At 66.0% G+C, this 57,044-nt stretch carries 46 protein-coding genes and 1 tRNA gene (2 of these 47 cut by a window edge); 30 read left to right on the top strand and 17 right to left on the bottom strand.

Annotated elements, in window-relative coordinates; genetic code table 11:
- Nucleotides 1-476 carry the 5' portion of a DUF502 domain-containing protein gene (locus tag ACYQ4T_RS22915; protein WP_459858917.1) on the bottom strand. Its footprint begins 247 nt before the window's first position, so only the first 476 of its 723 coding nucleotides appear in the window; it begins with the start codon at nt 474-476; its stop codon lies beyond the left edge, outside the window.
- Nucleotides 477-623: 147 nt separating this feature from the next.
- On the opposite strand from ACYQ4T_RS22915, the gene ACYQ4T_RS22920 reads away from it, so the two are divergent.
- Entirely contained in the window at nt 624-1,145 is a 522-nt protein-coding gene (locus ACYQ4T_RS22920; protein ID WP_459858918.1) for a PAS domain-containing protein, read from the top strand.
- Between the two features lie 18 nt (nt 1,146-1,163).
- Nucleotides 1,164-2,033 (top strand): tetratricopeptide repeat protein, encoded by an 870-nt coding sequence (locus tag ACYQ4T_RS22925; protein WP_459858919.1) that lies wholly within the window; start codon nt 1,164-1,166, stop codon nt 2,031-2,033.
- A gap of 17 nt (nt 2,034-2,050) precedes the next feature.
- On the opposite strand, the gene ACYQ4T_RS22930 is transcribed toward ACYQ4T_RS22925, so the two are convergent.
- Together ACYQ4T_RS22930 and ACYQ4T_RS22935 are read right to left on the bottom strand one after the other, a co-directional pair.
- On the bottom strand, nt 2,051-2,650 hold the full coding sequence (locus ACYQ4T_RS22930) for a CC0125/CC1285 family lipoprotein (RefSeq protein WP_459858920.1): 600 nt from the start codon (nt 2,648-2,650) through the stop codon (nt 2,051-2,053).
- 89 nt (nt 2,651-2,739) lie between these two features.
- Nucleotides 2,740-3,924 carry a D-alanyl-D-alanine carboxypeptidase family protein gene (locus ACYQ4T_RS22935; protein ID WP_459858921.1) on the bottom strand — a complete coding sequence of 395 codons (1,185 nt, stop codon included), beginning with the start codon at nt 3,922-3,924 and terminating at the stop codon, nt 2,740-2,742.
- Nucleotides 3,925-4,044: 120 nt separating this feature from the next.
- On the opposite strand from ACYQ4T_RS22935, the gene ACYQ4T_RS22940 reads away from it, so the two are divergent.
- The 3 genes from ACYQ4T_RS22940 to ACYQ4T_RS22950 all read left to right on the top strand — a co-directional run bounded on the left by ACYQ4T_RS22940 (nt 4,045) and on the right by ACYQ4T_RS22950 (nt 9,147).
- Nucleotides 4,045-7,038, top strand: a complete 2,994-nt coding sequence (locus ACYQ4T_RS22940) for a tetratricopeptide repeat protein (protein ID WP_459858922.1) — start codon at nt 4,045-4,047, stop codon at nt 7,036-7,038.
- Nucleotides 7,039-7,138: 100 nt separating this feature from the next.
- On the top strand, nt 7,139-8,545 hold the full coding sequence (locus ACYQ4T_RS22945) for an aminotransferase (RefSeq protein ID WP_459858923.1): 1,407 nt from the start codon (nt 7,139-7,141) through the stop codon (nt 8,543-8,545).
- Between the two features lie 26 nt (nt 8,546-8,571).
- Nucleotides 8,572-9,147, top strand: coding sequence for a biotin transporter BioY (locus ACYQ4T_RS22950; protein ID WP_459858924.1), 576 nt, complete (start codon nt 8,572-8,574; stop codon nt 9,145-9,147).
- Nucleotides 9,148-9,201: 54 nt separating this feature from the next.
- On the opposite strand, the gene pbpC is transcribed toward ACYQ4T_RS22950, so the two are convergent.
- On the bottom strand, nt 9,202-11,292 hold the full coding sequence (gene pbpC / locus ACYQ4T_RS22955) for a penicillin-binding protein 1C (RefSeq protein WP_459858925.1): 2,091 nt from the start codon (nt 11,290-11,292) through the stop codon (nt 9,202-9,204).
- Complete coding sequence (locus tag ACYQ4T_RS22960) at nt 11,289-16,517, bottom strand: alpha-2-macroglobulin family protein (RefSeq protein ID WP_459858926.1); 5,229 nt, start codon at nt 16,515-16,517, stop codon at nt 11,289-11,291. The genes pbpC and ACYQ4T_RS22960 overlap by 4 nt, the downstream gene beginning before the upstream one ends.
- Nucleotides 16,518-16,774: 257 nt before the next feature.
- On the opposite strand from ACYQ4T_RS22960, the gene ACYQ4T_RS22965 reads away from it, so the two are divergent.
- Together ACYQ4T_RS22965 and ACYQ4T_RS22970 are read left to right on the top strand one after the other, a co-directional pair.
- Nucleotides 16,775-17,986: a mitochondrial fission ELM1 family protein gene (locus tag ACYQ4T_RS22965; RefSeq protein ID WP_459858927.1), complete on the top strand. Its 1,212-nt coding sequence runs from the start codon at nt 16,775-16,777 to the stop codon at nt 17,984-17,986.
- 3 nt (nt 17,987-17,989) lie between these two features.
- Nucleotides 17,990-19,285, top strand: coding sequence for a CDP-alcohol phosphatidyltransferase family protein (locus tag ACYQ4T_RS22970; protein ID WP_459858928.1), 1,296 nt, complete (start codon nt 17,990-17,992; stop codon nt 19,283-19,285).
- Nucleotides 19,286-19,730: 445 nt separating this feature from the next.
- Here ACYQ4T_RS22970 and ACYQ4T_RS22975 read toward each other — a convergent pair whose 3' ends face one another.
- Nucleotides 19,731-20,609, bottom strand: coding sequence for a hypothetical protein (locus ACYQ4T_RS22975; protein ID WP_459858929.1), 879 nt, complete (start codon nt 20,607-20,609; stop codon nt 19,731-19,733).
- 109 nt (nt 20,610-20,718) lie between these two features.
- Nucleotides 20,719-21,612 carry a glycosyltransferase family protein gene (locus tag ACYQ4T_RS22980; RefSeq protein ID WP_459858930.1) on the bottom strand — a complete coding sequence of 298 codons (894 nt, stop codon included), beginning with the start codon at nt 21,610-21,612 and terminating at the stop codon, nt 20,719-20,721.
- A 249-nt stretch (nt 21,613-21,861) separates the two neighbouring features.
- Between ACYQ4T_RS22980 and ACYQ4T_RS22985 the strand changes: the two genes are divergently transcribed.
- Nucleotides 21,862-23,625: an ABC transporter ATP-binding protein gene (locus tag ACYQ4T_RS22985; protein ID WP_459858931.1), complete on the top strand. Its 1,764-nt coding sequence runs from the start codon at nt 21,862-21,864 to the stop codon at nt 23,623-23,625.
- Here the strand turns inward: ACYQ4T_RS22985 and ACYQ4T_RS22990 are convergent.
- Genes ACYQ4T_RS22990 through ACYQ4T_RS23000 form a run of 3 tightly spaced genes read right to left on the bottom strand, consistent with a single transcriptional unit; the run spans nt 23,594 to nt 28,009 of the window.
- Nucleotides 23,594-25,318 carry an ABC transporter ATP-binding protein gene (locus tag ACYQ4T_RS22990; protein ID WP_459858932.1) on the bottom strand — a complete coding sequence of 575 codons (1,725 nt, stop codon included), beginning with the start codon at nt 25,316-25,318 and terminating at the stop codon, nt 23,594-23,596. The two genes, ACYQ4T_RS22985 and ACYQ4T_RS22990, sit on opposite strands and share 32 nt — an antisense overlap.
- Nucleotides 25,315-25,995: a hypothetical protein gene (locus tag ACYQ4T_RS22995; RefSeq protein ID WP_459858933.1), complete on the bottom strand. Its 681-nt coding sequence runs from the start codon at nt 25,993-25,995 to the stop codon at nt 25,315-25,317. The genes ACYQ4T_RS22990 and ACYQ4T_RS22995 overlap by 4 nt, the downstream gene beginning before the upstream one ends.
- A 7-nt stretch (nt 25,996-26,002) precedes the next feature.
- Nucleotides 26,003-28,009: a hypothetical protein gene (locus tag ACYQ4T_RS23000; protein WP_459858934.1), complete on the bottom strand. Its 2,007-nt coding sequence runs from the start codon at nt 28,007-28,009 to the stop codon at nt 26,003-26,005.
- Nucleotides 28,010-28,191: 182 nt separating this feature from the next.
- Here ACYQ4T_RS23000 and ACYQ4T_RS23005 point away from each other — a divergent pair, with 182 nt between their 5' ends.
- The 5 genes from ACYQ4T_RS23005 (at nt 28,192) to ACYQ4T_RS23025 (ending at nt 33,760) form a co-directional block, all read left to right on the top strand.
- Nucleotides 28,192-29,934, top strand: coding sequence for a fatty acyl-AMP ligase (locus ACYQ4T_RS23005; RefSeq protein WP_459858935.1), 1,743 nt, complete (start codon nt 28,192-28,194; stop codon nt 29,932-29,934).
- 4 nt (nt 29,935-29,938) lie between these two features.
- Nucleotides 29,939-30,883 (top strand): NAD-dependent epimerase/dehydratase family protein, encoded by a 945-nt coding sequence (locus ACYQ4T_RS23010; protein ID WP_459858936.1) that lies wholly within the window; start codon nt 29,939-29,941, stop codon nt 30,881-30,883.
- A 209-nt stretch (nt 30,884-31,092) separates the two neighbouring features.
- Nucleotides 31,093-31,347: an acyl carrier protein gene (locus ACYQ4T_RS23015; RefSeq protein ID WP_459858937.1), complete on the top strand. Its 255-nt coding sequence runs from the start codon at nt 31,093-31,095 to the stop codon at nt 31,345-31,347.
- Between the two features lie 2 nt (nt 31,348-31,349).
- Nucleotides 31,350-32,582: a serine palmitoyltransferase gene (gene spt, locus ACYQ4T_RS23020; RefSeq protein WP_459858938.1), complete on the top strand. Its 1,233-nt coding sequence runs from the start codon at nt 31,350-31,352 to the stop codon at nt 32,580-32,582.
- A gap of 128 nt (nt 32,583-32,710) precedes the next feature.
- Nucleotides 32,711-33,760, top strand: a complete 1,050-nt coding sequence (locus ACYQ4T_RS23025) for a fatty acid desaturase (protein WP_459858939.1) — start codon at nt 32,711-32,713, stop codon at nt 33,758-33,760.
- Here ACYQ4T_RS23025 and ACYQ4T_RS23030 read toward each other — a convergent pair whose 3' ends face one another.
- From ACYQ4T_RS23030 to ACYQ4T_RS23040, 3 genes are read right to left on the bottom strand one after another with little or no spacing between them, the layout of a single operon-like run.
- The gene (locus ACYQ4T_RS23030; RefSeq protein WP_459858940.1) at nt 33,761-34,663 is read right to left on the bottom strand and encodes a hypothetical protein; all 903 of its coding nucleotides are present in this window, start codon (nt 34,661-34,663) and stop codon (nt 33,761-33,763) included.
- 6 nt (nt 34,664-34,669) lie between these two features.
- On the bottom strand, nt 34,670-35,632 hold the full coding sequence (locus ACYQ4T_RS23035) for a diacylglycerol/lipid kinase family protein (protein ID WP_459859208.1): 963 nt from the start codon (nt 35,630-35,632) through the stop codon (nt 34,670-34,672).
- Nucleotides 35,632-36,795: a CDP-alcohol phosphatidyltransferase family protein gene (locus ACYQ4T_RS23040; protein ID WP_459858941.1), complete on the bottom strand. Its 1,164-nt coding sequence runs from the start codon at nt 36,793-36,795 to the stop codon at nt 35,632-35,634. The genes ACYQ4T_RS23035 and ACYQ4T_RS23040 overlap by 1 nt, the downstream gene beginning before the upstream one ends.
- A gap of 161 nt (nt 36,796-36,956) precedes the next feature.
- Between ACYQ4T_RS23040 and ACYQ4T_RS23045 the strand changes: the two genes are divergently transcribed.
- The 7 genes from ACYQ4T_RS23045 (at nt 36,957) to ACYQ4T_RS23075 (ending at nt 44,204) form a co-directional block, all read left to right on the top strand.
- On the top strand, nt 36,957-37,919 hold the full coding sequence (locus ACYQ4T_RS23045) for a metallophosphoesterase family protein (protein WP_459858942.1): 963 nt from the start codon (nt 36,957-36,959) through the stop codon (nt 37,917-37,919).
- Nucleotides 37,919-39,109: an LPS export ABC transporter permease LptF gene (gene lptF, locus ACYQ4T_RS23050; RefSeq protein ID WP_459858943.1), complete on the top strand. Its 1,191-nt coding sequence runs from the start codon at nt 37,919-37,921 to the stop codon at nt 39,107-39,109. The genes ACYQ4T_RS23045 and lptF overlap by 1 nt, the downstream gene beginning before the upstream one ends.
- Nucleotides 39,106-40,188 carry an LptF/LptG family permease gene (locus ACYQ4T_RS23055; protein WP_459858944.1) on the top strand — a complete coding sequence of 361 codons (1,083 nt, stop codon included), beginning with the start codon at nt 39,106-39,108 and terminating at the stop codon, nt 40,186-40,188. The genes lptF and ACYQ4T_RS23055 overlap by 4 nt, the downstream gene beginning before the upstream one ends.
- Nucleotides 40,189-40,192: 4 nt before the next feature.
- Nucleotides 40,193-41,404: a CDP-alcohol phosphatidyltransferase family protein gene (locus ACYQ4T_RS23060; protein WP_459858945.1), complete on the top strand. Its 1,212-nt coding sequence runs from the start codon at nt 40,193-40,195 to the stop codon at nt 41,402-41,404.
- Nucleotides 41,405-41,516: 112 nt separating this feature from the next.
- Nucleotides 41,517-42,290: a sterol desaturase family protein gene (locus tag ACYQ4T_RS23065; protein ID WP_459858946.1), complete on the top strand. Its 774-nt coding sequence runs from the start codon at nt 41,517-41,519 to the stop codon at nt 42,288-42,290.
- 7 nt (nt 42,291-42,297) lie between these two features.
- Nucleotides 42,298-43,440 carry a dATP pyrophosphohydrolase gene (locus tag ACYQ4T_RS23070; RefSeq protein ID WP_459858947.1) on the top strand — a complete coding sequence of 381 codons (1,143 nt, stop codon included), beginning with the start codon at nt 42,298-42,300 and terminating at the stop codon, nt 43,438-43,440.
- On the top strand, nt 43,437-44,204 hold the full coding sequence (locus ACYQ4T_RS23075) for a nucleotidyltransferase family protein (protein ID WP_459858948.1): 768 nt from the start codon (nt 43,437-43,439) through the stop codon (nt 44,202-44,204). The genes ACYQ4T_RS23070 and ACYQ4T_RS23075 overlap by 4 nt, the downstream gene beginning before the upstream one ends.
- A 4-nt stretch (nt 44,205-44,208) precedes the next feature.
- Here the strand turns inward: ACYQ4T_RS23075 and ACYQ4T_RS23080 are convergent, their stop codons facing one another.
- Complete coding sequence (locus ACYQ4T_RS23080) at nt 44,209-44,937, bottom strand: phosphocholine cytidylyltransferase family protein (protein ID WP_459858949.1); 729 nt, start codon at nt 44,935-44,937, stop codon at nt 44,209-44,211.
- A 140-nt stretch (nt 44,938-45,077) separates the two neighbouring features.
- Nucleotides 45,078-46,187: a LacI family DNA-binding transcriptional regulator gene (locus ACYQ4T_RS23085; RefSeq protein ID WP_459858950.1), complete on the bottom strand. Its 1,110-nt coding sequence runs from the start codon at nt 46,185-46,187 to the stop codon at nt 45,078-45,080.
- A 226-nt stretch (nt 46,188-46,413) separates the two neighbouring features.
- Between ACYQ4T_RS23085 and ACYQ4T_RS23090 the strand changes: the two genes are divergently transcribed.
- From ACYQ4T_RS23090 to ACYQ4T_RS23120, 7 genes are all read left to right on the top strand, one after another.
- Nucleotides 46,414-47,553 carry a sugar ABC transporter substrate-binding protein gene (locus ACYQ4T_RS23090; RefSeq protein ID WP_459858951.1) on the top strand — a complete coding sequence of 380 codons (1,140 nt, stop codon included), beginning with the start codon at nt 46,414-46,416 and terminating at the stop codon, nt 47,551-47,553.
- A gap of 105 nt (nt 47,554-47,658) precedes the next feature.
- Nucleotides 47,659-49,227: a sugar ABC transporter ATP-binding protein gene (locus ACYQ4T_RS23095; protein WP_459858952.1), complete on the top strand. Its 1,569-nt coding sequence runs from the start codon at nt 47,659-47,661 to the stop codon at nt 49,225-49,227.
- Nucleotides 49,224-50,237, top strand: a complete 1,014-nt coding sequence (locus ACYQ4T_RS23100) for an ABC transporter permease (protein ID WP_459858953.1) — start codon at nt 49,224-49,226, stop codon at nt 50,235-50,237. Before ACYQ4T_RS23095 ends, ACYQ4T_RS23100 begins: the two co-directional genes overlap by 4 nt.
- Nucleotides 50,238-50,244: 7 nt before the next feature.
- The gene (locus ACYQ4T_RS23105) at nt 50,245-51,216 is read left to right on the top strand and encodes an ABC transporter permease (protein WP_459858954.1); all 972 of its coding nucleotides are present in this window, start codon (nt 50,245-50,247) and stop codon (nt 51,214-51,216) included.
- Between the two features lie 104 nt (nt 51,217-51,320).
- A tRNA-Asn gene (locus ACYQ4T_RS23110) sits at nt 51,321-51,396 on the top strand.
- 138 nt (nt 51,397-51,534) lie between these two features.
- Nucleotides 51,535-52,752 (top strand): aminotransferase-like domain-containing protein, encoded by a 1,218-nt coding sequence (locus ACYQ4T_RS23115; protein WP_459858955.1) that lies wholly within the window; start codon nt 51,535-51,537, stop codon nt 52,750-52,752.
- Nucleotide 52,753: 1 nt separating this feature from the next.
- Nucleotides 52,754-53,410, top strand: coding sequence for an RraA family protein (locus tag ACYQ4T_RS23120; RefSeq protein WP_459858956.1), 657 nt, complete (start codon nt 52,754-52,756; stop codon nt 53,408-53,410).
- Between the two features lie 90 nt (nt 53,411-53,500).
- Here ACYQ4T_RS23120 and speB read toward each other — a convergent pair whose 3' ends face one another.
- Nucleotides 53,501-54,304 (bottom strand): agmatinase, encoded by an 804-nt coding sequence (gene speB, locus ACYQ4T_RS23125; protein ID WP_459858958.1) that lies wholly within the window; start codon nt 54,302-54,304, stop codon nt 53,501-53,503.
- Between the two features lie 101 nt (nt 54,305-54,405).
- Here speB and ACYQ4T_RS23130 point away from each other — a divergent pair, with 101 nt between their 5' ends.
- The 3 genes from ACYQ4T_RS23130 to ACYQ4T_RS23140 all read left to right on the top strand — a co-directional run bounded on the left by ACYQ4T_RS23130 (nt 54,406) and on the right by ACYQ4T_RS23140 (nt 56,841).
- On the top strand, nt 54,406-55,290 hold the full coding sequence (locus ACYQ4T_RS23130; protein ID WP_459858959.1) for a LysR substrate-binding domain-containing protein: 885 nt from the start codon (nt 54,406-54,408) through the stop codon (nt 55,288-55,290).
- Nucleotides 55,291-55,293: 3 nt separating this feature from the next.
- Nucleotides 55,294-55,893 (top strand): cation transporter, encoded by a 600-nt coding sequence (locus tag ACYQ4T_RS23135; protein WP_459858960.1) that lies wholly within the window; start codon nt 55,294-55,296, stop codon nt 55,891-55,893.
- Nucleotides 55,894-55,956: 63 nt separating this feature from the next.
- Nucleotides 55,957-56,841, top strand: coding sequence for an arginase family protein (locus ACYQ4T_RS23140; RefSeq protein WP_459858961.1), 885 nt, complete (start codon nt 55,957-55,959; stop codon nt 56,839-56,841).
- Here the strand turns inward: ACYQ4T_RS23140 and ACYQ4T_RS23145 are convergent.
- A protein-coding gene (locus ACYQ4T_RS23145; RefSeq protein ID WP_459858962.1) for an antibiotic biosynthesis monooxygenase family protein crosses the window boundary here: on the bottom strand, nt 56,838-57,044 show its final stretch. 456 nt of this gene lie beyond the right edge of the window; the window shows 207 of its 663 coding nt (coding positions 457-663); its start codon lies beyond the right edge, outside the window — the gene reads right to left on this strand; the stop codon is at nt 56,838-56,840. The two genes, ACYQ4T_RS23140 and ACYQ4T_RS23145, sit on opposite strands and share 4 nt — an antisense overlap.

Here is a 57,044-nt window from a genome sequence, read left to right on the forward strand (position 1 = left end):
GTGGTGCCGGTGATGAAGCCGACGGTCCAGCTGCCCTTGCGCGGATATTCGACCAGCGCACATTCCCGGAAGGCCTGGGCTCGGTTGGCGAGCGCCGTCTCGGTTACCTGCTTGATCAGGTTGTAGATGGTGCGGACGATCGGCAGCCGGTTGACCACCGCCTCCATCAGTTGCCGGATCAGCCGCCCGAGCAGCCCGGCGGTGATCGCCCCGATCAGCGTGATGCCAACCAACGCGATGATGAGGCCGATCCCCGGGATGCTGAAGGGCAGATAGGTCTCGGGGTTGTATTCCGGGGGCAGCAGCGAAAAGACGCCTTCATCGACCCAGGTGATAAATCGCCAGGCGATGTAGACCGTGAGGCAGACCGGCGCCGTCGCCAGGATGCCGGCCAGGAAGTAGTTTCTCAGCCGCGCCCCGAAGCCGATGCGCGGGCCGCCGGGGCGACGTGGATCATGCGCGAAGACCTTGCCCATTCCAGCTCCTGAACCACGCCCCGAATCCGACTCGCGAATCCGAGCCGGAAGATAGGCCCGGCCATGAAACATCACTGGTCATCCCGGCGCAACTTAGCCAATAATTCCCAATAACTCCTGTCGAGGTTGGATTTCGGCGCGTTTCGGATGGCAGAGCACGAATGGATGGAAGGCGTGGTCTGCTTCGTGGACCGCGCCGAAATCAAGTCCGACATGATCGCCGCGGTCCAAGCCAAGTGGAACGCGGTGCGGGGCACGCGCGAGTGTCCGAGCCGCCACGACATCGATCCGATCGAGTTCCAGCCCTGGCTCCCCTATCTCTCCCTGGTGGAGCTTCATGCCGGCAAGGACCCGGAGAGTTTCCGCGTCCGCTACCGCCTGGTCGGCACCGAGGTGGCGCGCTTCGCCAACCATGACTTCAGCAACACCTGGCTGGAGGAGACCGGCTGGGCGCCGGAGATCATCGCGGTCAACCTGGCGCTCTACCGGCGGGTCTGGGAGACGCGGAAGCCGGCCTTCGGCCTCTCCTTGGTCGATTGGGACAAGCGCCAAAAATACAGTTTCGAATGGGGTTTGTTTCCGCTATCTGAGGACGGTCATGACATCAACGGTTGCCTCAGCGTGGACGACTTCACCGGCATTGCCGGGCGGACCCATATGCTGCGCTGAGCGCGCGAAAGGATCCTTATGCGTCTGATTCTCGCGGCCTTCTCCGCCGCGGTTCTCCTGCTCGCCGCGCAGGCGGTTCATGCCCAGGACGACGAGAGCGATCCCGGCACCGACGCCTTCAACCAGGGCGATTACGGTGCCGCGTTCCAGGCCTGGGAGGCGAAGGCGAACCAGGGCGATCCGGATGCGATGACCAAACTCGGATCACTGTACGAAATCGGCTACGGCACCAAGCGAGACTTCGGCAAGGCCGCCGAATGGTACGAGAAGGCGGCGCAATTGGGCTTCGTGGTGGCGCAGCACAATCTTGCCAATCTCTACTATGACGGCCGCGGCGTCTCGCGCGACAAGAAGCAGGCGGCGCGCTGGTACACCGCCGCCGCCCAGGGCGGCCACGCCAAATCGCAGTTCTATCTGGCGCAGATGTATTTCGACGGCGACGGCATCGACGAGAACAAGGAAGCTGGATTCTCATGGCTGCAGAAAGCCTCCGACCAAGGTTCGCCGGAGGCGCAGTACGACCTTGGCCGCCGGCTGATCTTCGGCGACGATATCGCGGAGGATCCGGCCAAGGGCACCGACCTGGTGCTAAAGTCGGCCGAGCAGCGCTACGTCAAGGCGCAGATCCTGATCGCCGACTGCTACTGGAAGGGCCGCGGCGTCGCCAAGAACCAGATCGAGGCCTATGTCTGGGCGGCGCAGGCCAAGGACGCCGCCAAGGGCCGTGACGTGAAGCGCGCCAACGATCTCTACGAGGATGTCAAATCCGGCATGAACGGCGACCAGATCAAGGCCGCCGAGATCGAGCTGATGGCGGTCAGCCCGAAGAAGAAAAAGAAGAACGATGCCGGCGATGGCGAGGGCGACGACAAGGACAACACGGACTGATCGCGGCGCGGCAGCGCTTAATAGACCGCGCCTGCCCTGGTCGCCTGCAGCTTCGCCAACGTCTCCGCGGTCGACAGCAGGCCATCGACCTTCGGGTCATATTCCGGATAGAGCGTCACCGTCAGGGTGATCTCTGCACGCGCGGTCGCAGTGCGCACTTGCTGCTGGATGTAGGGATAGCCGCCGCCGTAAAGGAACGGCCGGTGCCGATATCCGGGCCAGAACGGATCGTCGTATGGATCCCAGAACGGATCGTAGAACGGGCTCGGGCGATAGTAAGTACGCCGCTGCACCTCGACGTCGCTGTTCCGTCGCTCGTTGTCGATCTTGAAAGCCGCCTGCCCGCGCTCCTGCGCGATCTGCGCCGCGCGCCACAGCGCTAGGTCATGGGCCTTGTCGAGCTCCATCTGGGTCCGGGCGTCTTCGCGCGGATTGGACACGGAGACCTGGACCGCGTCGCCGCGATAGGTCACTTCCACGCGATCAGGGCCAAGCTCCTTCGAGGTATAGCCGAAGTCGCCGCTGGTCCCCAGCGCCACCATGGCGGGCTTGGGCGGCGCCGGTGTCGCGCAGGCGGCCAGGGAAATCAGCAAGACTGCGGTCAGAACACGCAGCATGGTTCAGGTCCTGATGCTCACCACCAGATAATTGGGCATTGGGCAGGCCCGGCGCCAGTGCGACCTTAGGCCCTATGGCCGCCGGGTGATCAACGCCACAGGGCCTTGGGGTCGTTCAGCACCACCGGGTTGAGGGCGAGGCAGTACTGGCCGCGGTGCCAGATCATCCGGCAGGTCCGCCCAGCGTCATCCGAGCTCAGCCCCACCATCAAGGCGGCATAGCGCTTCGAGCCCTCGACCTGGCGCAGCACGACGGTGGGGCGGCCTTTGAGGTCACCCTTCATCTTCTGCTTCATGTCGCTGATGGTCTGCTGCGCCTTCTTCTGGTCCGCATAGGCGCCGAAGATGATGCCCCAGCCCGGCAGCTTGCTCGGCCCTGCGTTGCCGTCGCCGTCGACCGAATCCGTGGCGGCGCATTCCGAGCCGTTCAACACGACCGGGGGCGTGCCGCTGTCCAGCGCCGCCGGGATCATCGCGATATTGGAGAAGGTCGATGGCACCGTCTCGCCACCGGCAAAGCCACTGTCGAGCAGCTTCTTGATCTTGGCGGCGCGGTCGTTGCGATCATGGGCGCCGAGCAGCACCGCCACCAGCCGGCGCTCGCCGCGCAATGCCGAGCCGATGACGTTATAACCCGAGCCGCAGGTGAAACCGGTCTTCATGCCGTCGGCACCGGGATAGCCGGTCAGCAAAGCGTTGACCGTCGGCAGGGTCCGCCCCGCCACCGTCGCCTGGCGATCGCCGAACAGCGCATAGCGGTCGGGGAAATCATGGATCACGTGCAACGCCAGCACCGCCATGTCGCGCGCGGTGGTGACCTGGCCGTCGTTGGGCAGGCCGGTCGCGTTCTGGTAGCGGGTCCCGACCATGCCCAGCTTCTGCGCGGCGGCATTCATCCGCCCGACGAAGCCGCTCTCGCTGCCGCCGATCTGTTCGGCCAGGGCAACCGCGGCGTCGTTGGCCGAGGTGACCAGCATCGCCGAAAGCGCCTGCTTCACGGTCAGCTTCTGGCCCTTCTTCAGGCCGAATTTGGTCGGCGGCTGACTGGCGGCCTCGGCGGAAACGGTGATTTGCGTATCCATCGACAGACGGCCGGCCTTGACCTCGTCAAACACGACGAAGGCGGTCATCAATTTCGTTAAGGAAGCCGGATACCAGGCCGCATTGGCCCGGTTGGCGACCAGAATCTGGCCGGTCTCGGCATCGACCACCAGGCCGGCCGGCTTGGTCCCGTCAGCTTGCGCACAGGTGACCGGCGTTCCTAACCCCGCCATCCCGCAAACTGCGAGAATAAATGCAAGAATCGCTTTGCGCATAGGCCCTTCGGTGGTCAAATCCCCGCCAGAGATACTAAGAGTTCGTCGCAGGGAAGTCTTATGGGTTCGGGGAGAAACTTGCGCAAGCATGTGTGCGCGTCGGCATTATTGCTGACCGCCCTGGTCGGAGCAATCCGACTCGGCATTGCGCCGGCTGCGGCCGACTACCAACAGGGTGTGGCCGCCTATCAGGCGGGCGATTTCCGCGGCGCATATGAGGCCTGGCAACCGCTGGCCCAGGAGGGCGACGCCACCGCCCAGAACGCTCTCGGCGCCCTCTATGACCATGGGCTCGGCGTCCCTCAAGACGATGTGAAGGCGGCTTATTGGTACGAAAAGGCCGCGAAGCAGGATTTGCCGCTGGCGATGCGGAATCTCGGCACGCTCTACGCCAACGGCAACGGCGTTCCGCGCGACGATGACCAGGCGCGGTTCTGGCTGCAGAAGGCGGCCGATGCGGGCGATGAGCAGGCGGCTAAGCGTCTCGCCGCCCTCACACGGTCGGTGCCGGCGGCGCCGGTCGCGTCGGAATCGGGCGCCGCCACCAGCTTCCCGTCAGAGACGCCGTCGCAATCCGCCGTTCAGCCGATGCAGGCGGAAGCCCCACCGCCGACTGCGCCGGCGGATGCCGGCGCGGCTTCGACCGAAGCCAGTGCACCACCGCCCTCCGGCGTTGCGCCCGGGAGCTTCGAACAGGCGACCGAAGTTCCGCCGGCCGTCGAGACCGCGCCGACGACCGAAGCCATGGCACCGGCAACGGAAGCACCGGCGGGCGAGGCCCCACTCGCTGAGCCATCGGCAGCGGCGGCGGCGCCTGAGCCGTCGCCCACGCCGGAGGCGCCCGCGGTTGCGGCGACCGAAGTCCCGGCACCCGCTCCCATGGTCGCGACCAATGAGAGTGGCCTGCCGAAATCGACCGTGGCGCAACCGGAATCGAACAAGAGCAAGAAGGCGACGCCATCGCCCACGCCGGCTCCTGTCACGACGACCGAAACGCCCGTCCCTGCGGCACCGAGCTCCGACCCGATGACTCCGGCGTCGCCGACCACCGAGGCGATGACGACCAAGACCGAGCCCTTGAAACTCGCGCCCACGCCGACGCCTCCCGCGGAGACCACCCCGGCGGCGACAGAAGCGGCGGTGGCGGAAGCCGCGCCGCCCGCGACCGAGGCGACACCGGCTGCTGCGGAAACGACGCTGCCCGCGACCACCACGCCGGCCTCATCCGCGCCAGCCGAAACAGGCACCGAAGTCGCCGCCGCCGCGCCGGAGCCCGAAGCCTCCCCCGCCCCCGCGGCAGAGACGGCGCCGGCGACGACCGAGCCTGCGCCGATGAGCGAACCCGCGAGCACCGAGCCCGCCGCTCCCGCCGTGCCGACGACACCACCGGTGCAGACGGCCGCAGTCGTCGCGCCGCAGCCCACGGTTCCGAACTGGCTGCTTGGCGAGTGGCAGGGGCCGACCCAAGGCTGTCCGCCGAGCGGCGGCGTGACGTTCGAGGATGCGCAGGCGATCGTCTATTCCAAGGGCAAGATCGAGACGACCTTCCCGGTCGCCTATCGCGTCGAGCCGGGCAGCGTCACCGTATCGACCGTCGGCCCCGACGGCATCACGCAGGACTTCGTCTATCAGAAGACCGGCGCGAACAGCATGATCATCGTCCAGATTCCGCAGAACATGTCGCGCGCGGTGTTGGGTGTCGCGCACCGCCGCTGCGGCGTGGCGAAGACCCAAGAGGCGCAGATGATGGCGCCCGCCGCCGTCTATCCGGGATCGACGCCGGAGGTCAGCGACAACCAGCTGACACCCAAGCAATCGGCGGAGCGCTACGCCGAGGCGTCAGCGATTGCCGGCGCGCCGGCCGCGGCCGTCACCGAATTGCCGAAGACCACCAAGCCCGCGGCGGTGCCCGAGGTCGAGCCGGCGATCACGCCGACGCCTGAACCCGAAGCGGCACCCACGGCGACGACCGAACCGATCATTCCCGAGTTGAAGCCCGAAGAATCCGCCCCGATGCAGGCGCCGGCGGAGCAAACCGCCGAAGCCCCGGTCGCGGAAGCGACGCCGGCGCCCGCGCCGACGCCTGAAGCCGCGCCCGCCGAAGCGCCGCCGGCCGACGCTTCGACAACGGAGACACTGACTGACATTCCGCCGGAAGTGACGACGCCGGCCGCCGCCGCATCGGAAGCGACCACGGCGGAAGCACCGACCGAGCCTGCCCTGCCGAAGTCGACGGTACCGGCGAGCGTCGAAGACAAGGCGAAGAAGGCCGAAGAGGAAAAGGCCGCGGCCGAAGCCGCAACAGCGGCGACGGCGGCGACACCCGAACCTCTCCCCACACCCGAACCCGCACCCGCCAGCACGGAGACCGCCGCAGCGGAACCCGCGCCGACACCGGAACCGGCACCTGCTCCGGTCGCCGAGAGCACGGCAGAACCAACACCCGCGCCAGCCACCCCGGAACCCGCGATCCCGGAATCGACGGCGACGGAGCCCGCGACTCCCGAGGCGACGGCAGAACCCACGGTCACCGAACCGACCGCGACCGAGCCGACAACGCCCGCGCCAACCCAGGAGGCCGCGGTGACCCCGCCCTCGCCGGCATTGGCGGCGACGCAACAGGAACTCGCCGAAGAGGCCTTGGCTTCCGGCGACGTCGACAAGGCTCTGTCGATCTGGGAGCCGCTGGCAAAAGGCGGCGACACCGGCGTCGCGGTCAATGTCGCCGGCATGTATGAGTTCGGCAGCAAGCCGATGCCGCAAGACTACGCCAAGGCCGCCGAGTGGTACGCCATGGCCGCCGAGCACGGCGATCCTTATGCGCAATACAAGATGGGGCGGGCCTATACCCGCGGCACCGGCGTGCCGCTCGATCGCGTGCAGGCCTACAAGTGGCTCACCATCGCCATGCAGTCGCTCTCCAACGCCAAGGAAGGCAAGACCGGCAAGGCCAGCCGCATCGAAATCGAGACCGGTCTCAACGACATCGTAGGCGCGATGTCCCAGGAGGAAGTGACCAAGGCCTCGCAGCTCGTGAAGCAATACAACGAGCAGCACCAGATCGCGGAGTGAGGCTCGACAGCGCGAGGGGGCGGCTGTTAGCCTCAGATTGAGGCAGCGCGCCCGCACGCAACCGCGATCGCTCAAAACGCACTCACGCCGCAGGCCCATCATGGACACGCACAACTTCGGTTTCGACTTCAACGCGCTCGCCGAGAAAGACCGCGATCACATGATCCATCCCTGGGTCGATCTCGGCCTCACCAGGACGCGCGAACCCCTGATCGTGGTCGAGGGCGAAGGCGCCACCGTCACTGACGCCAAGGGCCATCGCATGATCGACGGCATCGGCGGCATGTGGTGCGTCAACGTCGGCTACGGCCGCAACGAGATCGCCGAAGCGATTGCCGAGCAGGCCCGCCGGCTCTGCTATTTCTCGCCCTTCGGCATCATCGCGACGCCGCCTTCGATCGAGTTCGCGGCCCGGCTGGCGCAGTACGCGCCCGGCGACCTGAAGCATGTCTTCTTCACCACCGGCGGCTCGACCGCGGTGGATTCAGCGCTGCGCTTCGTCTCGTTCCGTAACAACTTCCTCGGGCTACCGAAGAAGAAGCACATCATCACCCGCGAGTTCGCCTATCACGGCAGCACGCTGCTCTCGGCCTCGGTCTCCGGCAAGCCGGCCGATCGCGGCAACATGGATCTCATCACCGACATCATCCACCACCTGCCGGTGCCCAACCCCTATCGCCGCCCGGAAGGCATGACGCTCGAGCAGTTCTGCGACGAGAAGGTCGCCGATCTCGAGAAGAAGATCCTCGAGCTCGGGCCGGAGAATGTCGCCTGCTTCATCGCCGAGCCGCTGCTGGCCTCCGGTGGCGTGATCGTGCCGCCGCCCGGCTATCAGCGCCGGACCTGGGAGATCTGCCGCAAATACGATGTGCTCTACATCTCCGACGAGGTCGTCACCGGCTTCGGCCGGCTCGGCCATGTCTTCGCCTCGAAGCCGGTGTTCGACATCGAGCCCGACATCATCACCTGCGCCAAGGGCCTGACGTCAGGCTACGTTCCCTTGGGTGCGATGCTGGTCTCCGATCGGCTCTTCGCCGAGCTCACCGAGACCGCGGGCAAGGGCCAGTTCTTCGCCAACGGCTATACCTACTCGGCGCATCCGGTGGCCTGTGCCGCGGGCCTCGCCAACCTCGACATCATCGAGCGCGAGGACATCTGCGGCCGGGTGCGCGAGAACGGCCCCTATTTCCAGAAGCGGATGGCCGAGCTCATGGAGCTCGACATCGTCGGCGATGTGCGCGGCAGCCATTTCATGGTCTGCGTCGAAACCACCGCCGACAAGAAGCAGAAGCTGGCCCCGCCGGTGCAATGGGACGTCGCCTGGCGCATCTTCGAGAAATGCCGCCCCAAGGGCCTGATGGTGCGCCCTCTGAGCCATCTGATCATCCTCTCGCCGCCGCTGGTCATCACCCGCGCCCAGATCGACGAGACCGTCGAGGTCCTGAAACAGGGCATCAAGGAAGTCTTCGACGACTTGACTCGCGAAGGATTACGGACGAAGGCTTGAGCCATCTTTGTTATGGAGAAGAACCTATGAGCATCGAGAACCCCGTCGCCCGCAACCAGGCCTATGTGCCGCTTCGGCTCGCCGGCCGGCCGCTGGCCTTGAAAGCCGGCGTGCTGGTGCTCGGCATTGCCTTCCTCACCGCCTCCTCCTGGGTCCAGGTCCCGATGTGGCCGGTGCCGATGACCATGCAGACCTTCGCCGTCCTGATGGTCGGTGCGCTTTGCGGCTGGCGCCTGGGCGTCGCGACCGTGGTCGCCTGGCTGGCCCTCGCGGTGCAGTTCCCCCTGCTCTCCGAGTTCAAGACCCTGCCGATGGTCGCCACCACCTCGGGCTATCTCGCCGCCTTCGTGATCATGGCCGGCTTCGTGGGTTACATGGCCGAGCGCGGCTATACGGCCCGGCCGATCCCGGCCTTCCTGGTCCTGCTGGTCGCCGAGGTGATCTGCTTTGCCCTCGGCGTCGCCTATCTCGGCGCGGTGATCGGCTATGACAGCGCCGTGCAATACGGCCTGATGCCGTTTCTGTTCGGCGACTTCGTGAAGCTGCTGCTCGCGGTGGCCCTGCTCACCGGACTGCGCCGGATGCTGCCGTCGCAGCTCTGACGCCGCGCGTCGGCTGATACAAAGCCCCGCCGGGTCTCGGACCCGGCGGGGTTGCTATTTGAGCCAGACCTCGGCGCTGGCGCTGCGGCCCAATCCGTCGATCACCGTGACCCGCGCAGCACCCTTCCCGTCCGGATCCCATTCCGCCTGACGCCGGAACGGCGCTGAGTCGATCGGCTTGCCGTTCACCAGCCAGCGCAGCGGCAGCGCCCCGCCCCGCGCCGTCAGCACCAGGCTGGTCCACCCTGAATCCGAATGGGCGAGATCCAAGGTCGCGCCGTCGACCGGACTCTGGATCGCCGGACCGGCCAGGGTCAGCGGCGCCGCCCCGCTCTCCGCGCCCGGCTGCGGATCGAAGCGGCGCAGGTTGACGGGCAGGTCGTTGGTGCTGCCGATGATCGCGCCCTCCGGCGGCACCGAGGCCGCACTCTCGCCATGCGGCAGCTGGTCGAATACCTGGAACAGGATCGGCGCCGCGGCCTCGCGGCCCATCCGCCCAGCCGAGAAGGCACCGTCCGGCCGCCCGACCCAGATGCCGACGGTGAAGCGCGCGTTGTAGCCGACCGCCCAGGCATCGCGGAATCCGTAGGAGGTGCCGGTCTTGTAGGCGACCGTGCTGGCGTTCCGACGGTTGGTGGCGGCGAGCCAGCGTTCCGGCGGCGGCGTCTCATCAAGGATCCGAGTCACGTACCAGGCGGCCAGCGGCGACATCAAGGAATGCCCCTCGCCGATCTTCTCGTCGGCACGATAGAGCAGCGGCCGCGCGATCCCGCCCTCGGCCATGGCGGCGTAGAGCGTCACCATCCGCTCAAGGCTGGTGCCGACGCCACCCAGCGCGATCGGCAAACCCGGCTGCGCATGCTTGTCAGGCAGGATCAGCGCGCCGCCGGCATCGCGCAGGCGCTGCGCGAAGCGCGCCGGCCCGACGCGATCCAGCAAGGCGACCGCCGGCAGGTTGAGCGAGAGCTGCAGGGCCTCCCGCGCCGTCACCTCGCCGCGATAGAGATGGTCGAAGTTGGAGGGCGCGTAGTCACCGAAGCGCATCGGGACATCCTTCACCACGGTCTCGGGATGCACGATGAGATCCTCGAAGGCCATGCCGTAGATGAAGGGCTTCAGCGCCGAGCCCGGCGAGCGGATCGCATCGACCATGTCGTTCTGTCCGAACCGCCGATCGTCGAAGAAGTCCGCCGAGCCGAGATAGGCAACGACCCGGCGCTCGGCATTGTCGACCACCAGGGCGGCAACGCCGGCGCCCGGTTCCAGGCCGGTCTGCACCCGCGCCGCCATCACCTCGATCCGCCGTTGCAGGTCGGCGTCGATGTTGGTCCGGATCATCAGATCGCCCGGCGACTGCAGCCGCAGGCGCAAGGCGAGGTGCGGCGCCTCGTTCAGCGCCGGTAGCCGAGTGCTCGGCGATGGTTCGGCAAGAGCGGCGCGATAAATTGCTGCGTCGATCACGCCGGCGGCGAGCATCCGCGTCAGCACCTTGTCCCGCGCCGCCTTGGCGGCGGCCGGGAAGCGATCCGGCCGCAGCGTCTCCGGCGATTGCGGCAGTGCCACCAGCAGCGCCGCCTGCGCCTCGGTCAGATGCGCCGGCTCCTTGCCGAAATAGGCGAGGCTGGCCGCGCGCACGCCTTCGAGGTTGCCGCCATAGGGCGCCAAGGTCAGGTAGATGCCGAGAATCTCCTGCTTGCCGAGCCGCGCTTCGAGCTGCACGGCGCGCCCCATCTCGATCAGTTTCGAGGCGAGCACCCGCGGCCGCGGTTCCAGCAGGCGCGCGGTCTGCATGCTGAGCGTGGATGCACCGGAAACGATCTCGCCCGCCGCGACCGCCTGCCCCGCCGCGCGCGCCACGGCCAGGGGATCGACGCCGGGATGGACATAGAAGCGCCGGTCCTCATAGGCGACCAGGAAGCGCAGGAACTTCGGATCGACCTCCGCCGGCTTTGCGGGAAAGCGCCAGGCGCCGCCGGCGGCCGAGAAGGCGCGCAGGATCTGCCCGTCCTGCGCCAGCACCATCACCGAATGCGAGCCCAACCGCGCGAGATCGGGCGGATAGACCCGATCGAGCGCGATCCCGCCGCAAAGCGCTACAGCGAGCAGCGCCGAAGCCGCAAGCGCGATGCGGCGGAGCCGTCTCATTGATACGCCGCCACGCTTGCCGTGCCCATCGGGCCGCGGGCGCGGAGCTCGGGCTTGTACATGTCCTCGAGCTCGACCGCCGGCGCCTTGTACTGGCCCGGCGTCACCGCGCGCAGCATGTAGGCGAAGGCGAAGTTCTGCTGGTCCGGCCGGGTGTCGAAGGCGGCGATGAAGCGGTCGTCGCGGTATTCGACATAGCTGCTCTCGCCGAAGGTGCCGCCGGACAGCTCCGGCAGCCAGGCGAGATCGCCGGTGCGGCGGTTGTTGTTGAGCCGCTCGTTCTCGATCTCCAGGCCCGCCGGCAGCAGGTCGATCACCATCGCCCGGTGGTTGGCCTGGTCGTTGAACTGGCCGGTGATCACCGCGACGACGATGTCGTTCTGCCGGAGCTTGGTGAGGTCGGCCGGCTTGCCGTCGAGAGTGAAGAACTGCCGGTCGACCTCGGCGCCATGCGACACCGCGGGCTGCGATTCCGTGGGAACGCCGCTGGCGGTGGCGCGGAGATAGACCACCTGGTCGCCCTCGTTCTTGAGGACGACATCCTGGTCGAGGTCGCCGAGCCCCGCCTGCCACAGATAGGGCGTATCCCGATCGGCACCCTGGCCGTTGCTCAAGGCGACTTTGAGATGCGCCTGGTCCTTGGCGGTCGCATAGGCAGCGCGCAGGATCCAGGCCTGCTCCTGGGTGCTGAGATAGCTGCGTGCGCTCATCTCGCCCGCAACGCGGTCGAGCAGCTGCGCGAGATCGGCACCGGGCGCCTTGGCCTCGACCATCAGGGCGATGATCGCGGCGTTGTCGCGCAGCCCGGAGCCATACCATTCGGAACTGTAGTCCCAGTAGCCGCGCAAGGCCCGCTCCGCGTCGGTCTTGGCCTTGGCGAAGGCCTTGCCGGCCCGCTCCATGTCGCCGGTCATCGCCAGGGCGGCGCCGATCTGCGCCACCGCGATCGGTGTCGGCAGGCGATTGAGATAGGTGTCGTTGAAGTAGCGCAGGTCGCTCAGGCTGGTGGCCTTGGCCTTGGCCAGCACGTAGAGCGCATAGGCGCGGGCGTTCAGCGTCTCCGGATCCTCCTGGTAATAGCCACCCATGATCAGCTGGAGGCCCCGGATGCCGTTGCGATAGCCGAGCTCCGAGACCTGGTAGCCCTTCGCCTTGGCCTCGGTCAGGAAGTCCATCGCATAGGCCGAGAGCCAGCGGTCGGGCATGTCGGACGCGCTCCAGAGGCCGAACTGGCCGTTGCTGCCCTCATGTTCCAGCGCGCGATTGACCGCGTCCTGGATCCGCTCCTTGTCGCCCGCGACCATTGCGTCATCGACACCCCAGGCCGCCGCCAGCTCCTTCACGTAAAGCAGCGGGAAGGCAATGCTGGTGGTCTGCTCTAGGCAGCCATAGGGGTAATGCGAAAGATCGCCGAGCACCCGCGGCACGTCGAGGTTGGGCCGCGCACTCATGCTGGCCTGCAGCGACGCCGTCTCGGGCAGGAACTGGGTCAGCGCGGATTTCGAGAGCGTGAAGCTCTCGCCCGGTTGCAGCACCCGCGACAGCGTCTGCGACATCGGCGTCTGCGCCGGCCGCACCGGCACGGTGATCTCATGGCTCAGGTTGAACCCGCCCGGACCGGTGACGGTCATGGTCACCTTGCCGGTGCCGAGCGTCTTGCCCAGCATCGGGATCGCCTTCCTGACGGTGTCGCCGACTTTGAGTTCGGCATCGAACACCGCGCCGTCGCCGAGCTGCACCGCGTCGGAAGCCTCGAGCGCGACGTGATAGCTGCCGGCCGCCCCGTCGAGATTCTGGATCGAGACCGAGAAGGCGCTCTGGTCGCCCGGCGCCAGGAAGCGCGGCGTCGAGCTCAGCACCACCACGGGATCGCGCACCACCAGCCCCGCCTCCGCCGAGCCGACATTGGCGCCGTCCCACGCGACCGCCATCAAGCGCAGGCGGCCGTTATAATCCGGGATCTCGAGCTTGATCGTTGCCTTGCCGGCATCGTCGAGCTTCACCAGACCGGAGAACAGCGCGACCAGCTTCAGCTCCGGCGGCGCACCGCGATTGCCGAGGCCATCTTCGTCGCCGCCTTCGCGGATGTCGCCGCGCTTGCCTTCCTTGCCATCGATCAGCTGGCCATAGAGATCGCGGATCTCGAGCCCCAACCGGCGCTTGCCGAAGTAGTGATCGAGCGGATCCGGCGTCTCGAAATCGGTGAGCTGCAGGATGCCCTCATCGACCGCGGCGACCGTCAGATAGGCCGCGCCGCCCGAGAGATTGGCGACGCTGACCGGGATGCTCACGCTTTGCCGCGGCAGCACCTTCTCCGGTACGGTCATCGCGACCTGCAATTGCCGAGGCTTCGGATCGATCGCCAGCCAGGCCGTGCCGATAGCCCGGCCCGGACCATGCTGATCCGCCTCGCCGGGCCTGAAGGCGCTGACCAGCACGTAAGCGCCGGCGCCCCAGGCGGCATCGACCTTCACCTTGATGCTGCCGCCGCCGGCCGGCACGTCGACCAGCCGGTTCTCCAGCACGCGGTCGGTGGCGATGGTCACCAGCGCCTGGCCGGAGAAGGGCGCCTCGAGCCGCACCTCCGCCTGGTCGCCGACCTGGTAGAGCTCCTTGTCGGCCACGACCTGCATGCGGTCCGGCGTGGTCGCGGTGCCGGGCTTGGCCCACCAGCCGGCGTAGAAGCGCACTGAGCTCGCGGTGCCGCTCGCCGCGTCATAGACCTCCAGACGGTAATGTCCCCAATCGACGTTCAGCGCGAGTTTCGCCGGCGCCGCCGCGGTGGCGTTCAGGTTTCCGTTGGCGACGCCCTTGTCGCGCACCACGACGTCATAGTCCCAGGCGTTGTTGGCATAGAACCACTGATAGTCCCAGTCCTCCTGCACGAAGCGATAGGCAAGACCGGCGCGGTCGATCGGCTTGCCCTCGGCGTCGACGGCGATCACCTCGAAATCGACCGCCGAGCCCGAGGGCGCCTCGTCGCCCTCCAACACCGGCTTGATGCCGATGCTGTAGGGCCGATTGCGGATCGCGATCTTCTGCGACTTGATCACCGGCCGGCCGCCGAATTCATAGACCTCGACCCTGAGAGTTGCGGCCAAGGGCTGCGCGGTATCCGGCAGGTCGCCGAGCGACAGCCGCAGCGTCGCCGCGCCCTGCGCATCGGTCTTGCTGTCGTCCAGCGGGTTGCGCGTCGGCTCCACATCCTCGTCGGCAAGACCGAAGCGATAGCCCTTCAGGTCCGGGAAGGGATCGGTGTCCCGGGCGATGGTGAGATCGGCCTTCACCGGCAGGTCGGCCGCCGGCGCGCCGTAGAGGAACTTCGCCTGCACGGCGACCGTGGCTTCGGTATCCGGCGCCAGCGTGGTGACCGAGGGCGTGACCTCGGTCTCGATCCGGGCCGGAACCACGTCCTCGACCAGGAAGCTCATATCCGCGATCGGATCGCCTTCGGGATCGACATAGGCCTCGACCGTCCACCTGCCGGTGCGGGCGGTCGCCGCGATCGGCAGGTCGATCTGATAGCCGCCGCCTTCGTCCCGCAGGCTGTCGAAGCGCGCGCTCTCGACCCCGTCGGGGCGCAGCAGCTTCAAGGTCACCGGCAGGCCGGTGATCGCCTTGGCGCCTTGGTCGCGCAGCAGGCCGACCACATGCACGGTCTCGCCCGGGCGATAGACGCCGCGGTCGCTGTAGAAGAAGAGATCGGTATCGCCCGGCATCGAGCGGCCGCCGACGCCGCGGTCGGAGAGATCGAAGGCGCCGCGCGTGAGGTCAAGGAAGCTGAAATCGCCGTCCTTGCGGAAGGCCATGACGGCGGTCGCCGTGCGGCCGCCTTCTCCTCGCAGCAGGCCGGGGTCGAATTTCGCGAGACCGGCTCGGTCGGTGTCGGCCGTCGCCAGCACCTCGTTGTTGCGGGCGATGAGCTTGAGCTCCACCCGGTTCAGCGGCGTGCCGCTCTCCAGCGAATGCACCGAGACCGTCAGGCCGTCGCTGCCCGAGTAAGTTGTAAGGCCGAGATCGGAAACGACCAGCCACTGCGTCGCGGTAGCCTGCCAGTGGAATTCCTCTTCCGCGCCGGGCTGGTAGGGCGAGGCCATCAGCACATAGATCCCGGGCTTGGTCTCCTTCACCACGTCCTGGATCGGGAAGGCGGTGACCACGCGCTTGTTGCGCTGGTTCTCGACCTTCATCGAGCCTTTCCAGATGAGTTCGCCGTCGCGGTCTGCGATGTCTTCGGCGTCATAGCCCGAGAGCTCGATCAGGAAATGCTGGTTTACGATCTGGTCGGTCAGCTTGCGGTCGTTGATGCGCATCAGGCGCAACGCGACCTCGTTCGTATTGACCGTGATTACCGGCACGCCGGTGCTACCGACCTTCGGCAGGACATAGGCGCTTTCGCGGAAGCCGATGCTGGGCTCGCGGTCCCCAACGGTGAAATTCAGGTCCTCGCCCTGCGCCAACGTCTCGCCTTCGGCCGAAGGCAGGCCCGGCAGCAGCTTCACCCGGTAGTCGGTGCCGTAGGCGAGGCCGGCAATACAGAGCGTGACGCCACCGTCCGAGAGCGCGAAGCTGGCATCGGCCTGCGGCTCGAGCTTCACATAGTCCTGGTAGTGGATCCGCTCGGGCTCCTGCAGCATCCCCTGAAATTCGATGCAGGCGCGCGGCGTCTCGCCCGCCATTTCCAGCCGGCTGTTCACCGGATGGAAGGCCAGTGAATTGCGCAGCTGATCCAGCCGCCCGCTGGCATCGGAATCCCAGGTGTCGCGCAGGCCCTGGGTATAGGCGACGATCGCCAAATCCACCCGGTTGGCCTTGTCCAGCAGTTGCCCGACCCGGAGCAGTGCCTTGCCGCGCTGCTCGCCATAGGCCGATTGCGCGCCGAGGAAGGCGGCGCTGGCGGCATCGTCCAGGGCGCCCGCCTTCTCTTCCAGCTCGGAGAGCTTCCACCATTGGGCACCGCTCTCGCGGCCCAGGCCGATGGCCTGCTTCAGCTTGGTCGCGGCCTCAGCGAAGCGCCCGGCCTGCTCGGCTTCGCTGGACTGGGCGGTGCTGGTGTCGATCAGCTGCGGGTCGAGGCCCTGGGCGGCCTGAATGATCCCGTCGCGATAGGCCTGGGCGTTCTTCTCGATTTCGGAAAGATCGGCGGCGAAAGCCGGCAAGCCAGTGGTCATCGAACCGAACATCAGGACGATGGCGGCGAGCAGGACGCGCTGGAGGCATTTCATGGAAGTCGAACCCCGGGTGCTGATATGCGGTGACTGCAATCGGTCGAGTCATTGTCGCGGCAGTCGGCCTTCAGGTTCGCTGAAGACCGCGGCAATTCTTGGGCGGCAGTATAAAGCCGATCGCCGGACGCCGGTCCCGAAAACCGCCCGGCCTGTGAACTGGCGCACAGCGCCCGGACGCTGCACCTTGAGGTCACTTGGCGCTGGGTGAGCGCTCTGATAGGTTCCCGCGCCATTCACACAAGAGTCATTAACAAATGAGCGAGTCGCCCAGACGCCATCTGCGGGTGGTTAACACCGCCGAGGAACCGGCCCCGGATGCCCCGCGGGTCTGGCTGCTCCTGGGCGAGCGGGCGGGCGACAATGCCCAGGTCCTGGCCCTCGGCCGGGCCCTGACCCTCGACCTCGGTTGGGCCTGCACGGTCAAGCAGATTCGCTTCGACCCGACCTGCGAGGTTCCCTTCACCAAGCGCGGCGCGAGCCTGATCGGCGTCGACGTCGGCTTGAGCGATGCCCTGACCGGGCCCTGGCCCGATGTGATCGTGGCGGTCGGCCGCCGCCTCGCCCCGGTCTCGCGCTGGCTCAAGGAACAGGCCGGCGAGCAGGTGCTCAGCGTCCATCTCGGGCGGCCGCGCGTCGCCTATCACCATTTCGACCTCATCGTGACCACGCCGCAATACGGCCTGCCGCCGGCGCCGAACGTGACCACGCTGACCCTGCCCATCATCATGCATGACGATGCGGCCCTGGATAAGGTCGCCAAGGAATGGGAGCCGCAACTCCGCCATCTGCCGCGGCCCTGGACCGCGGTCTTCGTCGGTGGCCCGACCTCGCAGCTGCGCTTCGACCGCGAGATCGGCGGCGACTTGCTGGCCCGGGCCAAGGCGCATGTCGCCGCCAAGGGTTCGCTGCTGGTCACCACCAGCCCGCGCACCACGATGGACGTGACCGACCTGTTCGAGAACGAGATCGGGCATGCGCATTTCCTGCACCGCTGGTCGCGGCATGCGCCCAATCCCTACCAGGCCTTTCTGCGGCTGGCCGACGATTTCATCGTCACCAATGACAGCGCCTCTATGATCGCCGAGGCGGTGGACATGATGAAGCCGCTCTACGTCTTCCAGGTGCCCCGGCGCGAGAAGCGCCGCAACATGGGTTTGCTGCAGACGATCCGTTTCTATTTCCGCAGCCGCCGCAACGATCGTCGCATTGCCGGCCTCAACCCGGACGTGACCGATCGGATCTACGACGCCATGACCCGGTTCGGGCTCTCCCGGCCGCGCCGCAGCATCGATGCCTTCGAGCGCCGCCTCTACCAGGCCGGGCTCGCCCGCCCCCTCGGCCGGGTCGAGGACATGGTGCGCGAACGGGTCTGGAACGCGCGCCGCCTGCCCAAGGAAGAGCGTGACATGGTCGTCGCCAAGATCCGCGACGCACTCGCCGCGAAGCGCGCCGACCACCAGGCTTGACCGATGATCGTCTGGATTGACGCGGTCGCCGCGGATTCCGCACCGCACATCTTTGGCTTGTCGCTGCTCGAGCGCCACCTGCATGGCCTGCGGCTCATGAAGCCGGCGCCGTCGCGCATCGTGGTCGACCTTCCGCCCGGCGCGGCGGAGCCGAAGCTCGGCGACAAGCGGCTCTATCGGCTTCCGCTGGAATGGCGCCGCAGCGCAGAGCCCTACGCCGCCCGCCTCGGCCAGACGCTGGCGACCGCCGGCCAGGAGCCCATGCTTGTGCTCGACGCGGCGACGCTGGCGGATCACCGCCTGCCCGCCTCGCTCGCGACGCGGACTGGTTCGACGGTGGTGCTGAGCCGCGAGGCGCAGGACCGCGCCGCGGTCTTGTTCCTCGCCGGCGATCCGGCGCCGATCGCCGCGGCGCTCGCCGCCAATCCGGCGAACACGGCCACGCTCGGCCGCCAGCTGGTGGATGCCGGCAGCGTGCCGGCCTTCAAGGACGAAGAATTCAGCGGCTTCGTGCGCCGGCTGCGGCGCACCCTGCCCTATTACCTCTTCGCCGTGGACAGCGCCGGGCGTGCCGCCAAGCTGGAGCGCTTCCTGTTCTGGTCGAACTACAAGGGCTCGACCGATCTCTTCACCCGCTACGTCTACCCGCCGCTGGTCTGGATCATGGTAGGCCCCCTGGCGCGCTGGCGGGTGCATCCCAACTGGGTGACGGCGGTCGGCATCGTCCTCGCGCTCGGCGCCATTCCCTTCTGGGCCAACGGCTGGTGGATCACCGGCTTCATCATGGCCTATGGCATGAGCGTGCTGGATTCGGTGGACGGCAAGCTCGCGCGCCTGACCTTCACCGACAGCGTCAGCGGCAACTACCTCGACCATGGTCTCGACATGGTCCACCCGCCGCTCTGGTATCTGTCCTGGGCCTATGGATTGGGCATCGCGACCGAGGGCTGGGGCTCACCGCTCGGTCAGGGCGCGATCGCGATCTTCGCGCTCTATGTGATCGACCGGCTGGTGCTGAAGATCTATCCCTATGTCTTCAAGCGCGCCTTCCACACCCATTCCCGCATGGACGGCCTGGTGCGGAGCTTCATCGCCCGGCGCAACATCAGCCTGCCGCTGTTCACCGTCGGCTATCTGATCGGCCTGGGCCGCGAGGCCTTCTTCCTGATCGTCGCCTGGCAGGCGGCGACCACGCTGTACCACGCGGCCCGCACCTTCTGGATCCTCTGCATCGAGAAGGCACACCGCAAGGACCACGCCCCGGTTGAAGTGGCGGCGAAGCGGGTCAAGCTCGATTAGCGCGGGAAGCGATATGGGTCGCGTCAGCGGACTGATCGGAACAGCACACTCCGATCGCTTTTGCGAATTCAGCATCGGGGCTGGACCGCCCGCGCGCGGGACAAACAACGCCGATCATGGTACGATTAAAGCTTGCCATTCGATCCGCCGCGCCACACTGCACGGCAACCGACACGCTGCTTGAAATCGTGAATTCCGAGAGCAAGGCTGCAGCTCCCGCGCGGCGGCAGTGCTGCGCGGCAACGCAGACCGGACGCAGACGAAACAGGCATTCCTGATCGACACAGACGGATCGCCCAACCCGGACAGGACCCGGACGGAATCGCCTGTCGCTTCCGACCCGTCGTAGCGTTTAGCGTTTCGCAGCAAAGGGTTAGCGAACCCTAATGCACCTTATTGGACCTGAGCCGTCCGTGTCCGGGCCGGCTGGAACTTGCGGTCCGGATTAGTACCGCTCGTCCTGCGCCGCCGCCTTCACGTCGCTCGAATACCAGAGCCTCTGCCAGGCGTTGAGCTGCTTGGGCTCGAAGGCCTTCATCGGCAATTCGGCGATGAAGTTGATGTAGCGTCGCGGCACGTTGGTGATGCCGCGCGGGCTGACGCCATGCACCGCCTGCTCCGAGTTGAGGAAGCAGGCATAGGCATTCGCCTCGTACTGGACGATCTTCACCATCTCGACATCGCGGTTGAGGCTGCGATGCTTGACAAAGCGCGGGCTGCGGCGCCAGCGGTAGACCTCGAAGTCGCCGCCCGGCGTGTTGTCGCCGGCCTGGCGGAAATAGAACAGCGCGCTGAAGATCTTGTCGCAAAGATCGACATGGGCGGTCTTCACGCTGCTGACTTCGGTCACCGGCGTGTTCATCACGAACTGGCAGTCAAGATGCAGGTCGGCTTCGCCGGCGAAGCCGCGCGGCACCACCCGCCAGTCCTCATAGCGACGGCCGATCCGCTCTTCGAGGTTCGGGAAGGCGCGGCGGAAGCGGTCGCCGAACAGGCGCACGACGTCGCGCCAATAGTCGCCCGAGGTGTGATACTCGAAGAACTCGCGCCAGAGCGGCGAGATGCGGCGGTCGTTCAGGACCTGCTTAACCGTCATCCGGACGGCCTGGTTGCTGGCGGCGGCGCGGCCGCCGAGGATCATGTCGAGGCTGGGAAACTCCGCCTCGAGGGCGGCATAGACATCCGCCGGCACGACGTTGCGCCGCGTGTAATGCGCGTAGGGATCGTCGAACACGTCCTCGACCCGCACATCCGAGAGCAGGTGCGGCACGCCCGTCACCCGGGCCGTTTCCTGTACTGCGCTCGCTGCCATCGCTGCCGACATCTTTCTCTCCAACCTGCGCGTTTCAGACGATGCCAAACGCTAGGCCCGCTGCCCGTGCTGCCGCCAGATCATTCCCGGTCGCAGCGTCAATCCGCCGCCGTTGCACCGATCAAGCGGCACGCCGCTGGACCAGTTCCAGCGCATCGTGCCGGACGTGATTCGCCGCCATCTCCCGCTTCACCAAGTCGAGGTCGATGACGCCCTTCTCCAGGCACTCGCGCAGCAGGTTGAAGAACAGCGCTTCCTGGTTCGGATCCGGATGCGGCTGATAGGTATCCGGCTTCTTTTCCTTCACCAAGCTCTTCACCGCCTTCACGATGTTGGCTGGAAACGACTTGGGCTTGTTCGGCTTCAACCGCACCGTGAAGCTGACCGGCAGGCCGGTCTTCCAGGGCTGCGTCCGCCGATAGGTGTTGTGCAGGATCTTGGTCGCCGGGGTCAGCTTGTCGAAGTCGTTCCATTCCGGCTCGAGCAGGCCGACGGTCTCCTCAGGCTCGTATTCCAGCTTGATCCACTTCATGTAATCCTTCTTGAACTCGAAGAGCTCGTTGAAGGTCTTTTCCGCGTCCCAATGAGTCAGCTTGGCATTGTCCAGCAGCATGACGCTGGAGGCGCGATAGCCTTCGAGGTCCTTGAAGGCGGGACGCCAGCGGCACATCAGCGCCTTGCCCTGCATGTCGCGCGTGAGCAGCTCCCAGATGTCGCCCAGGGCAAAGCAATCCGGGTCGATGACCACGGCGCGACCCTGGTAGCCCATCGCCTTGGGCGGCGTGAAGCGGGTCGGCGTGAAGGACTGCAGGTCCTCGTATTTCCAGATCCGGCGCTCGGCGCCGCGCAGGAAGGGCTGACCCGCCTTGGCCTTCAGCCAGGGGTAGTCCTTGTAGTGCATGATCTCGACCGAGAACTTGTCGGCGTGCTTGCTGTTGCGCTTGAGCGCATAGGCCGCGATCAGGGCCCCAAGGTACTGCTCGTCGTTCGTTTGAATGAAGACTTTGTAGTCCACCCGAACCATCCCTTCCCCGGTTGGCGCCGGCTCGGCGCAAGTCCGTCCGCTGGAGGCGCATGATAGGTTCGCCCCGGGGGAAGTGCAATCCAACCCACGGAAAATGCGCGGTTTTGCCGCAAAAAGGCCGTTGAAATCATAGGCCCGTGTGCCCCGGCGGGGGCGGTTGACAAGCAGGCGGCCGGTGTTAAGTAACCCTGCCCATCCAGCGGCATGCCCCGAAAGGTTCCGGCGTCGATTCGCCGCCCAATGACAGAAGAAGAAGTCCTCAGTTCCTCGGCCCTCGCCAACGCCTTCCGGGTGCTCAGGAAGCACGGCCTCTGGCGCCAGATCCCATTGAGCCTTGCGCTGGTGCTCTCCGGCTTCATCGAGGGCCTTGGCGTCACCACCCTGGTTCCGATCCTGCAGGTAATCGACAATCCCAACCCGGAAAAGCTCGGCAAGCCGGCGCAGGTCGTCTTCGCGGTGCTCGATTTCCTGCACCTGCCGCATACCCTGGGCGCGCTGGTCCTGGTCTTCTCGGTCTGCATGCTGATCCGGGCCGCGATCTCGCAGCAGACCTCGCGCTACATCGGCCTGATGGTGGCGGAGATCTCGAGCGACCTGCGCAATGCGGTGCTCGACCGGCTGCTGCAGGCGCGCTGGTCCTATTTCACCGTCAACCCGATCGGCCGCTTCACCTCGGCGGTATCGGTGGAGGCGATCTGGGGCGCCTATGTCTATCGCACCTCGCTCACCGTCCTGGCCGCCCTGATCCGCGCCTTCATCTACTGCGCGATCGGCCTGCTGATCGACTGGCGGGCCGCCATCGTCGCCATCCTGCTCGGCGGCGGGCTCGGGCTCATCAACCGCTACTTCACCCGCGCCGGGCGCCGCGCCGGGCGCAACCAGCAGCTGGCGCTGCGCGGCCTGCTGAGCGACTTCGGCGACGTCATCACCGGGTTCAAGCCGCTGAAGGCGATGGCGCGCCACGAAACCCTCATCAAGAGCCTCACCAAAGAGACCAAGATCATCCGCCGCAGCATGTACGACCTGGTGCTCTACCAGCAGCTCGCCAACGCCCTGCCCGATCTCTTCATCAACCTCTTCATGGCGGCAGCGGCCTGGATCTGCTTCCGCATCCTCGGCCTCGACCTCGGCGCCATGCTGGTTTCCGGCATCATCGTCATCCGCCTGATGATCAACGTCTCGACCGTGCAGCGCGCCATCCAGGAGACCGCCTCGTCGGAGAGCTTCTACTGGTCGCTGCAGGCCACCATCAACGAGGCCAAGGAAGCGGCGGAGACCTTCACCGGGACCAAGGTCCCGACCTTGAACGACGCCTGCCGGTTCGACCGCGTCACCTTTTCCTACGGCGTGAAGCCGGTGCTGAAGGAGGTGTCCCTGGAGATCCCGGCGGGGCGGATCACGACTCTGATCGGCGAATCCGGGTCGGGCAAGACCACGATCGCCGATCTGCTGTTGGGTCTGTTCCTGGTCGATTCCGGGCGGATCACGCTCGACGGCGTGCCGCTGGACGAGATCGACCTGCTGCGCTGGCGCAGCATGGTCGGCTACGTGCCGCAGGAAGTGCTGCTGTTCAACGGCACGGTCTTCGACAACGTGGCGCTGGGCGATCCGGCGATCACCGAGGCGGACGTGAAAAGCGCCCTCGAAGACGCCGGCTGCATGGGCTTCATCGGCGAGTTGCCGGAGGGCATCCATGCGCCGGTCGGCGAGCGCGGCACCATGCTGTCCGGCGGCCAGCGCCAGCGCATCGCGCTGGCCCGCGCGCTGGTACACCGCCCCGCCCTGCTGATCCTCGACGAGGCCACCAGCGCGCTCGATCCGGAAACGGAGGCGGAAATCTGCCAGACGGTGCGCGACCAAGCCGGCAAGCTCACGGTGCTCGCGATCACGCACCAGCCGGCCTGGGTGACGATCGCCGACCGGGTCTATCGCGTGGTCGAAGGCACGGTCGAGACCAGCGACGGCGCGGAGTTCACGCCGGCCTTGGCTTACGCGAAGCCGTAGCCGGCTCGGCCGGCTTCACCACCCCCGCCCGCATCTCGTAGACGCGATCCGCGGCATCGACCCAGATCGGCTGATGGGTGATGGCGAGAATGGTTTTCTCGCCGATCAGCTTGCGGATGCCGTTCGCGATCTCCACCGCGGTCTCGCGGTCGAGTGCGCTGGTGGCTTCGTCCAGGATCAGGACCTGCGGATCGTTGCAGAGCGCTCGGGCGATCGACAGGCGCTGGCGCTGGCCGCCGGACAGCAGGCTGCCGCGCACGCCGATCACATAGTCGACTCCGCCCGGCAAGGCCTGGACGAAATCCCAGGCATCGGCCGCCTTCAAGGCGGCGATCACGCTGTCCCGGCTGATCGTCTCGTCGCCGAGCGTGACATTGTTGGCGATCGTGTCGTTGAACAGCACGGTCTCTTGCGGGATGTAGCCGAGCTGCCGGCGCCAGGCGACGGTGTCGATCTCCTCGAGATTGGTGCCCCCGACCAGCACCTTGCCCTGGTCCGGCTGGTTGAGCCCGACCAGCACGTCGGCGATCGTGGTCTTGCCGGCGCCCGAAGCGCCGATCACGGTGGTGACCGCGTGCGGCGGTACCTCGAGATCGACATCGGTCAGGATCGCCTTCTCGCCATAACCGAAGGTGACGCTATCGAGCTTGATCCCTCGCTCCACGCGCGGGATGCTGCCGCCATGCACCGGCTCCGCTTCGGCCTCGGTTTCATTGATCAGTCGGATCAGCGACCAGAAAGCCGAGGACTCGACCATCATCCGCTGCATCGCGCCGCGTACGTTGCCGATCGCCTGCGAGAGCAGGAACAGGATCATGATCGAGCCCAGGATCTGCTCGATCGACATGTTGAACAGGGTGTGCTGGGCGTAGATGCCGCCCATCATGAACAGGATGAAGATCGGCTCCTGGATCGCCTTGACCATGGATTCGCTGTAGGTCTCGGCGGCGAGCGCATCGCGCAACGCATCGACGTTGCGCCGGAATGACTGGGCGATGAAGCCGTGGCGGTTCATCGCCTTCAGCGCCTTGATGTTGGTCAGCGCATCTGTGATGCCCTTGTTGAGCGCCAATGTCTGCTTGCTCTTGCCGCGCCCGGCGTTCCGCGCCTGCTTCATGAAGCGGCTGACGGCCAGCCAGAGCAGGACGGCAACCGCGATTCCGGCCAGGAAGAACTGCCAGGAGACCCAGAACGCCATGCAGAGATAGACCAGCGCCTTCGCGGTCTGCGCGATCACGTTGCCGGCCGCGCGATAGGCTTGAGAGCCGCGCGTGCCGTCGGCGCCGATCGCGGTGGTGAAACGGGCGTTGGGCTGGGTGGTGAAGAAGGACCAGCGAGCGCGGACCGCGGCATTGATCAGCCGCAGGCGCAGCTCGGTCGCAACCTGGGCGACCGAGCGCCCGATGAAGACGGTCGCGGTCGCCGCAAAGGCAAAGTGCAGCAACGAGACCACCACGATGACGCCGAGCAGGACCTCGAAGGTCAACGGCAGGCCGATCTGCTCGAGCGCGACGACGATCGTGTTGCCCATGGAATGCGTGGTCTCGCCGGTACCGCCGGAGATCTGCCCGACGATCGGCCAGAGGCTAGCGACGCCGATGCCGTCGACCACGCCGGTCAACAGCATGATGCCGATGACCAGGAGCTCGCGCTTCCAGCTGTTGTAGAAGAAGATGCGGAAGGCGTTCTTCATGCCTTGGCTGCGTCTTCGACGCCCCGGATGATCGCTTGCGTCGCCGGAAGACCCGGCGCCCTGCGCAGGGCGGCCTCGGCGAAGCGGCGGTCGATCTTGGTCACCAGGCCGGTCACCTGCTTCAGGCCGAGGATATGCGCCGCGGCGAGCCGATGCGTGCCCCGCCGAACCAGCACGAAGCCGCCCTCGGCGCCGAGGCCGAAGCACATATGGTCGTCGCCGTCATAGCGATAGCCGTTGTCGCGCATGCTCTCGAACATCGTCAGGTAGCCACGGTAATAGGCTTCGATCTCGGCTTCGTTGGTGATGAAGCGGCCGCGGACGAAGGGTGGCCGCCCGGCGGCAAGGCAGGCCAGGAGCCACTGCCCCAGCCGAGTCGCCCGCCAATCGGCACCATATCGCGCGATATCCTCCATGTCGCGATGGGTGTAAAGCGCGGCGACCGGCGACGCCGGCAGCGCATTTAGCCCATCCACCAGGAACTTGCCGCGCAACCAGGCGGCCGCTTCCGCATCGACTTTTCGGGTGACCCGCGCAGGGTCGATCGCGATCTTGAGCCGCCCGCCGAACAGGCGCGCGGCGCCGACCGAGTTCCAGGCCGGGTTGCCCAACCCGGGCCACAGCCTTAACGAAACCGGCGCCATACGGCGCCGGAGGTCTTCTATGAGATCGCCCATGCCGCGATCAGTAGCCCCAAAGATGCTGCAGGCCAATAGCGCCCTGCGGCGAAACTCCTATCACATGGGCATTGAGATCCGCATCCGCCGACTTCACCTGGAGCGTCGCTATGCCACTCTCGCCAAGATGGCGCGCGAGGTCCGGCAGCACGTCGTCCAGCCACACCACCTCGGAGCCGAAGGCCGGCAGGGTGACATAATGCGACAGCCGGCGCCCGTGATTGTTGATCGCGCTGATCTCGACCTCGGCGGCCATGTCATAGGCGAGGTTGCCGCTGGCATTCACGACATAGACGCCGGTGCGATAGCCGCCCTTGGTGCGAACCCGGCCGATGACGTTGGTGCGGCCGATCACGCCGATCGAGGGATGCAGCCAATGCGGCAGCGTTGGCACGATCGCCCCGAGATTGCGCCAGGAGTTCTGGAACTCGGTGTAGTCCTGGTCGCCGGTCTTCAGATGCCGCACCAGCATGTCCGCGGTCGTCACCAGACGCTGCGGCGCCAGGCCGATCTTCAGGTGATCGGGCGCTACTAGCGCGGTCGCGACCTTGTCGGCAGCGGCGCCGTTCCACTTCCGCACCACGTCCTCGATCAGGGCCGCGCCGACGAAATCCTTGTGATAGGCGTAGTCGCCGAGCGGCTTGCCCGCCTTGTCGAAGAAACGCACCAGGTAATCGGAGAAGGGCGGGTTCGAGGCGTCGAAGTTGAAGCCGAAACTCAGATCGTCCTGGCCCCAGCGCACCGGCAGCGCCACCGGATTGATAAGGAAGCCGGCGGCAACCGCCTTCTCCACCAGGTCGCGCTCTTCCGGCTTGAAGACGATGTCGCTGCGGTCATCGACGCCGACCCGGCACAGATGGTTGGCAGCGATGCTGCCCTGTTTGCCCGGCAGCCCCTCTTCCAGCGCGTACCAGAACGAGGTCCCGTAGCCGTGATAGGCGGCGGCGAAATACTCCCGCCCCTTCCCATGGCTTGGCCGACGCTCGAAATCGACCACCTCGACCGGACGCTTGCGCGACCGCCGCTGCTGCAGCTTGCCGTCGCCCGAGCCGATCGCGATTCCGTCATTCGGGCCCATGTCGAGATCGTAGTTCGGCACGGTCATCAGCACATGGCCGCGCTCGCGCACCACGGAATCGATCAGGCGGAACTCCTGCAGCCGGTTGGGATTCTTGAAGAACTGATGCGAGCCGTGGATGATCGTGAAGGAGTCCTTCCAGAACACGTCGCCGCAGATCCGGAACCGATAGTGCCGACCGCGGGTGAGGAAGGGATGTGCCACCCAGATCTTGAGGCAGACCGGACCCTCGCGTCTCCCATCAGGGCCGACGCCGGCGATTTCGTTGAGATTGAGCGCCACCGACTGGCTCGGGCCGAGGATGCGATAGCTGCGCTTGATGCCGCTCTCGGCAATCACCTCAAAGCGGAACTGCAGACTGTCCTTGATGCCGAAGAATTCTTCGAAGTGGTTGAAGACCAGCGCATCGACATCGTCGATCTCGACCGGGACCGCCGCCGTGCCGCCGCAGAACTCCCAGTTCTCGGCGACCCAGTGCACCGGCAGCGTCGGCGCATGGGCGCCGACTTCGCGCACGGCGAAACGGAAGCGGGTTGCGATGTCGCCACCGCCGACCACGATCGCATCGAGGCCGCTCATCGCGTCCCGGCCGAAGCGCCGGGCTCCCGCCGGAATGTCGGAGACGAAGTCGCTGGACATCCAGACCTGGCTCATGTCCGGGGCCTGCGCCGCCATCAGGTCGGCGAAGCCGCGATCGCCGAACACGCCGATACGGCGCGCGCCGTCGGCGCGCAGCAGCTTCAGCACGTCGGCCACGCCCTGGCTGACCTTGGTCTTGGAATCGGGCTGGCCGCCCGCCGACGGATGTGTCCCCGCCTTGGACTTGCTCTTTTTCTTGGATTTGGCGCCGAGCCAGTCGAGGCTTAGAAGGGTGCGCAGCGTACCGCCCGCCCCGTTGCCGCCGCCCTCGGCGAGATGCAGATCCGACGTTTTCATTGGTCAATTCGGCCGCTTCGGGCGCGGCCCTCCCCTCGCGTCAGGCGCGATTCAGGCTTGTTCGCGCGCCTTGAGATCGCACCGGACATTTGCTATGCACACACAAATCCTAGGGGCCATGCCGCCCCTCCGCAATCTACCATTTGTGCGGCATATTATCATCGGTGCGACCGAAGGTCCCAATGACACTGACGGCAACGCCCACGAGCAGCGCAGGTCTGGCGCTGCGCCGGGCTGATTTTGAAACGCTTTGGGAAGGGCTGGATTACGCGGCCCGCGGCGACACGGGATTCAACTTCTTTACCGCGCGTGGTGAGCTGAAGCAGGTCCTGAGCTTCCGCGAGTTGCGCGAGCGCGCCCGCGATTTGGCCCAGCGCCTGGTCGCGCTCGGTCTGCCGCGCGGCGAGCGTATGGTGCTGGTGGCGGACACCACGCCGGACTTCTGCATCGCCTTCATGGCGACGCAGTATGCCGGCCTCATCCCCGTGCCGGTCGCGATCCCCACCAGCCTCGGCGGCCGCGCCGCCTATGTCGAACAGCTCCGCCATCAGATCGAAGGCTGCGGCGCCAGGCTTGCCTGGGCCCCCGATGATCTCCTTCCCTTCCTGCGCGAGGCCGCGGAAGGACATGGCCTGACGCTGGTCGGCGGCAGCGCCGACTTCGCCGCATTGCCCACCGCCGGCGCCGACCTGAAGCCCTTCGCGAAGAACGAGCCGAGCTATCTGCAGTATTCCTCCGGCAGCACGCGCTTCCCCAAGGGCATCGATATTCCCCAGAGCGTGTTGATGGCCAATGCCTACGGGATCGGCAATCACGGGCTCCAGGTACGCCCCGGCGATCGTTGCGCCTCCTGGCTACCCTTCTATCACGACATGGGCCTGGTCGGGTTCATGCTGTCGCCGATGCTGAACCAGCTTTCGGTCGATTACCTCACCACCCGTGATTTCGCCCGCCGCTCGCTGACCTGGCTGAACCTGATCTCCGAATATCGCGGCACGCTCGCCTACAGCCCGAGCTTCGGCTACGACCTCTGCGTCCGGCGCCTGAGGGACGGCACCGAGTTCAAGGGCGATCTCTCGTCCTGGCGCGCGGCCGGTATCGGCGGCGACATGGTGCAGCCCGCGGTGCTCCGCCGTTTTGCAGACGCCTTCGACCCGTTCGGCTTTCGCGAGACCGCCTTCTGCCCGAGCTACGGCATGGCGGAAACCACCCTTGCCATGACCTTCACGCCGCTCGAAGAGATGTACGTGCTGGATCACGTCTCGCGCGACGCGCTGGAGCGCGACCGCGCCGAGCCGGCCGAGGCCGGACCGAGCTCCCGCGGCTTCATCGCCAATGGTCCCGCTCTGCCCGGCCATGAGATCGAGGTACGCGATGCGGCAGGAAACCCGCTGCCGGAGCGCCGGATCGGCCGCATCTTCTTCCGCGGCCCCAGCGTCATGCGTGGCTACTACAACCAGCCGGAACTGACACGCGAGACCCTGTCGCCGGAGGGATGGCTGGATACCGGCGATCGCGGCTATCTGCTGAACGGGCAGATCGTGATCACCGGCCGGGCCAAGGATCTGATCATCCTCAACGGCCGCAACATCTGGCCCCAGGATCTGGAATGGGCGGCCGAGGACGGCGTCGCGGAGCTGCGCCGCGGCGACGTCGCCGCGATCTCGGTCGAGAATCCGGACGACGAGGATGCCGAGCGGATCGTCTTGCTGGTGCAGTGCCGCACCAGCGATCCGGAAGCGCGCGCCAGGCTGCAGCGCGAGGTCGCCGCCGTGGTGCAGAAGTCGATGGCGGTCGAGGCCAGCGTCGTCCTGGTGCCCCCGCACGGCCTGCCGCAGACTTCCTCCGGCAAGCTCAGCCGGGCCAAGGCCAAGGCCAATTTCCTCGCCGGGGTATATTCCCGAGCCGAGGCGGCTTCCGCTTGACGCCATGATGCGGGTCGCCGTCACCGGGGCGACCGGCTTCGTCGGTTCCCATGTCATTCGCCGGCTGACCGCTTCGGGCCATCAGGTTCGTATCCTCGCGCGCCGCATGCCGATCGCGGCGCTGACGCCCGACAAGCCGCTGGAAGTCGTGCTGGGCGACCTCGACGACCAGGCGGCGCTGCAGCGCCTGGTTAGCGGAGTCGATGCGGTGATCCATGTCGCCGGCATCATCAAGGCGCGCCACGCCGCCGAATTTCACAAGGTCAATGTCGAGGGCACGCGCCATGTCGCGGCGGCAGTCGCGGAAGCCGCGCCGGACGCCCGCGTCATCCATGTGTCGTCGTTGGCGGCCCGCGAGCCCGGCCTCTCGCCCTATTGCGCCAGCAAGCGCGGCGGCGAGGACGCCATCAAGAGCCTGCCGAATCCGGCGCGGCTGACCATCGTCCGCCCGCCCGCGGTCTATGGTCCGGGCGACACCGAGATCTTCCCCATGTTCAAGGCCGCTTCGCTGGGGCTCTGCGCCTATCCGGCCCAGCGGCAGAGTCGGGTTTCCCTGATCCATGGCGCGGACCTCGCCGCGGGCATCGTGGCCGCCGCGGAAGCCAATGGGCTCGACCCGGTCTACGAGCTGGATGACGGGCATGCCGGGGGCTACGGCTGGGCCGAAATCGCCGCCGGATTGTCCGCTGCGCTGGCCCGACCGGTCCGGATAGTGCGGATTCCCAGGCTCGTGCTTACCGGGATTGCCGCCGGCGTGGAACTGCACCGCCGGGCCGCCGGTTCACTGACCGCGCTCTCCTTCGCCAAGGTGCCGGAACTCTACCATTCCGACTGGGTGGCCCGCGGACCGCGTCTGGAGGCGAAGACCGGGTGGAAACCGGCCTATGACATCACAAAAGGTTTCGCCGACACCCTGGCCTGGTATCGCGCTATAGGTTGGTTGCGTTAACCAAGCGACATACGAAATGCGGCTCGCAAGTCCTTGATTCGAGCCAATTGTTACATATTGAAACAAAATGTCATTTCACCAAACCGCCGCAATCGGGTGACAAGTGACCTCGCCGGCGCGACCTAGGTCGACGCGGGCAAGGGGCGGATTGGGGTCCCCGGGCTATAGAGACATCGGAAGGCATTTTGGCTGCAGTCGCAATCATGGGCATGGACGCACCGACCGAGGATCCGTTCCTCGCCGAGATCATCGCCGCGCTCCAGCCTTTCAAGAAGTCGGATGCGCCGATCACTGCCGACACCGATATCGCCCGCGATCTCAAGCTGGATTCACTTGCGGTTATGGACCTTCTGATGGTGCTCGAAGATAAATTCGACGTGTCGATTCCGCTGAACATGGTCGCGGAGATCACCACGGTCGGGCAGCTGGCGAAGGCCGTCCGCGATGAAAAGGCGGGGGCATAACGATGGGATTGTTCGACCGGTTCCAGGAACTGCGCGCGGCGCATGGCCAGATCAAGGCCTGCGGCGCCGATCCGTTCGGCGTGAAGATGGATCGCATCCTGTCTTCGACCGAAGCCGAGATTAAGGGCCGCCACACCATCCTTTGCGGCAGCAACAACTATCTCGGCCTGACCTTCGACGCCGACAGCCTCGCGGCCGCCAAGGCCTCGCTCGACAAATACGGCACCGGAACCACGGGTTCGCGGATCGCCAACGGTTCCTACGAGGATCACAAGGCGCTGGAGCGGGATCTCGCCGACTTCTACGGCAAGAAGCACTGCATGGTCTTCACCACCGGCTACCAGGCCAATCTGGGCGCGATCTCGACCCTGGCCGGCCCCGGCGACTATCTGCTGGTCGATGCCGACAGCCATGCCTCGATTTACGACGCCTGCCGCCTCGGCCATGCCACGGTGATCCGCTTCCGGCACAACGACCCGGCCGATCTCGACAAGCGCCTGGCGCGCCTCTCCAAGGAGCCCGGCAACAAGATCGTCGTGGTCGAAGGCATCTACTCGATGCTGGGCGACCATGCGCCTCTGAAAGAGTTCGTCGCGGTCAAGAAGAAGCACGGCGCCTACCTGCTGGTCGATGAGGCCCATTCGATGGGCGTCATGGGCAAGACCGGCCGCGGCTGCCTGGAGCATGACGGCGTCGATGCCGACGTCGATTTCGTGACCGGCACCTTCTCGAAGTCGATGGGTGCGATCGGCGGCTTCCTGATCTCCGATCATCCGGAGTTCGATATCCTCCGCGTCACCTGCCGCCCCTACATGTTCACCGCCTCGCTGCCGCCGTCGATCGTCGCTTCGGTGCGCGCTTCGCTGGCGCGTCTGCGGGCCGAGCCGGAAATGATGGCCCGCCTCTGGCAGAACGTGGACACGCTCTATGACGGGCTTCAGGCCAAGGGCTTCCGCCTCGGCAAGCAGCGCGGCCCGGTCGTCGCCGTCCATATCAACGGCCCGGAGCTCGCCGCCATGGCGTGGCACGGGCTGCTCGAGGCGGGTGTCTATGTGAACCTGGCGCTGCCGCCGGCGACCCCGAGCGGCACCGCCCTCCTCCGTTGCTCGGTCTGCGCGGCGCATACGACGGCGCAGCTCGAGAAGGTCATCGAAGCATTGACCGAAGTGGGACGTCAGCTCGGCATCATCCCGGCCGAGGACGGCGCAGGCCAAGTCAGGGCCGCTGCCGAATAGCCGGGACGAGTCGAGCTTAGGGGGAAGTCGGCCGGCCTCGCGCCGGCCGACTTTTTTTCAGGTTTTCGCTCGGGTCGTTAACGTTTTGTCGCCGCGACGATGCGTCCCGGCGACCATTGGGATGATGGGTGGCCGGAATCACCCATCTTCTGGTAAAGAACCGGTCGGAAGGCGGCATCGCCCGCGAGCAATCGATTACGGAAATGCAGAACCTGGACTTCACCTATTCGGACGCGGTCAACGAGCACTTCCAGCGCCGCCGGGACATCCTGAAGGCACACCCCGAAGTGCGCCAGCTGATCGCCAAGAATCCCTGGACCGCCGCCTGGGTCCTGGGTCTCGGCGCCGCACAGTTCGTGATCGCCGCGAACATCACCCAGGCGCCCTGGTGGGCGATGCTGCTGGTCGCCTATTTCGTCGGCGCCGTGATCAACCACGCGCTCTATGTGCTGATGCATGAATGCACCCATGACACCGTCTTCGAAAAGGCGGTGTGGAATCGGGTGTTGGGCATCGTCTGCGATTTCGCCCTGGCGCTGCCGAGCGCGATGGCGTTTCGCAAATATCACCTGATGCACCACAAGTATCTCGGCCAATATGAGCGCGACCCCGACATCGTGCTGCACGGCGAGGCGAAACTGGTCGGAAATTCCTGGTGGCGTAAGGCACTCTGGATCGCCGGGCTCTCGATCTCGCAGATGCTTCGGCCGCTGAAGGTCAAGATGCTGATCGGCAAGCCGATCGGCGACGGCTGGATGACCGCAAACATGCTGATCCAGATCGTGGTCGATGCCGCGCTGGTCTACTTCTTCGGCTGGTACGCCCTGCTCTACCTCGTGCTCTCGACCTTCTTCGCCCTCGGCCTGCACCCGATGGGCGGGCGCTGGATCCAGGAGCACTACTCGGTCGACCGCAAGCAGGATACGCATTCCTACTACGGCCCCTTGAACAAGCTCTGCTTCAACATGGGCTACCATGTCGAGCACCACGACTTCGCCAACGTGCCCTGGAACAACCTGCCGAAGCTGAAGAAAGTCGCGGGCGAGTTCTATGACAACCGCTTCTACTACCGCTCCTGGGTCGCGGTGGTGCTGGGCTTCATCTTCAATCCGCAGATGTCGGCCTACAGCCGCGTGATCCACAACCAGTCGGTCCCGCACAAGCAGGCGGCGGAGTAGTCAGCGAAACGCGCCCATCCTGTACAAGCGCCAGGCGAGGCCCGGTGCGGCCAGCAGCGGGTGTCGGCGCTGCCAGTCGGTCACCGGGACGGTCTTGCCGGAATGCCGCTGGATCTTCCACAGCGCATAGTCGAGGCCGCCGTCGAAGGTGAAGATGCCCTTGATGATGCGCAGCAGGTTGAGCGTCTTGCCGAGCCGGCGACGGCGCTTCCATTCCGCCGCGGATTTCGCCGCTGACATCTCGGGCTGGCCCAACTCTTCCAGCACCAGCGGCGTCAGGCGTTCGTAGCGACCCTGATCGTTCTCGAAGATCTTCACCGCGCGGTCGGCGCCCTCCGGCCGTAGTTCGGAGGCGTAGGTCTCGCGCAGCGCCCGGATCCAGAGCGTGCGCGCGTCACGGCTCGCAGGCTCCAGCGGCCAGGCACGGCGCAGCATTGTGCGCACCGCATCCATGCAGGCCGTCACCACGCGGTTGGCGGTCGCGGCATCGCGGGTCCAGACGATGCGCGCCGGTTGCGCATAACGCGCCCAGACTGAGACATTCTGTGTCTCCGGCCGGCAGAAGCGGGCGAAGTCGTCGAGCGAGATCACCACGTACTTGGCGCGGATCTGCACCCCTTGCCAGACCGTCTCGCAGTAGAAGGCGTTGGGCGGCAGGATGCGATTGGCGAGCGCAAGCCAAGCCTTGTCATAGGCGCGGCCGTAATCATCCACCAGGACGTAGAAATCGAGCAGGTTGTCGGCGAGTTCGGCCTCCGGCGAGCGCAGGCAGGAGCCGTAGAACAGCACCGCGACGGCGGCGCGCTCATAGCGGGCGCGCAGCACATCCGCGATCGCCTGCACCGTCCCGGCGACCGGGCGGTTCAGCTCCTCGCTCAACACCTCGCGCAGGGCTTGCGCCATGGGTCCTCAGTAGCGGGTGAAAGTGATCTTCGGGCCGACCGAGAGCCGGAAGCCCGGTCCGCCATCGGTCTCCAGGAACTCGCCGTCGAAAACGACCGGCGTCACCAGGTCGCACTCAAGCTGGTCGGCGCGCCGGCTGCAATAGCCATGGCCTTCCATCCAGGGCTTCGGCTTACCGCGCAACGCCGGCAGTGCCGCCCAGGCGAAGCGGCGCGGCGGATGGCTGATCGTGGTGAGACGGATCGGACCGGAGCCCTGGCCCCAGAACGGCTTGATGCCGGGCAGGATCTGCGTGAGCGTGGTGGCGACCAGCAGAAAGAGATCCTGCGGCGCCTCCGCCTTGCCGTCGAGCGAGAGCGCCACGCGCTCGCCGTGGAAGCCGGACCGGTCGCCCGGCCCGTACCAGAGGACCCGGAGCACCGAGAGCAGGATGCCGATCTTGCTGGCCAGGCTCTGGGTGAAGCCCATGCCGTGCACCTTGCGGCGCCCGAGGATCGTTCCCTGGTAGAAGGCGATGGCGCCGAGCAGGAAGCCGTGGATCGGCGGTCCGCCGTCGAAGAGATCGAGGGTCATGACATTGCGTTCGACGGTCTGGCCCGGATCCCCGGCTTCTATGCGTTCGATCAGGCGTTTCAAATGCGGTGCCGGCAGCTCGGTCTCGCCGAGATCGCGGGCGATCACGTTGGTCATGCCGGCGGAGAGCAGGCTGAGCTTCGGCATCGCCGCGAACGGCTTGTCATTGATCAGTGAACTGATCGCGGCCTGCACCGTCCCGTCTCCGCCGCTGATGCAGAGATGCGTGACGCCGGCCGCCGCCATCTCGCGCAGGCATTCGGTCAGGTCCGATATGTCGTGGAAGGCGAGATGCTTGACCTGCGGATGGTCGTGCAGCAGGGCCGCGAACTCCTTGAGCCCGGTCCGGTTGCGGTTGCTGTGGGCGTTACTGACGACGCCGATCTTGGCCTTCATCACTTCAACGGCTCACTGAGCCAGGAGACCGGCGGGTGTCCCATCGCCTTGGCCAGGTAGGCTTGGAGGATGCGGACCGTGTGGAAGATGAAAGAGAGGATGGTCCAGATCGCGACCAGCACGAATCCCTCGCGCGGCGCGCCGAAGATCACGGCCAGCGTCAGGATGAAGAGATTGGGATTGCGCCGGGCGGTGATCTCGCGGAACCAGGAATCGACCGGGCGCCAGATATGGATCTCGATCCCGTGCAGCCAGGTGAACAGGCCTTCCTGCAGCCGCCCGAGCACGTAGCCGACGATCACGATGCCCAAGGAAAGAATGAGCAGGGCGTCGGTAATCCCGTAATTCGTTTCGACCAAGCCGTGATACCAGGCCCAGTACCAGAACGGCGGGTGGATGAGATCGATGCCGTGGTCGAAGATGTTGCCGAAGGGCGTCGAGCGCAGGGTCGCCCGCGCCAGCTTGCCGTCCACGGTGTCGAGGAAGCACATGCCCCAGGCGCAAGCGAGGCCGAATGCGAATTGTCCCTGCCAGAAGAACCACATCGCCAGCAGCACCAGCAGCAGGCTGACCCCGGTCACCATGTTCGGCGAGACACCGAAGCGGGCGCAGAGCCGCGTCACATGGAAGGCAGGCCAGGGCCAGACCCGCTTGGTCACGAAATCGGTGACGCCCTTATAGGCGCCGTCGAACATCCGCCGCTCGATTGCGACCACCGGCATCGAGTCGACACGCATCAGGTAGGGCGGCGAGCGGCGGCGCAGCGACTTGTTGTAGGTGCTGGCGAGGCCGCCCGAGTCGACGCAGCGCAGTTCCGCCGGAACTGCTTCAGCCTTGCCGGACGAGAGGGCCGCTTCCACTGGCCCGGCCTGGGCGGGGTTGGCGAGATGCGCGGCGACGGGCTCGCCGTCAGCCCCGATCAGGACCAGGCCGGGTTGCTCTAGCAAGGCCGGGATCAGCGCCTGGTCGAAGATGAAGTCGTCCCGGATCAGAACCGAGCCGTTGGCGTCGACCGAAGCGCCGGCGCGCGCCAGGCCCCGTTCCAGCCGCTCCCGGGCCGTCATCCCCCAGAACCGGCGCGCCACGGCGCCGCCGCCGGTGGTTCCGCCCGCCGGGCCCGCCACGATCCGGACGCTCGGTCGTTCGGAAATCCTGTCGCTCATTCAAATCGTTAACGAATCCAGCCCCGCGGGCCCCGGTTACGGGCCTGAGATAGCCCTATCGCCGGGCAAGCGTCCACCTGAATTACCGCAGGAAAATCAAGGCTTGACCGGATTCCGGGTTCGGGACCATGTACCGGTCTAAGCTGAACCGAGGCGGTGGCGTGCCGAGCCTGACTCTCGCCCATATCTCCGATCTGCATATCGGGCCGCTCCCGCGCGCCGGACTGCGGGCGCTCGCCGGGAAGAGGGTGACGGGCTTCCTCTCCTGGCGCCTGAAACGGTCGAAGATCCACCGGATCGAAGTGCTGGACGTGCTGGCGAAAGATCTCGCCGCCCAGCAGCCGGACCATATCGCGGTGACCGGCGACCTGGTCAACATCGCCCTCCCGGCCGAGTTCACCCAGGCCCATGAATTCCTGAAGCGCATCGGCCCGGCCGAGCGCGTCACCGTGGTGCCCGGCAACCACGATGCCTATGTCGCCCTGCCCTGGCTCAAGGCTGCCGGGCTCTGGGACGAGTACATGACCGGGCGGCATGCCGATGGCGGCGATCGCCCGCCGCGCGATGTGCGCGACTTCCCCTTCATGCGCCGGGTCGGCGGCATGGCGCTGATCGGTGTCTCGACCGCTCTGCCGACGCGGCCGTTCAGCGCCGCGGGCGAGCTCGGTGCCGATCAATTGCAGCGCCTCGACGCCATGCTCGAGCAGCTCGGCGAGGCCGGCGCCTTCCGCATCGTCCTCATTCACCATCCGCCGTTCGGCGGCGGTGCCTACAAGCGCAAGAGCCTGCGCGACGCCGGGCCGCTCGCCGAGATCATCGCCAAGCGCGGCTGCGAGTTGATGCTGCACGGCCATACGCATATGTCCCAGCTCGGCCGGATGAAGGGGCCGAACACCTCGGTGCCGGTGATCGGCGTGCCGTCGGCGTCGGCGGTGATGACCGATCATCGCGACCCTTCGCGCTATCACATTTATCGCCTCTCCCGGGGCGAGCGCGCCGGCGGCGCCTGGACCCTCACCGTGTCGATGCGCGAGCTCAAGCCCGACGGTTCCGGCTTCGCGCCGATCGGCGAGATCGTGCTGCTGGGCGAAACCAATCCGCCGCTGACTTCGGCGGCTGCCTGATGCGCCTGATCGACGCTTACATCCTGCGCCGGGTGCTGATGCCGCTGCTGGCGGCGGTCGGGATCGCGATGGCCGCGTTGCTGATGCAGCGGCTGATCCACCTCCTCGATCTCTTCGCCAACCGCGGCGGTCCGCTTTCCATCATCCTGAAGATGCTCGGCAACCTGGTGCCGTTCTATCTCGGCATCGCGCTGCCCGCGGCGCTCTTCATCGGCGTGCTCTATGCCGGTTCCAGGCTCTCGAACGAGAGCGAACTCGACGCCATGCGGGCGAGCGGCATGTCGCTGCTGCGGCTGATGGTGCCGATCCTCGCTTTGGCCGTGGTGCTGGTGATGATCAGCTCCTACCTGCTCGGCTGGCTGCAGCCCTATACCCGCTTCGGCTATCGTGCGCTGGTGCATCTGGTCACCGACACGCAGTGGGATTCCGCGATCGAGCGCGGCGCCTTCTTCAACGGCTTCGGCGGCAAGACCATCCTGATCGGCGACATCTCCGATGGCGGCCGGACGCTCAGCAAGATCTTCGTCAACGAGAAGGACGATTCCGGCCGCAGCGTCATCCTGACCGCCGAGCGCGGCGACTTGCAGAAACAGTCCGACTTCTCGCTGATACTGCGGCTGCACAACGGCGTCCGTTCCGAGACCTCGGCCAACGGCGACGCGACACGGGCGATGACCTTCGACCAGCTCGATTTGCCGCTGGAATCGATCGCGCCCGAGCCGTTCCGGGCGCGCGGCGAGAAGGAAACCGAGCTCACCTTCACCGAGCTTGTGAAGTTCTATTTCAACACGCCGGACTACCTCGACATCGAGGACATCACCGCCGAGCTGCATGAGCGCGCAGTGCGCACGGTCTCGATCCTGTTCCTGCCATTCCTGGCCTTCCCAGTCGGCATTTCCTCGCGACGCACATCGAAGAGCGTGCGGATGATCGTCGGCGTGCTGTTCCTGATCTTCTATTACGAGGTCCTGCAGTTCGGCGAGGCCATGGTCCGGCGCAAAGCGCTGGATGCCATTCCCGCGCTCTGGGTCCCCTGTGCGATCTTCGCCGCCTGCAGTCTCTGGCTGTTCTGGGTTGCGGACCGCAAGCCCGGCCAGGATCCACTCGCCCATTTGTTCGACGGGCTGAACGCGATCGGCGCCTGGTTCAAGCGCCTGTTGCCGCAGCGACTGCGCAAGGCCGCCGAATGAGCACCTTCAGCCGTTACGTCCTGCGCGTCTTCTTCGCCCAGCTGGCGCTGCTCCTGATCAGTTTCACCGCCCTGCTGCAGGTGTTCGATCTGCTCTCGAACAGCATCGACGTGCTGAAGCGCGGCGACGGGCATTTCAGCGCACTGGCGCTCTATGCCGTGCTGCGACTTCCCGAGATCGTGAGCTTCCTGACGCCGTTCGGCGTGCTGCTGGCGACCTTGATGACCCTGGGGCGGCTCGAGCGCGACAACGAGATCCTGGCTTTCAAGGCCTCCGGCGCGCCCTATAACGCCGTGCTGCTCTCCTTCCTGCCCGCCGTGCTTCTGGTCGGTGTCGCGCATTTCCTGCTGGCAGACCAGGTCGTGCCGCGGGCGATCAACGCCATGGTCGCGCGCGACATCTATGTCGATCGCAATTCGAAGTCGGACGACGACCCGGTATTCATCCAGGACGGCCGTTCCGTCGTCGAAGTCACCAGCGTCGGCAAGAATGGCGCGACCTTGAAAGAGATGCGGATATTCGAGCGCGGAGATACCGGCATTCTGGTGCAGGTTCGCCAGGCCGCCGAGGCGCGTTACGACAACCAGACCCGGCAATGGATGCTGAGCGATGTCTGGACCACCTCGATCACGCCGGACCATCCGTCGCAGGCCGACCATAAAGGCACGATGATCTGGGAAACCAGCCTGACCCCGGCCGAGTTCTCAAACCTGATCGAGCTGCCTCAGGCCATGAGCCTGGCGAAGATCTGGTCCTTCGCCACTTCGCAGGACGTCGGCGTGCGGCCGACCTATTTCTATGAAGCCTGGTTGCAGAAGCGCTTCTCGCTGCCGATGAGCTCTATCCTGATGATCCTGCTCGCCGCGCCGGTGGCGCACAGCGTCTATCGCCGCGACCGAGGCCTCGCCGCCGGCATGGCGATCGGCTTCGGCCTGGGCTTTCTCTATTTCATCTCCGATGGCTTGGTCATGTCCCTGGGCGAAACCGGCGCCGTGCCGCCGGTGGTCGCCGCCTGGATGCCGATCCTGGTCTTCGCCAGCGTCGGCGGCGCCTGGCTCATCCGTCTCGAAGGTTATTAGCAGAATGAAATTGTGGATCGACGCTGCGGATGCTTCCGCGCAGCGTGTCTTCGGCATGTCCCTGATCGAACGCCACCTCAAGGCGGCGCGGCATCAGAAGATAGAAATCAGCGAAGTCGTCGTCGATTGCGGCAGCGCCGTCGAGACGCAGTTCGTATTGGAGCCGCGCCTGAAAGCGCCGGTGCGCGTGGTGCAGTCGGCCGGCAGTTGCGGCGAGCGCCTGGCGGCGGCAGCGGCGAACGAACCGGTGCTCGCGACCGATGCCGCTTGCCTCGCCGATGCGCGGCTCTACGGCTATCTCGGCCAGAATGCCGGCAGCAAAGTGGCGCGCGGCGACGCGCCGGACAGCGACGCCGTCTTTGCCCGGATCGAGCCCAGCGACGTTTCACGGATCGACGCAGCGGCGACCACGCTTTCGCAGGCGGTCGCCGCCTTGCCGCCGCTGACGCAGGCCGAGTTTCCGGCCTTCATCCGCAAGCTGCGGCGCAGCACTCCCTATTACCTCCTCCGCGTCGACACCGCGGAGCAAGCGCGCAAGGTCGAGCGCTTCCTGTTCTGGTCGAACTACAAGGGCTCGACCGACTTCTTCACCAAATACGTCTATCCGCCCCTGGTCTGGCTGATGGTCCCGCCGCTGGCGCGGGCGCGGGTGCATCCCAATCTAGTGACCGCGGTCAGCATCTTCCTGACCTTGATCGCCGTGCCGCTCTTTGCCGAAGGCTATTGGGCGCTGGGCTTCCTCTGCGCCTATGGCATGAGCGTGCTCGATTCGGTCGACGGCAAGCTGGCGCGCCTCACCTTCACCGACTCATGGCTCGGCAACATCCTCGACCATGGACTCGATCTGGTGCATCCGCCCTTCTGGTATCTCGCCTGGGCCTGGGGACTGACCGGCGGCGACACCACCTCGCCCGCCTGGACGGCCGGGCTGGTGATGCTCGGTCTTTACGTCCTCGACCGGCTGATCCTGGCGATCTATCCGCGGCGCTTTCACAAAGGCCTGCATACCCATGCCCCGATCGACGGGCTCGTGCGCACCTTCATCTCCCGGCGCAACATCAATCTTCCTTTATTTACAGTTGGTTATTACCTGGGGCTGGGGGTGCCGACGCTCTATCTGATCGTCGTCTGGCAGGCGCTGACCTGCCTTTATCACGGCGGGCGCACCTTCTGGATCTTCTGCATCGAGCGCGCCAAGCCCCAGAAACCAGCCTGAGGTCCGCAACCTGACTGCGTCGGATCGCTGCATTGGGCCCGGCGCGCTTGCTCCAATGCCTTGATCCGCTTAGATTACCGGCAAATTTCCATCCCTGAGAATTGGCGGCGTGATGAGCGGTTTCTGGAAGAACCGGACCCATAATCTGGCGCGGATGTCCTTGAAGGACCTGATCCGCGCCTTCTTCACCTATCCTTCGGTCCTCGCCTATATCGCGATCGCCTTGGCGAGCTTCTACTTCGTGGCGCGCTGGTACGTGTCGCCGCTGCCGCTGGTGGTTGCCTGGGTCGCGACCGGCCTGGTCTATCCGGCGGTCTGGTACGTCCTCCACCGCTGGGTGCTGCACGGCCAGTATCTCTACCGCTCGCCGCTCACGGCAGCCGTCTGGAAGCGGATCCATTTCGACCATCACCAGGATCCGCACAACTTGGTCGTGCTGTTCGGCGCGCTTTACACCACGCTGCCCACGATCGCCATCGTCACGCTGCCGATCGGCTACTGGATCGGTGGGCCAGCCGGCTCCGCGATGGCCTTCGGCGCTGGCATCGTGATCACGTTGTTCTACGAGTTCTGCCACTGCATGCAGCACCTGAACACCGCGCCGAAAACCAAGTTCATGAAGCGCATCAAGCAGCTTCACCTTGCCCATCACTTCCACAACGAGCAGGGCAATTTTGGCATCACCAACTACCTCTGGGACCGCCTGTTCGGCACCTTCTATGCCAAGGCGAAGCTGGTGCCGAAGAGCGCCACGGTCTTCAACATTGGCTATACCGAAGAGATGGCCGCGAAATATCCCTGGGTGAACAAGCTTTCCAACTACACCCGCGGCGACGGCAACCCGCGGCGCTTCCGCAGCGAGCCGGCCCCGGGCGAAAGCGTCTAGCCTTTCCATGAGCACTTCCGTCGTCGTCTCCCCGGTCGCAGGCCGGTCGGATCTCGCGGCGTTCATCCAGCTCCCGAAGCGGCTCTATCGCGGTCAGCAAGGTTACATTGCGCCGCTCGACATGGAGCGGGGCGAGGCGCTGTCACCAAAGACCAACCCCTTCTTCGACCACGCCGAAGTCCAGCTCTTCCTCGCCCGCCGCGAGGGCAAGGTCGTCGGCCGCATCTCGGCGCAGATCGACAAGCTGCATCTGGAGAAATACGGCGATCGGACGGGCCATTTCGGCTTTCTCGATGCCGAGAACGATCCGGCGATCTTCACGGCCTTGATCAAGGCCGCAGAAGACTGGCTGCGCGCGAAAGGTATGACCCGCGCCGTCGGCCCCCTGAGCTTCTCCACCAACGAGGAGATCGGGGTGATGGTCGAGGGCTTCCAGTCCCTCCCCATGCTGCTGATGCCGTTCCAGCTGCCCTATAACGCGCCACTGATCGAGGCGCAGGGCTATGCCAAGACCAAGGACGTCGTCGCCTACCACCTGCGGAAAGACGACTACAAGCCGCTGGCCTCCAAGCGGATGCTGGAGCGCGCCGCCGCGGAAGGCGGCGTAAGGGTGCGCAACATCGACATGAAGCGCTTCGCCGCCGAAATCGCCACGGTGATCGACATCTTCAACGACGCCTGGTCGCAGAATTGGGGCATGGTGCCGTTCACCGAGAAGGAGATGGCGGCGGCGGCCAAGGGATTGAAGCTGCTGATCGACCCGAAGATGGTGGTGATCGCCGAACAGAACGGCGAGGCCGCCGGCATGATGGTCTGCCTGCCGAACCTCCTGGAAGCCGTGCGCGACCTCGACGGCAAGCTCTTTCCTTTCGGCATCGTCAAGCTGCTCTATCGCCTGAAGACCAACAAGGTCCGCTCGGGGCGCATTCCCCTGATGGGGATCCGGCGCAAGCACCATGGCACCGTGCTGGGCGCCACCCTGCTGCCAATGATGTTCGAGAAGCTGCGCACGCGTTTCCTGGAACGCAACCTGGAGCAGCTCGAAATGAGCTGGATCCTCGAGGACAACACCGCGATGCGCCGCGTGCTCGAAGGCATCGGCGGCAAGGTCCATAAGACCTATCGCATCTACGAAAAGGCGCTCGCTTGACCGCTGTCGATGCCCTGATTCTCGCCGGCAGCCGCGGCCCACATGATCCGGTGGCGGCCCTGGGCAAGGTCCCGCACAAGGCGCTGACCCCGATCGCCGGTCGCCCGATGCTGGCCTACGTGCTGGATGCCGTGCGCGGCGTGCCAGACGTCGACCGCATCCACATCTGCATCGACGCGGAGACGGATCTTCGCCCGGTGACCAATGGAACGCCGTTCATCCGCATTCTGCCCGCGAACAGCCCCGCCGCCAGCGTCGCCGCAGCCCTGCAGCAGATCGACAGCGACCGTCCGCTGCTGATCACCACGGCCGACCATCCGCTGCTGACCCCAGAGATCATCGCGTATTTCCTGAAGCACGCGCCGCAGGATGCCGACCTCTGCGTCGGGCTCGCCGAAGCCGAGACCATCACTAGGGCATTTCCCGAAGGTAAGCGCACTTTCTATCGCTTCGCGGGACGCGGCTATAGCGGCTGCAATCTGTTCCTTGCCCGCCGGCCGGGCGCGGTGCGCGTCGCGGCGTATTGGCGACGCATGGAAGGGCATCGCAAGAATCCGCTGCGCCTGGTGCGCGAGATCGGCATCGGCGCGCTGATCCGCTACGCGCTCGGCCTGTTGAGCCTCGACGGCGCTTTTCGGCACGTCTCGAAACTGACCGCAGCGAAGATCGCGCCGGTCATCCTCCCCTTCGCCGAGGCGGCGACCGATGTCGACAAGCCCTCCGACCACGCTCTGGTCGAAGGCATCCTCCTGAAGCGGGGTTAGCGCGTTAGAACGTCTCGACCAGCGCGCTGACGCGTTCGAAGTCGGCCGGGAAGTCGACCTCGCCCCAGCGCAGGCCTTCGATCGAGCAGGTTTCCACCTGGTGGCGCTCGGCGATCTGGCCGATCACCTTCAGATACCACCACTTCAGTCCCTCGGGCGTGTGCATCATCGCCTCGAGCGTGTCGGTGAAGAGCTTCGGCCCCTGCCCCCGGAAATAAAGCATGCCGATCGATTCCGCGTTGGAGCGCTCGGGCGGCAGATGCTTGCCGATCTCCTGGAGACGCGTGCCCTTGCGGTGCACTTTCATGTCATCGGCGTCGTAGCCGTTCTCCTTCACATCGACCGTGACGGTGATCGGCGCGGCGGGGCTGGCGAGCAGCTGCTTCACGACTTCCGGCTCGATCACGGTGTCGCCGTTCAGGATGATGAAGTCGCGGTCCATCTCGGCCCGCGCCATCCAGCAGCTCGCGAGATTGTCGGCGAGCTTGAAGAAGGGATTGTAGACCGTGCGGATCTTGAGCTTCGGCCCCACCAGCTTGTTGAGAAGCGCGGCCACGTCCGGCGCGTGATAGCCGGTGACGACGGCGATGTCGTCGATGCCGTTCTGGGTCAGCGCCCAGATCTGCCATTCGATCAGGGTCTTGGGCCCGAGCGGCAGCAGGCATTTCGGTCGGCCTTCGGTCAGCGGCAGAAGGCGCGAGCCCTGGCCCGCGCTCAAGATGACGGCTCTCATTCAATCACCAGTTTGGGGAAATCCCCCGGAATCCGGCCGGAAATCGGCGTTTCGGGGCGCGAGAATGGTGGGGAAGGCCCCACCTGTCAACCCAGAAGGCCGCCCCGGCCCTGGGACATTTCGCCTTGTCGATCAGGCGCTTACTTGGCGAGAGCGCGGGCACGCACGCTACGGGCTGCGCCGGACCGGCCGCGCTTGGCCGTGCTGCCGCGGGCGACGATCTGGAAGCCGAGATCGATCCGCGCCTGTTTCGGCCGCTTGCCCGAGCCGCGGATGATTTCCAGCACGATCTCCGCCGCGATGCGCGCCATCTCGTAGCGCGGGATCGAGACCGAGCTCAGCGCCGGATAGGCGCTGGCGCAGAAGTCGAGATCGTTGAAACCGATGATCGAGAGATCCTCCGGCACCTTGATGCCGCGCCGCTGGCATTCGAACAGCGCACCCAAGGCCAGGTCGTCGTTGCAGCAGAACACCGCCTCGAGCCCCGGCACTTTATCCAGCATCTCGGTGAAGAGCTCGGCGCCGCGCTTGACCGAGGATTGCTGCAGATTGGCGATCACCATGCCCTTGCTGTCGAGCCCGGCATCCGCCATCGCCTTCTGATAGCCCTCCATGCGGCGCCGGGCGCGGAAATCGACCCGGGCCGCGATATGCGCCACCTTGCGATGGCCGAGATCCAGCAGGAAGCGCGTGGCGGCATAGCCGGCGCCGCGCTGCGACAAGCCGATGTTGATGTCGATCGGCTTCTCGGCGATCTCCATGGTCTGCACCACGGGGACGCCGCAGCCTTCGAGCAGCTTCCTGGCACGTTCGGTCTGGTCGATGCCGGCCACGATCATCGCCTCGGCGTGATGGCCGATCAGTGTCGCGATCGCCCGCTCCTCCTCTTCCTGGGAGTAGCGGCTGTTCAGCACCAGGACCTGGAAGCCCTTCGGCAGGAAGGCGTCGTGCAGGGCTTTGAGGTATTCGACGAAGACGCCGTTGGTGAGCGACGGCACCACGACGCCGATGATATGGGTTCGCGAGGAAGCGAGCGCGCTTGCGAGATAGTTTGGAACATATCCAAGCTCTCGCACCGCAGCATCGATGCGACGCCGGACATCGTCGGAAACCATCTCCGGCTTCCGCAGCGCGCGCGAAACCGTGACTGCACTGACGCCCGCCCGCGCCGCAACATCCGACAGTTTGGCGCGGCCGGCCGATTGGCCGCGGCGTGACTTTCCGGTTATGCGCCCGGTGCGTTGCGGCATGCGACGAGCTCTTCCCCTGTCCGACTGTACTTTATATCTGAAGCGTTTTTTCTGGCCGGCATTGACAGCGCTTTCATCCTATAATACCCATGTTGCTGCTAGGTCAACGTCGATGGGGAACTCGCTTGCGCGGTGACGTCAGTGACCGTCGCGGGGGACAACGACAGAGCACCCTTCAGCGTTCGACCGGGAAAGAAACATAAGAACCGTCCTTGGGAGGATGCCTATGTACCGGACGCTTACGCGCCGGAAGGCGAGCATTGCCGCTGCCGTGCTGCTGTCTTCCGTTTTCAGCTTTTCTGCCACCGCTGCCGGCCCGGAAGTGGTTGCCGGCCCCGCGGCTGACGCCCAGTGCTTCGTGCCCTGGAGCGACAGCACTAAGTTCTTCAAGTTCCCGAAGAAGGAAGGCCCGTATCGCATCGCGCTCGCGAACGGCTTCATTGCCAACACCTGGCGCATTCAGATGATCAAGACGGCGAAGGCCTACGCCGCGCAGCCGGAAGTCGCCGCCAAGCTGAAGGAGTTCAAGGTGGTCTCGACCGGCGAGGACGTCGCCGCACAGATCTCCGCCGTCAGCAACTTCATCGATTCCGGCTATGACGCCATTGTCGTGAACGCGCAGAACCCGACCGCCTTCGCGCCGGTGATCAAGCGCGCCAAGGCCAAGGGCGTGGTCCTGGTGGCGTTCGACAACATTCTCGACACCGAGGATGCGATCAACGTCAACGTCGACCAGAAGGGCCTCGGCGAGTACTGGGCCCACTGGCTGGTCAAGCAGATCCCGAACGGCGGCAAGATCCTCGAAGTGCGCGGCGTCGCTGGCACGTCGGTGGACACCGACCGCCACAACGGCATCCATGAAGTGCTCGATGCCTCGGGCAAGAAGTGGGACATCGTCGAAGTCGTCGGCAAGTGGGACGACGGCACGGCGCAGAAGGTCTCGGCCGATGCGATCGCGGTGCAGAAGCACTTCGACGGCATCACCGTGCAGGGCGGCTCGACGGGTACGGTCCGCGCCTTCATGGACGCCGGCCATCCCTTCGTGCCGGTCGGCGGCGAGACCGAGAATGGCTTCCGCAAGCTCTGCGCTGCCCATGGCGGCGAGGGGCTGAAATGCGCCTCGGGCGGCACCGGTCCGGCGCAGGTTGCCGTGGCCATCAAGACCGCGATCGCGGCGCTCGAGGGCCAGGTGGTTCCGCAGTCGGTGAAGCTGCCGCTCGCCACCGCCGAAGACCCGAACTTCAAGGATGGCGAGAACTTCTACGCCAAGGAAGGCGACAACTTCTTCGTCGGCAACTCCTTCCCGACCTGTGGCATCAACTTCAGCGCCACGGAAATCATGGGCCAGTCGGAAGCGAACCAGTAACGACTGGAATATCGGTTGACGAAAGCCGGCGTCGCTGGGGAAGCTTCTCCACGGCGCCGGTTTGTCGTCCCAGTATTCCAGCGGCCTTGATTTGAGAAGCACGTGATGGACGGATCTGTTCCCGCACCCCTGTTCCGCATGGAAGGCGTTTCCAAGCGCTATGGCGGCGTCAACGCGCTGACCAACGCCGACCTCGTCGTCGAGACCGGCCGCATCCACGGCGTGCTCGGCGAGAACGGCGCCGGCAAGTCCACCTTGATGAAGGTGATGGCGGGGGTGGTGCAGCCCAATGAGGGCCGGATGTCGCTCGACGGCAACCCGGTCTCCTTCGCCAATCCCGCGGCGGCGAATGCGGCGGGGATCGTCTGCATCTTCCAGGAACTTTCGCTGGTGCCCGATCTCTCGGTCGCCGATAACATCTGCATCAGCAATCCGCCGAAGCGCTTCGGCCTGATCGACCGCAAGGCGCAGCGCCGGATCGCCGAGGAAGCGCTGGCGCGCGCCGGCGGCGAAGACATCCATCCGATGGCGCCGATCAAGGACCTGCCGCTCTCGCGACGGCAGCTGGTCGAGATCGCCAAGGCGCTGGTGCGCAATCCGCGCATCCTGATCCTCGACGAAGCGACTTCGGCGCTGACCGCGGCCGACGTGCGCAAGGTCTTCGCCGTGCTGAAGCGCCTGCGCCAGGAAGGCCTCGCACTCCTCTATATCTCGCATCGCATGGCGGAGATCGCCGAACTCGCCGACGAATGCACGGTGTTCCGCAACGGCCGCAACGTCGGCACCTTCAAGTCCGGTGCCAAAACCGACACCGAGATCGTCGAGTTGATGATCGGCCGCGAATACACCCATGCCTTCCCGCCCAAGCCGGCGCCGCAGGCATCGGGCGGGACACCCGCGCTCGAAGTGCGCAATCTCTCCTGGAACAACCGCCTCAAGGATATCTCGCTCACCGCCCGCGCCGGCGAGATCGTCGGCCTCGGCGGCCTCGACGGCCAGGGCCAGCGCGAGCTGTTACTGGCGCTGTTCGGCGTGCTGCGCAGCACGACCGGTGAGATCTTGATCGATGGCAAGAAAGTCTCGCTGTCCAGCCCCAGCGACGCCAAGCGCGGCGATTGCGGCATGGCGCTCATTCCCGAGGATCGCAAGACCGAAGGACTGATGCTGCCGATGTCGGTGCGCGACAACCTGTCGATGGCCTCGCTTGGCCGGATTTCCAGAGCAGGCTTGGTCGATCGCGCGGCGGAGAGCAAGGCGATCGACGAGATGATCGCGCTGCTCGCCATCAAGACCGACGGCACCGCGGTTCCGGTCGGCACGCTTTCCGGCGGCAACCAGCAGAAGATCGTCATCGCAAAATGGCTGATGACCAAGCCTAAGGTGATCCTGCTCAACGATCCGACCCGCGGCATCGACGTCGGCACCAAGGCGGAGATCTACCAGCTCTTACGCAAGCTGGCCGACCAGGGTGCGGCGATTCTCTACTATTCGACCGACTATGACGAGCTGGTCGGCTGCTGCGACCGGGTGCTGGTGCTCTATGACGGCGCGATCGGCCGCGTGCTCAGCGGGGCCGAGATCACCGAGCGGGCGCTGGTATCAAGCGCGCTCAATCTCGGCAGCAGCCATGCCGGCCCGGGCACGGCCGCGATGGCTGGTGCGGGAGCCGAATGATGACCGACCAGGCTCTCACCGCCCCGCAGGCCAGCGACTGGCGCTATTGGTTCGGCGAACAGCGCGGCACCTTGCTGGCGCTTGCCGTGTTCATTGTGATGTTTGCGATCTACAGCGGAAATCACCCGGCCGGGTTCAGCGCCGATGTCGTCACCACCGCCGCGAACAAGGGCGTGCTGTTGGCCCTGGTCGCGATGGCCCAGACCTTCGTCGTGCTGACTGCCGGAATCGATCTTTCGGTCGGCTTCATCTTCATCCTGACCAACTGCCTCGCCTCCCATATCGTCCTGGGCTCGCCGATCCAGACCACGTTCGGAGTCATCGGCGTGCTCGCGGCCGGCCTCGCCTGCGGCGCGCTCAACGGGGCCATCGTGATCTATGGCCGGCTGCAGCCGATCGTCACCACGATCGCGACCGGTGCGGCTTTCTACGGCCTCGCGCTGCTGCTGCGCGAACAGCCCGGTGGCGACGTCAACGAGGACCTCGCCGACTTCCTGACCAACCAGTTCCCCGGCGGCATCCCGGCCAGCGCGGTGGCGCTGCTGGTGGTCGTGCTGGTGATCTGGGTGCCGTTCCGAAAGTCGATGCTGGGGCGCGTGGTCTATGCCGTCGGCTCGTCGGAGCCCGCAGCCTATATGTCCGGCCTCGACATCCGGCGCGCCAAGTTCACCGCTTATGCCTTGGGCGGCCTGCTGGCCTCGATCGGCGGCCTGTTCATCACCTTCGTCACATATACCGGCGAAGCCTCGCTGGCCAATGCAAACACCTACACCCTGAACTCGATCGCCGCCGTGGTGCTGGGCGGCGTCTCGTTGTTCGGCGGCAAAGGCAGCGCGGTCGGTGCCATCTTCGGCGCCCTCATCTTCCGCACCATCGGCGATTTGCTGTTCGTGTTTGATCTCGATCCGCTCTGGCAGCCGCTGTTTCTCGGCGTGGTGTTGCTGATCTCCGTCTGCCTCGGCTCGCTCCGCCTGTTCCGCATCCGCAACCGGCTCGATCTCTTCGGATGATTCCGTCATGAGCAATCCCCTCACCCGCCTTCCCCTATTGGGCCGGCTCGATCCCGCGGTGCTGACGGCCTTCGGCTGCATCATCCTGCTGCTGCTGTTTGGCGCGATCCGGAATCCGAACTTCCTCTCGCCGGAGTATCTGCTGCTCCAGCTCCAGGTCGGCTCCTTCCTCGCCATGGTCGCAACCGGCATGATGCTGGTCATCCTGCTGGGCCAGATCGATCTCTCGGTGCCCTGGATCATCTCCGTCGGCGGCATGATGTCGACCGCGGCGGTCGGCTGGGGGCCTTGGGGCGCGACCTTCGCGATCCCGGTCGGCGTGCTCTGCGGCCTCATCTTCGGCCTGGTGAATGGAATCGGCGTCGCCTATCTCCGCGTGCCGTCGATGATCTTCACTCTAGGCATCAATGCGGTGGCGCAGGGTTTCATGGTGGTCAGGACCGGCGGCTTCGCACCGCAGGACATGGCGACCGAGAGCATGCACGACCTCGCCACCGGGCGGTTGATCCTCGGCATCCCCAACCCGGTCTGGGTCTGGATCGCCGTCGGCGCTGCGACGGTGTTCCTGCTGCGGCGCACGGTGTTCGGCCGCGCCATCTACGCGATCGGCAACCGCGAGATCGCGGCCTATCTCTCCGGTATCCGGACCCAGCGCGTCGTGTTGGCGGTCTTCGCGATCTCGGGCGCACTCGCCGCCTTCGCCGGGGCGCTGATCGCCGGCTATTCGACCAAGGCCTACCAGGGCATGGGTGACCCCTACCTCCTGCCGTCGATCGCGGCGGTGGTGCTGGGCGGCACCTCGATCCTCGGCGGACGGGGCACCTATCTCGGCACGGTCGCCGGCGTCATCCTGATCACCCTGTTGCAGTCGATTCTCTCGGTCGAGCAGATCCCGGAGGCCTATCGCCAGCTGATCTTCGGCGCCGTCATCGTCGCCATGCTGCTGCTCTACGGCCGGGGCGCCAAGGTCGCGGCATAATTACACAAACTCAGGCACTTAGCTGAAAATCCCGAAGTGATTAAGGGGTTTGCAGGGACGGTTCGGCTTTGCTATAAGCAGCGCCGCCAGAGATATGGCCCTGTTCCTCGGTAGCTCAGTTGGTAGAGCGTCGGACTGTTAATCCGCAGGTCGTTGGTTCGAGTCCAACCCGAGGAGCCAATCTCCCAGAGTCCAGAGGCTCGCACCGGCCGCGCTGAGCGCCGATTTTTCCCGTCATTCTCCATCATCTCCACTTCAGAGTTTGCGGTTCGCTCCAAGCGGGTAAGATGCGCGGCCGACCACCTGGAAGAACGGAGCATGGATTCGCACCCCAAGGCCCGCCCCGCCTTCGCCCGCTGGCTCGGCACCACCAATGACGTCACCCGGATGTTCCTGGCCGCGGGCCGGGTTCCGGGCCTGATCAATATGGCGGGCGGGCTGCCGGCGCCGGAGACTTACCCGGCGGAGGCCATCGCCGAGATCGCCCGCCGCGCGATCGCCGAGCATCCCGGCGACACGCTCGGCTATGGGCCGATCGAGGGCCTGCCGGAACTGCGCGATGCCCTGGCACAGCGCTTCAGCTCGGAAGCCTTGCAGCTCACCCGCGAGAACGTGCTGGTGACGACCAGCGGCATGCAAGGCCTCGACCTCATCGGCAAGGTGCTGCTCGAAGAAGGCGGCGTCATCGCCGGCCAATTCCCCACTTATCTGGGCGCGCTCGATGCCTGGCGGCCGCGGCTGCCGACCTTTCGCAACCTGCTGCTCGACCAGCCGGGTCTCGACACGGTCGCGCTCTTCACCGGCGCGCAATTCGCCTACACCGTCCCGAACTTCTCCAACCCGACCGGCAAGCTGGTCGATCTCGCGACCCGCGCGGCGCTGGTCCAAGCCGCACATCGCAGCGGCACCTGGCTGGTCGAGGACGATCCCTACGGCGGACTTCACTATGACGGCGCGCCCCTGCCCCGGCTGATCGAGCTCTCGGCGCGCCAGGCTCAGCGCAGCCCCTATGACGGCCCGGTCCTCTACATGGGGACGCTGTCGAAGGAGATCGCACCCGGCCTGCGGATCGGCTGGGTGATCGCTGCACCGGAGATGATCGCGGCCCTCACCTTGGCGAAACAAGGCTCCGATATGTGCACCAGCGGCGTCACCCAGCGGATCGCGCTCGGCGCCATTGAAGCCGGATTGATCGAGCAGATCCAGCCGTCGATCGTCGACTTGTACCGCCGCCGCCGCGACGCTCTTTGCACCGCGATGACGGAACATCTCGCCGACACGTTCCAATGGCAGGTGCCGTCGGGCGGCATGTTCGTCTGGGCCACGGCGCGCGATCAGAAGTTCGACACCGACATTCTTCTCAAACGCGCCATGGAATCCGGGGTCTGCATCACGCCGAGCAGCGTCTTCGACGCGGTCGGCGAGAACCGGCGATCGATCCGGATCAACTTCACCCGCAATGAGCCGGACAAGCTGCGCGAAGGCGTGAGGCGCCTCGCCGCCGCGGTGAAGGCCATGCAAGCCAACAGGGACTGACATGAGCGTCATCATTCACCCCGCCGTCCGCGACCTGACCGAGGCCGAGATCGCACCCTGGCGCGCGATTCCGGTGGCGGTGGCGGTCGACCTCTGCCCGGAAAGCCAGATCGATCCGGCGATCCGCCCGATCAACCCGCCGGGGCGACAGCCGCGGCTGTTCGGTTTGGCGGTCACCGCTTCCTGCGCCCCGCCGGATTTCGGCGCGGTGGTGCACGCGCTGGAGCATGTCGGCAAGAGCGAGGTGCTGATGATCGCCGCCGGCGGCGATGCCGTGACCGCGATGATCGGCGAGATCCTGAGCGGCCATCTGCGCAACCGCGGCGCCGCCGGCGTGGTCTGCGATGGCGCCGTGCGCGACGTCGCGACCTTGAGCGGCTGGTCGGACTTTTCCGCCTTCTCGCGCTCGATCACGCCGCGCGGGCCCACTTCTGCGACCGGTGGCACGATCAATGCCCCGGTCACGATCGGCGGCCGGCGCATGACGCAAGGGTATCTGGTGATCGGCGACGATGACGGGCTGGTCGCGCTCTCGCCCGAAACCGTGCGCGGCAAGATCCGAGATGCCGAAGCGCGGCTCGCCCGCGAAGACGGCTGGATCAAGAGCCTGGCGGCGGGCAAGAGCGTGGTCGAAACCTTCGGCGTCGAGCCGGCGTAGCGGTGCGTGGGTGAAGCCCAACTTCCGTTCACTTCATGTCCTCGCCGGCGGCAAGGCCCGCTTCATGGCGCTTGCCTGGAGCGGCGGCCGCTAGCGCGCGGTCTTGAGCATCATGCCGGCGATCTCCTTGATCAGCTTGGCCGCGACCGTGGCGGTCACGTTGGAGAAGTCGCAGCGCGGATTGTACTCGACCACATCGGCGCCGATGATCGGCTGCCCGATCGCGTGGAGCCAGTCGATGATCTGCCGCGGTGACAGGCCGCCCGGCTCCCGATGCGAGACGCCGGGCGCATAGGCTGGATCGAGCCCGTCGAGATCCAGCGAGATATAGACCGGCGTCGCAAGGTCGAGCTTCAGCGGGCCGTTGCAACGCCCCATCTCGATGGCCTCGACGCCGAACCGCTTGAACTGTGACCGGTGATGATCGTTGCTGGCGCGCAAGCCGACCTGGATCAGCCGGTCGGTCAGGCCCTCTTCCATGATCCGGGCGAAGGGCGAGGCATGCGAGCGCGGGTTGCCCTGATAGGCGTCATAGATGTCCGGGTGCGCGTCAAAATGCAGGATCGTCAGGCGTTGATGGCGCCGCCGCATCGCCCTTAGAACCGGATGGGTCACGGCATGATCGCCGCCGATCGAGATCAACGGTGCGCCGGAGTCCAGGGCGCGTCCGACCGATTCCGTGACCATGTCCCAAGGGTCGGCATCGCCGTCGAAGCGGATGTCGCCATGATCGACCAGTCGCCCCTCTACGGAGAGGTCGAACCCGGTCTCGGTCCAGCTGCTGTAGCAGCCGGAAGTGAGCTCGCGCCGGATCAGCGGCGGCGCTTCGGCAGGCCCTTTCATGAAGGACGAATTGTCGTCATGCGGGATGCCGATCAGAGACACGCTGTTCATGGACGGATGGATCCTGGAGAGGTTGCGAATGCCACAGACCTAGGGATCGCAAGCGCCCAGGTCTACTTACATGATCTAAGATAAATGATAAGATCTGCTTCATGTTTGATCTTGATCGCCTGCGCCTGCTGCGCGAGCTCAGCCATCGCGGCACCATGACCGCGGTCGCCGCGGCGTTTCGCTTGACCTCCTCGGCGGTCTCGCAGCAGCTCGCCACCCTGGAACGCGAGGCCCGCGCCAAGCTGTTCGAGCGCGCCGGCCGCCGCGTCCGCTTGACCGCCGAGGGAACGCGCCTGGCTGCCCATGCCGAGGAGATTCTGCGCGCCGTCGAAGCCGCCGAGCTGGACCTCAGAGCCAGCCGGGAAAAGCCGCGCGGAACCTTGCAGATCGCCTGCTTCCCGAGCTTCGCCAAGGCGCATTTGCTGCCCGCGGTCATCCGCGCACGCAAGCGCTATCGGGAACTGGGCGTCGTGCTGCACGATCTCGAGCCCGCCGACAGTATCGAGGCCGTGCGCAGCGGCCGCTGCCATCTGGCGGTGAGCTTTGTCTACAGCCTGGTGCCGCGGCCGGACGTGCCCGGCCTGGTCGCGACGCCGCTGATGGAAGAACGCGTCCTGCTGGCTTTGCCGCCGACCCGTCGAGGTGCGCGCGATCCGGTGCCGCTGAAGAGCCTGGCCGATGCGGATTGGATCGTCGGCTCCCGGGGCCAAGACGACCGCGAACTCGTCGAACGCGCCTGTGCGGTTGCGGGTTTCGCACCGCGGATCACGCACACGGTCGATGACTACGACCTGGTACTGCAGATGGTGGCCGCCGGGCTGGGGATCGGTTTCGTCCCTGAACTCGGCCTCAAATTCCCCAGCGCCAAGGCCGTGACACTCCGCTGCGCCGCCGGGGCGCCGCTGCGCCGCCGCATCACGGCGCTGACCCGCAGTGCCATGGCCGCCTCGCCCATGGTCCAGGCTGTGATCGCCGAATTGCGCTAAAGCATGGATCGCAGTATTGATCCCACCATGCTGCGCCGCGCTGTTCTCGTCGTCGCCTTGCTGAATCTGGCCTACGGCCTGTTCGAATGCGTCGTCGCCTTGCGCATCGGCTCGGTCTCGCTGTTCGCCGACAGCGTCGACTTCTTCGAGGACACTTCGGTTAATCTGCTGATCTTCCTGGCGCTGGCCTGGTCGCTGCAGGCCCGCGCGCGGCTCGGCATGCTGCTGGCCGGCATCCTGCTGGCGCCGGCCGCCGCGACGATCTGGACCGGCGTCGAGAAGTTTCTCAACCCCACGCCACCCGACCCGGTTTCATTGAGCCTCACCGGGCTGGGCGCCCTGGCGGTGAACCTCTCCTGCGCCTTCCTGCTCGCCAAGTTCCGCGAGCACAGCGGCAGCCTCACCCGTGCCGCCTTCCTCTCGGCGCGCAACGACGCTTACGCCAATCTCGCCATCATCGGCGCCGGCCTGGTCACCGCACATCTCTGGCCGTCGATCTGGCCCGATCTTCTGGTCGGCATCGGCGTCGCCCTGCTCAATGCCGACGCGGCCCGCGAGGTCTGGCAAGCGGCGCGAGCAGAGCACAAGACCGCCAAATCGTAAGACAGCTACATTGCAGTCGGTGTGGTCTCTCCCTATCTCTTCTGCAGTCAGGGAGAATCACGCATGACCCGTTTCGCCATCGTCGAAGCGCCCTCGGTGCTTGGGCTCTTTCCGAAAGGCGTGGAGACTTTACCGGAAGCTTTGCTCGGCGCCGGCCTGGCGGAACGCCTCCCGGCCCGTCGCGCCGGCCGGGTCGAGCCGCCGCCCTACGACGCGCGGCGCGACCCGGAGACCAGGCTGCTCAATCCAAAAGGCCTCGCGCAATACGCGGTGGCGCTGGCCGATCGGCTGGAGCCCTTGCTCGAGGCGGGCGAGTTTCCCGTGGTACTGGGCGGCGATTGCTCGATCCTGCTCGGCTGCACGCTGGCGACCCGACGCCGGGGTCGCGCCGGCCTGCTGTTCCTGGACGGCCATGCGGATTTCTATCAGCCCGAAGCCGAGCCGAACGGCGAAGCCGCGTCCATGGACCTCGCTCTGGTCACGGGACGCGGGCCGGATATCGTGACGAACCTGGAAGGCTGCCACCCGCTGGTCCGCGATGAAGACGTGACCCTGCTCGCCCATCGCGATACCGTCGACGCCGAGAGCCACGGCAGCCAGAGCGTTGCGGATACCGGAATCGGCATCATCACTCTCGATGCCTTGCGCGAATGCGGTGCGGCCGCCACCGCACGGCGCGCGCTCACCCGCTTGACCCGCGCGGAGCTCGACGGCTTTTGGATTCATCTCGACGCCGACGTGCTCGACGACGCGATCATGCCGGCGGTCGACTACCGGATGCCCGGCGGCCTGCAATGGGATGAGTTGACGACGATCCTGCGCACCGCGCTCGCCAGCGGCAAGGCGCTCGGCATCGATATCACCATCTTCAACCCGAAGCTCGACAAGGACGGGTCGATCGCCCGCCGCTTCACCGCTGCTTTGGGCGAAGGCCTCAACGGGACCTAGCGGCGCTCCACCACCGGATAGTATTGCGGCGCCTCCCGCCGATCGAACATCCCGTAGTCGCGCACGACCCGCACCCGCCGCAGCCGCGTCGCATCGGTGGCTGCAAGCGTCGCTTCGAACCCCTCAGCCGAGGCTTGGTCGCGCCAGCTCAACAGCAGGATCACGTCGCCCGGCGCCAGCACCGCGTCAAACACATCCCAGGC

It is taken from the genome of Dongia sp. agr-C8 (assembly GCF_054658695.1).

What these genes read in the sequence shown, in the direction of transcription:
- ACYQ4T_RS23085 (WP_459858950.1), bottom strand. Translation starts at nt 46,187, where the DNA reads ATGCCGCAACGCACCGGGCGCATAACCGGAAAGTCACGCCGCGGCCAA.
- ACYQ4T_RS22985 (WP_459858931.1), top strand. Translation starts at nt 21,862, where the DNA reads ATGACAGAAGAAGAAGTCCTCAGTTCCTCGGCCCTCGCCAACGCCTTC.
- ACYQ4T_RS23010 (WP_459858936.1), top strand. Translation starts at nt 29,939, where the DNA reads ATGATGCGGGTCGCCGTCACCGGGGCGACCGGCTTCGTCGGTTCCCAT.
- ACYQ4T_RS23095 (WP_459858952.1), top strand. Translation starts at nt 47,659, where the DNA reads ATGGACGGATCTGTTCCCGCACCCCTGTTCCGCATGGAAGGCGTTTCC.
- ACYQ4T_RS22935 (WP_459858921.1), bottom strand. Translation starts at nt 3,924, where the DNA reads ATGGCGGGGTTAGGAACGCCGGTCACCTGTGCGCAAGCTGACGGGACC.
- ACYQ4T_RS23120 (WP_459858956.1), top strand. Translation starts at nt 52,754, where the DNA reads ATGAGCGTCATCATTCACCCCGCCGTCCGCGACCTGACCGAGGCCGAG.
- ACYQ4T_RS22950 (WP_459858924.1), top strand. Translation starts at nt 8,572, where the DNA reads ATGAGCATCGAGAACCCCGTCGCCCGCAACCAGGCCTATGTGCCGCTT.
- ACYQ4T_RS23000 (WP_459858934.1), bottom strand. Translation starts at nt 28,009, where the DNA reads ATGAAAACGTCGGATCTGCATCTCGCCGAGGGCGGCGGCAACGGGGCG.
- ACYQ4T_RS23070 (WP_459858947.1), top strand. Translation starts at nt 42,298, where the DNA reads ATGAGCACTTCCGTCGTCGTCTCCCCGGTCGCAGGCCGGTCGGATCTC.
- spt (WP_459858938.1), top strand. Translation starts at nt 31,350, where the DNA reads ATGGGATTGTTCGACCGGTTCCAGGAACTGCGCGCGGCGCATGGCCAG.
- ACYQ4T_RS23105 (WP_459858954.1), top strand. Translation starts at nt 50,245, where the DNA reads ATGAGCAATCCCCTCACCCGCCTTCCCCTATTGGGCCGGCTCGATCCC.
- ACYQ4T_RS22965 (WP_459858927.1), top strand. Translation starts at nt 16,775, where the DNA reads ATGAGCGAGTCGCCCAGACGCCATCTGCGGGTGGTTAACACCGCCGAG.
- ACYQ4T_RS22925 (WP_459858919.1), top strand. Translation starts at nt 1,164, where the DNA reads ATGCGTCTGATTCTCGCGGCCTTCTCCGCCGCGGTTCTCCTGCTCGCC.
- ACYQ4T_RS23030 (WP_459858940.1), bottom strand. Translation starts at nt 34,663, where the DNA reads ATGGCGCAAGCCCTGCGCGAGGTGTTGAGCGAGGAGCTGAACCGCCCG.
- ACYQ4T_RS23130 (WP_459858959.1), top strand. Translation starts at nt 54,406, where the DNA reads ATGTTTGATCTTGATCGCCTGCGCCTGCTGCGCGAGCTCAGCCATCGC.
- ACYQ4T_RS22960 (WP_459858926.1), bottom strand. Translation starts at nt 16,517, where the DNA reads ATGAAATGCCTCCAGCGCGTCCTGCTCGCCGCCATCGTCCTGATGTTC.
- ACYQ4T_RS22970 (WP_459858928.1), top strand. Translation starts at nt 17,990, where the DNA reads ATGATCGTCTGGATTGACGCGGTCGCCGCGGATTCCGCACCGCACATC.
- ACYQ4T_RS23135 (WP_459858960.1), top strand. Translation starts at nt 55,294, where the DNA reads ATGGATCGCAGTATTGATCCCACCATGCTGCGCCGCGCTGTTCTCGTC.
- ACYQ4T_RS22920 (WP_459858918.1), top strand. Translation starts at nt 624, where the DNA reads ATGGCAGAGCACGAATGGATGGAAGGCGTGGTCTGCTTCGTGGACCGC.
- ACYQ4T_RS23115 (WP_459858955.1), top strand. Translation starts at nt 51,535, where the DNA reads ATGGATTCGCACCCCAAGGCCCGCCCCGCCTTCGCCCGCTGGCTCGGC.
- ACYQ4T_RS22990 (WP_459858932.1), bottom strand. Translation starts at nt 25,318, where the DNA reads ATGAAGAACGCCTTCCGCATCTTCTTCTACAACAGCTGGAAGCGCGAG.
- ACYQ4T_RS22995 (WP_459858933.1), bottom strand. Translation starts at nt 25,995, where the DNA reads ATGGGCGATCTCATAGAAGACCTCCGGCGCCGTATGGCGCCGGTTTCG.
- ACYQ4T_RS23035 (WP_459859208.1), bottom strand. Translation starts at nt 35,632, where the DNA reads ATGAAGGCCAAGATCGGCGTCGTCAGTAACGCCCACAGCAACCGCAAC.
- ACYQ4T_RS23065 (WP_459858946.1), top strand. Translation starts at nt 41,517, where the DNA reads ATGAGCGGTTTCTGGAAGAACCGGACCCATAATCTGGCGCGGATGTCC.
- speB (WP_459858958.1), bottom strand. Translation starts at nt 54,304, where the DNA reads ATGAACAGCGTGTCTCTGATCGGCATCCCGCATGACGACAATTCGTCC.
- ACYQ4T_RS23060 (WP_459858945.1), top strand. Translation starts at nt 40,193, where the DNA reads ATGAAATTGTGGATCGACGCTGCGGATGCTTCCGCGCAGCGTGTCTTC.
- ACYQ4T_RS23090 (WP_459858951.1), top strand. Translation starts at nt 46,414, where the DNA reads ATGTACCGGACGCTTACGCGCCGGAAGGCGAGCATTGCCGCTGCCGTG.
- ACYQ4T_RS23040 (WP_459858941.1), bottom strand. Translation starts at nt 36,795, where the DNA reads ATGAGCGACAGGATTTCCGAACGACCGAGCGTCCGGATCGTGGCGGGC.
- ACYQ4T_RS23080 (WP_459858949.1), bottom strand. Translation starts at nt 44,937, where the DNA reads ATGAGAGCCGTCATCTTGAGCGCGGGCCAGGGCTCGCGCCTTCTGCCG.
- pbpC (WP_459858925.1), bottom strand. Translation starts at nt 11,292, where the DNA reads ATGAGACGGCTCCGCCGCATCGCGCTTGCGGCTTCGGCGCTGCTCGCT.
- ACYQ4T_RS23140 (WP_459858961.1), top strand. Translation starts at nt 55,957, where the DNA reads ATGACCCGTTTCGCCATCGTCGAAGCGCCCTCGGTGCTTGGGCTCTTT.
- ACYQ4T_RS22945 (WP_459858923.1), top strand. Translation starts at nt 7,139, where the DNA reads ATGGACACGCACAACTTCGGTTTCGACTTCAACGCGCTCGCCGAGAAA.
- ACYQ4T_RS22975 (WP_459858929.1), bottom strand. Translation starts at nt 20,609, where the DNA reads ATGTCGGCAGCGATGGCAGCGAGCGCAGTACAGGAAACGGCCCGGGTG.
- ACYQ4T_RS23015 (WP_459858937.1), top strand. Translation starts at nt 31,093, where the DNA reads ATGGACGCACCGACCGAGGATCCGTTCCTCGCCGAGATCATCGCCGCG.
- ACYQ4T_RS22930 (WP_459858920.1), bottom strand. Translation starts at nt 2,650, where the DNA reads ATGCTGCGTGTTCTGACCGCAGTCTTGCTGATTTCCCTGGCCGCCTGC.
- ACYQ4T_RS23005 (WP_459858935.1), top strand. Translation starts at nt 28,192, where the DNA reads ATGACACTGACGGCAACGCCCACGAGCAGCGCAGGTCTGGCGCTGCGC.
- ACYQ4T_RS23055 (WP_459858944.1), top strand. Translation starts at nt 39,106, where the DNA reads ATGAGCACCTTCAGCCGTTACGTCCTGCGCGTCTTCTTCGCCCAGCTG.
- ACYQ4T_RS23100 (WP_459858953.1), top strand. Translation starts at nt 49,224, where the DNA reads ATGATGACCGACCAGGCTCTCACCGCCCCGCAGGCCAGCGACTGGCGC.
- lptF (WP_459858943.1), top strand. Translation starts at nt 37,919, where the DNA reads ATGCGCCTGATCGACGCTTACATCCTGCGCCGGGTGCTGATGCCGCTG.